Origin of the sequence: Mesorhizobium sp. CA10 (genome assembly GCF_020165285.1) — a bacterium.
In the GTDB taxonomy this organism is placed as follows: Bacteria; Pseudomonadota; Alphaproteobacteria; order Rhizobiales; family Rhizobiaceae; genus Mesorhizobium.
In genome coordinates this window covers 114448-172118 of the sequence record NZ_JAIUHV010000007.1, presented here as the reverse complement: position 1 = coordinate 172118, position 57671 = coordinate 114448, and the positions used below count along the sequence as shown (strand labels likewise).

The 57671-nt window shown below is 64.1% G+C and carries 40 protein-coding genes and 1 pseudogene (2 of these 41 only partly in view); 25 read left to right on the top strand and 16 right to left on the bottom strand.

The window, feature by feature from the left end; all coding sequences use genetic code 11:
• The 5 genes from cysT to LB535_RS16735 form a co-directional block, all read right to left on the bottom strand.
• Positions 1–556, bottom strand: partial view of a sulfate ABC transporter permease subunit CysT gene (gene cysT / locus LB535_RS16755; RefSeq protein ID WP_224632995.1) — the 5' portion only. Its footprint begins 296 nt before the window's first position; 556 of the gene's 852 nt are visible here — the first part of the coding sequence; the start codon lies at positions 554–556; the stop codon falls past the left edge of the window.
• 90 nt (positions 557–646) lie between these two features.
• Positions 647–1675, bottom strand: a complete 1029-nt coding sequence (locus LB535_RS16750; RefSeq protein WP_224632994.1) for a sulfate ABC transporter substrate-binding protein — start codon at positions 1673–1675, stop codon at positions 647–649.
• 166 nt (positions 1676–1841) lie between these two features.
• Positions 1842–2816 carry a M15 family metallopeptidase gene (locus tag LB535_RS16745; protein WP_224632993.1) on the bottom strand — a complete coding sequence of 325 codons (975 nt, stop codon included), beginning with the start codon at positions 2814–2816 and terminating at the stop codon, positions 1842–1844.
• Position 2817: 1 nt separating this feature from the next.
• The gene (pbpC, locus tag LB535_RS16740) at positions 2818–4923 is read right to left on the bottom strand and encodes a penicillin-binding protein 1C (RefSeq protein WP_411969579.1); all 2106 of its coding nucleotides are present in this window, start codon (positions 4921–4923) and stop codon (positions 2818–2820) included.
• A 109-nt stretch (positions 4924–5032) separates the two neighbouring features.
• The gene (locus LB535_RS16735; protein WP_224632992.1) at positions 5033–10513 is read right to left on the bottom strand and encodes an alpha-2-macroglobulin family protein; all 5481 of its coding nucleotides are present in this window, start codon (positions 10511–10513) and stop codon (positions 5033–5035) included.
• A gap of 277 nt (positions 10514–10790) precedes the next feature.
• On the opposite strand from LB535_RS16735, the gene LB535_RS16730 reads away from it, so the two are divergent.
• From LB535_RS16730 to LB535_RS16705, 6 genes are all read left to right on the top strand, one after another.
• Positions 10791–12719: an autotransporter assembly complex protein TamA gene (locus LB535_RS16730; RefSeq protein WP_224632991.1), complete on the top strand. Its 1929-nt coding sequence runs from the start codon at positions 10791–10793 to the stop codon at positions 12717–12719.
• A gap of 2 nt (positions 12720–12721) precedes the next feature.
• Positions 12722–18775 (top strand): translocation/assembly module TamB domain-containing protein, encoded by a 6054-nt coding sequence (locus tag LB535_RS16725; protein WP_224632990.1) that lies wholly within the window; start codon positions 12722–12724, stop codon positions 18773–18775.
• Between the two features lie 276 nt (positions 18776–19051).
• On the top strand, positions 19052–20710 hold the full coding sequence (locus tag LB535_RS16720; RefSeq protein WP_140839585.1) for an ABC transporter substrate-binding protein: 1659 nt from the start codon (positions 19052–19054) through the stop codon (positions 20708–20710).
• Positions 20711–20858: 148 nt separating this feature from the next.
• Positions 20859–21893: an ABC transporter permease gene (locus tag LB535_RS16715; protein WP_095768933.1), complete on the top strand. Its 1035-nt coding sequence runs from the start codon at positions 20859–20861 to the stop codon at positions 21891–21893.
• Positions 21894–21905: 12 nt separating this feature from the next.
• Positions 21906–23063, top strand: coding sequence for an ABC transporter permease (locus tag LB535_RS16710; protein WP_140839587.1), 1158 nt, complete (start codon positions 21906–21908; stop codon positions 23061–23063).
• Between the two features lie 50 nt (positions 23064–23113).
• Entirely contained in the window at positions 23114–25447 is a 2334-nt protein-coding gene (locus LB535_RS16705; protein WP_224632989.1) for an ABC transporter ATP-binding protein, read from the top strand.
• Between the two features lie 367 nt (positions 25448–25814).
• Here LB535_RS16705 and LB535_RS16700 read toward each other — a convergent pair whose 3' ends face one another.
• On the bottom strand, positions 25815–26405 hold the full coding sequence (locus tag LB535_RS16700; protein ID WP_224632988.1) for a hypothetical protein: 591 nt from the start codon (positions 26403–26405) through the stop codon (positions 25815–25817).
• Positions 26406–26616: 211 nt separating this feature from the next.
• On the opposite strand from LB535_RS16700, the gene LB535_RS16695 reads away from it, so the two are divergent.
• Both LB535_RS16695 and LB535_RS16690 read left to right on the top strand, forming a co-directional pair.
• The gene (locus LB535_RS16695; RefSeq protein WP_224632987.1) at positions 26617–28155 is read left to right on the top strand and encodes a trimethylamine methyltransferase family protein; all 1539 of its coding nucleotides are present in this window, start codon (positions 26617–26619) and stop codon (positions 28153–28155) included.
• Between the two features lie 64 nt (positions 28156–28219).
• Entirely contained in the window at positions 28220–30646 is a 2427-nt protein-coding gene (locus LB535_RS16690) for an FAD-dependent oxidoreductase (RefSeq protein ID WP_224632986.1), read from the top strand.
• Between the two features lie 85 nt (positions 30647–30731).
• Here the strand turns inward: LB535_RS16690 and LB535_RS16685 are convergent, their stop codons facing one another.
• Positions 30732–31124: a DoxX family protein gene (locus LB535_RS16685; protein ID WP_224632985.1), complete on the bottom strand. Its 393-nt coding sequence runs from the start codon at positions 31122–31124 to the stop codon at positions 30732–30734.
• A gap of 135 nt (positions 31125–31259) precedes the next feature.
• Between LB535_RS16685 and LB535_RS16680 the strand changes: the two genes are divergently transcribed.
• Positions 31260–31808 (top strand): hypothetical protein, encoded by a 549-nt coding sequence (locus tag LB535_RS16680; RefSeq protein WP_224632984.1) that lies wholly within the window; start codon positions 31260–31262, stop codon positions 31806–31808.
• Positions 31809–32242: 434 nt separating this feature from the next.
• Here LB535_RS16680 and LB535_RS16675 read toward each other — a convergent pair.
• A pseudogene (locus LB535_RS16675) lies at positions 32243–33020 on the bottom strand (VOC family protein).
• 423 nt (positions 33021–33443) lie between these two features.
• Here LB535_RS16675 and LB535_RS16670 point away from each other — a divergent pair.
• The 5 genes from LB535_RS16670 to LB535_RS16650 all read left to right on the top strand — a co-directional run bounded on the left by LB535_RS16670 (position 33444) and on the right by LB535_RS16650 (position 38651).
• Positions 33444–34178, top strand: coding sequence for a gamma-glutamylcyclotransferase (locus LB535_RS16670; protein WP_224632983.1), 735 nt, complete (start codon positions 33444–33446; stop codon positions 34176–34178).
• A 114-nt stretch (positions 34179–34292) separates the two neighbouring features.
• A complete protein-coding gene (locus LB535_RS16665; protein ID WP_224632982.1) occupies positions 34293–35657 on the top strand; it encodes an NAD(P)-dependent oxidoreductase in 1365 nt (454 codons plus the stop codon).
• Positions 35658–35659: 2 nt separating this feature from the next.
• The gene (preA, locus tag LB535_RS16660) at positions 35660–36973 is read left to right on the top strand and encodes an NAD-dependent dihydropyrimidine dehydrogenase subunit PreA (RefSeq protein WP_224632981.1); all 1314 of its coding nucleotides are present in this window, start codon (positions 35660–35662) and stop codon (positions 36971–36973) included.
• A gap of 663 nt (positions 36974–37636) precedes the next feature.
• Positions 37637–38155: an RrF2 family transcriptional regulator gene (locus tag LB535_RS16655; RefSeq protein ID WP_224632980.1), complete on the top strand. Its 519-nt coding sequence runs from the start codon at positions 37637–37639 to the stop codon at positions 38153–38155.
• A 37-nt stretch (positions 38156–38192) separates the two neighbouring features.
• Positions 38193–38651 (top strand): carboxymuconolactone decarboxylase family protein, encoded by a 459-nt coding sequence (locus LB535_RS16650; protein ID WP_224632979.1) that lies wholly within the window; start codon positions 38193–38195, stop codon positions 38649–38651.
• Between the two features lie 41 nt (positions 38652–38692).
• Here the strand turns inward: LB535_RS16650 and LB535_RS16645 are convergent, their stop codons facing one another.
• Both LB535_RS16645 and LB535_RS16640 read right to left on the bottom strand, forming a co-directional pair.
• Entirely contained in the window at positions 38693–39415 is a 723-nt protein-coding gene (locus tag LB535_RS16645; protein ID WP_224632978.1) for an SDR family oxidoreductase, read from the bottom strand.
• The gene (locus LB535_RS16640; protein ID WP_224632977.1) at positions 39412–40257 is read right to left on the bottom strand and encodes an SDR family oxidoreductase; all 846 of its coding nucleotides are present in this window, start codon (positions 40255–40257) and stop codon (positions 39412–39414) included. The genes LB535_RS16645 and LB535_RS16640 overlap by 4 nt, the downstream gene beginning before the upstream one ends.
• A gap of 103 nt (positions 40258–40360) precedes the next feature.
• Between LB535_RS16640 and LB535_RS16635 the strand changes: the two genes are divergently transcribed.
• Positions 40361–41233, top strand: a complete 873-nt coding sequence (locus tag LB535_RS16635; RefSeq protein ID WP_224632976.1) for a helix-turn-helix transcriptional regulator — start codon at positions 40361–40363, stop codon at positions 41231–41233.
• A 285-nt stretch (positions 41234–41518) separates the two neighbouring features.
• Here LB535_RS16635 and LB535_RS16630 read toward each other — a convergent pair whose 3' ends face one another.
• Positions 41519–42148 (bottom strand): TetR family transcriptional regulator C-terminal domain-containing protein, encoded by a 630-nt coding sequence (locus LB535_RS16630; RefSeq protein WP_095769027.1) that lies wholly within the window; start codon positions 42146–42148, stop codon positions 41519–41521.
• Positions 42149–42387: 239 nt separating this feature from the next.
• Between LB535_RS16630 and LB535_RS16625 the strand changes: the two genes are divergently transcribed.
• Positions 42388–43716 carry an aspartate aminotransferase family protein gene (locus LB535_RS16625; RefSeq protein WP_224632975.1) on the top strand — a complete coding sequence of 443 codons (1329 nt, stop codon included), beginning with the start codon at positions 42388–42390 and terminating at the stop codon, positions 43714–43716.
• Positions 43717–43806: 90 nt separating this feature from the next.
• On the opposite strand, the gene LB535_RS16620 is transcribed toward LB535_RS16625, so the two are convergent.
• The gene (locus LB535_RS16620; protein WP_140530185.1) at positions 43807–44445 is read right to left on the bottom strand and encodes a TetR/AcrR family transcriptional regulator; all 639 of its coding nucleotides are present in this window, start codon (positions 44443–44445) and stop codon (positions 43807–43809) included.
• A gap of 121 nt (positions 44446–44566) precedes the next feature.
• Between LB535_RS16620 and LB535_RS16615 the strand changes: the two genes are divergently transcribed.
• From LB535_RS16615 to LB535_RS16605, 3 genes are all read left to right on the top strand, one after another.
• Positions 44567–45817, top strand: coding sequence for a Zn-dependent hydrolase (locus tag LB535_RS16615; RefSeq protein WP_224632974.1), 1251 nt, complete (start codon positions 44567–44569; stop codon positions 45815–45817).
• Positions 45818–45881: 64 nt separating this feature from the next.
• A complete protein-coding gene (gene hydA, locus LB535_RS16610; protein ID WP_224632973.1) occupies positions 45882–47333 on the top strand; it encodes a dihydropyrimidinase in 1452 nt (483 codons plus the stop codon).
• Positions 47334–47335: 2 nt separating this feature from the next.
• Positions 47336–47710, top strand: a complete 375-nt coding sequence (locus tag LB535_RS16605; RefSeq protein WP_224632972.1) for a hypothetical protein — start codon at positions 47336–47338, stop codon at positions 47708–47710.
• Between the two features lie 17 nt (positions 47711–47727).
• Here LB535_RS16605 and LB535_RS16600 read toward each other — a convergent pair whose 3' ends face one another.
• The gene (locus tag LB535_RS16600; protein WP_411969578.1) at positions 47728–48132 is read right to left on the bottom strand and encodes a cupin domain-containing protein; all 405 of its coding nucleotides are present in this window, start codon (positions 48130–48132) and stop codon (positions 47728–47730) included.
• A gap of 119 nt (positions 48133–48251) precedes the next feature.
• Here LB535_RS16600 and LB535_RS16595 point away from each other — a divergent pair, with 119 nt between their 5' ends.
• The 5 genes from LB535_RS16595 to LB535_RS16575 all read left to right on the top strand — a co-directional run bounded on the left by LB535_RS16595 (position 48252) and on the right by LB535_RS16575 (position 53147).
• Positions 48252–49043: an ABC transporter ATP-binding protein gene (locus tag LB535_RS16595; RefSeq protein WP_224632970.1), complete on the top strand. Its 792-nt coding sequence runs from the start codon at positions 48252–48254 to the stop codon at positions 49041–49043.
• Between the two features lie 457 nt (positions 49044–49500).
• Positions 49501–50379 carry an ABC transporter permease gene (locus LB535_RS16590; protein WP_224632969.1) on the top strand — a complete coding sequence of 293 codons (879 nt, stop codon included), beginning with the start codon at positions 49501–49503 and terminating at the stop codon, positions 50377–50379.
• Complete coding sequence (locus LB535_RS16585) at positions 50376–51530, top strand: ABC transporter permease (protein ID WP_224632968.1); 1155 nt, start codon at positions 50376–50378, stop codon at positions 51528–51530. Before LB535_RS16590 ends, LB535_RS16585 begins: the two co-directional genes overlap by 4 nt.
• A 39-nt stretch (positions 51531–51569) precedes the next feature.
• Positions 51570–52541: an ABC transporter substrate-binding protein gene (locus LB535_RS16580; RefSeq protein WP_095768959.1), complete on the top strand. Its 972-nt coding sequence runs from the start codon at positions 51570–51572 to the stop codon at positions 52539–52541.
• Between the two features lie 168 nt (positions 52542–52709).
• Complete coding sequence (locus tag LB535_RS16575; RefSeq protein ID WP_140839627.1) at positions 52710–53147, top strand: CHRD domain-containing protein; 438 nt, start codon at positions 52710–52712, stop codon at positions 53145–53147.
• 226 nt (positions 53148–53373) lie between these two features.
• On the opposite strand, the gene LB535_RS16570 is transcribed toward LB535_RS16575, so the two are convergent.
• The 3 genes from LB535_RS16570 to LB535_RS16560 all read right to left on the bottom strand — a co-directional run bounded on the left by LB535_RS16570 (position 53374) and on the right by LB535_RS16560 (position 57210).
• Positions 53374–55023, bottom strand: a complete 1650-nt coding sequence (locus LB535_RS16570) for a thiamine pyrophosphate-binding protein (protein WP_224632967.1) — start codon at positions 55021–55023, stop codon at positions 53374–53376.
• Positions 55020–56195: a CaiB/BaiF CoA transferase family protein gene (locus LB535_RS16565; protein WP_224632966.1), complete on the bottom strand. Its 1176-nt coding sequence runs from the start codon at positions 56193–56195 to the stop codon at positions 55020–55022. Before LB535_RS16565 ends, LB535_RS16570 begins: the two co-directional genes overlap by 4 nt.
• 82 nt (positions 56196–56277) lie before the next feature.
• Positions 56278–57210, bottom strand: a complete 933-nt coding sequence (locus LB535_RS16560) for an alpha/beta fold hydrolase (protein WP_224632965.1) — start codon at positions 57208–57210, stop codon at positions 56278–56280.
• 194 nt (positions 57211–57404) lie between these two features.
• Between LB535_RS16560 and LB535_RS16555 the strand changes: the two genes are divergently transcribed.
• On the top strand, positions 57405–57671 hold the beginning of the coding sequence (locus LB535_RS16555) for a ribonuclease T2 family protein (protein WP_224632964.1). It continues 744 nt past the right edge of the window; the window shows 267 of its 1011 coding nt (coding positions 1–267); the start codon lies at positions 57405–57407; the stop codon falls past the right edge of the window.

The window sequence follows — 57671 nt, the reverse complement described above, 5'->3', positions numbered from 1 at the left end:
CGAGCGTGGCGGCTGCTTCCTCGACCTCCTTGTCGATCTCTTCCATGATCGGCTGGACGGTGCGCACCACGAAGGGCAGGCCGATGAACACCAGCGCGACGACGATGCCGAGCGGCGTGTAGGCGACCTTGATGCCGAGCGGCATCAAAAGCTCGCCGATCCAGCCGTTCGGTGCATAGAGCGTGGTGAGCGCGATGCCGGCGACGGCCGTTGGCAGGGCGAAGGGCAGGTCGACCATCGCGTCGGCGATGCGGCGTCCAGGGAAGCGGTAGCGGACCAGCACCCAGGCGACGATGGTGCCGAACACGACGTTGACGACAGCCGCCAGGAAGGCGGTGCCGAAGCTTATCTTCAGCGCGTTGAGGGTGCGTCGGTCGACGGCGATCGCCCAGAAATCGGCCCAGCCGAGCGCTGCCGAGCGCCAGACCAGCCCCGAAAGCGGGATGAGTATGATGAGCGTGAGGTAGGCAAGCGAGAAGCCGAGCGTCAATCCGAACCCCGGAATGACACTCGGCTGTCTGAATCGCCACCCCGCCTTGGCGGGTGCTGTGGTCATGCTGTCCTGGATCGTCCTTTTATTCAAACCGGAATGGCTCCGCGCAGTAGCATTCGGCCGGGACGCCCGTGAGGCTCCGGCCGTCCGTCCTCACTGCGCCGGTTTGTAGATCTGGTCGAATATACCACCGTCGCCGAAATGGTAAGGCTGCGCTTTCTTCCAACCGCCGAATTGCGGGTCGTCGATGGTGACCAGCTTGATTGCCGGTAGCTTAGAAAGATCCTCGGTCGGCACCAGGTCGGGCTTGGCCGGGCGATAGTGGTTCTTGGCGATGATGGTCTGCGCTTCCTTGGAATAGAGCCAGCCCAGATAGGCCTCCGCGACCTTGCGCGTGCCCTTGGCGTCGACATTGGCGTCGACGACCGCGACCGGCGGCTCCGCCAGGATCGAGGTCGGCGGGTAGACGATGTCGAAATTGTCGGCGCCGAATTCGTCGAGCGCGAGATAGGCTTCATTCTCCCAGGCGATCAGCACGTCGCCCAGGCCCTTCTGCGCGAAGGTCACCGTCGAGCCGCGCGCGCCGGTATCGAGGACCGGAACATTCGCATAAAGCTTGCCGACGAACTCCTTGGTCTTGGCTTCATCGTTGCCGTCATTGGCGTTTGCGTAGGCCCAGGCGGCAAGATAGTTCCAACGGGCGCCGCCGGACGTCTTCGGGTTCGGCGTGATCACCTGGACGCCGTCCTTCACCAGATCGCTCCAGTCATGGATGCCCTTGGGATTGCCCTTGCGCACCAGGAAGATGATGGTCGAGGTGTAAGGTGCCGAGTTGTTCTCGAACTTCGAGCGCCAATCCGGGTTGATCTTCTTCGTCTTCGAGACGATGGCGTTGATGTCGCCGTCGAGGGCCAGCGTGACGACGTCGGCGTCAAGGCCGTCGATCACCGCCCTGGCCTGCGCGCCGGAACCGCCATGCGACTGCTGGATGGTGACTGTTTCGCCGGTCTCAGCCTTCCAGTGCGCGGCAAACGCCTCATCATAGGCTTTGTAGAGTTCACGTGTCGGGTCATAGGACACATTCAGAATGGTCGTATCGGCAAACGCGAAACCGAGCGTGCCGAACTGGACAGACGTGGCGACCAGCGCGCCGAGCAGTTTCCTGAAATGAGGTTTGGTCATTCCGGCCTCCGTTGAACTGCACGAACTCTACCGAGTTTATAGAATTTAGATGCATTGAATGTTGCCTTTTTCATCTCCTCGAAGCAATTTTTCGCCGAGCTTGGGGCGGTTGAGGAAATAACTTCCTCAGCCAGCGGCCGCATGGCTCTTCATCCGCCGGCCCTAATTAGAAGCGGTCAGGGTGATGACAACCCCAGGGCGCCTCAATTGGCGTTAACCGGGAAATCGAAGCGCTGTTTTGGGAAAGGCTCTTGGCCAGGGTGAAGTGCCACCATTCGCGCGCATAGTTGCGAAAGCCGGCGGCGCGCATTGCGATCAGCAGCGTCTTGCGGTTTGCGGTGGCTTCGGCGTCGATCAAGGCGCTGGCGGTTTCGCTCTTTGGGTCAAAGCAGTCGAAACCGGTGCCGAAGTCGAGCGTGTCGCCGTCCGGCGCACCGCAGGCCGGATGAACCGCGCTTTTATTGCCGGGCTCGGCGATGGCAAGGTCCACCGTCGAACCTCGAGAATGGCTGGAGAACTCGCCGATATAGCCTTTGGCGATGAGATCGCCACGCTCCGCGGTCGGATACCATTGCGGGTCAGGCCGGCCGCCTTCTCTTGTCCACCTGCCCATATCGGCAACCGCTCGCGCGGGGCGGTAGCAGTCGAAGACGACCAGCGTCAGGCCTTTGGCGGTCATGGCTTTCTGGACGCTGGACAGCGCCTTCGCCGCCTGCGCGGTCAGGATGCAGACCGGCGCGTCATAGCCGTCGGCTTTGCGGTGCAGGAAATTTTCCACGCCGGCGTAGCGAATATCCTGGCGAATGGTCGGGTCGATTTCGGCCAGCCTGACGAAGCCGGCGGGGAGGGGATCGGCGCGGACTGAGAGAGGGCTCGCGATTGCTAGCGCAAGCGCTGCGAAGAATGCTCTCGACAAAAGTCGGTGCGAGGCACCCCCCTCTGCCCTGCCGGGCATCTCCCCCTCAAGGGGGGAGATTGGCAGTTTCGGCGCTGGGCCCGCCTTTCCAACTTTGAAGATTAGCGAAGGCCACGAAGCGAATAATCTCCCCCCTTGAGGGGGAGATGGCCGGCAGGCCAGAGAGGGGGGCCTCGCGCCGGATATCACGCCGAGAAACGCAATCCCCTGAATCGCTTGCCACATCCTATTCAACGAAAACCTTCACGCTCGCCGCCCGCCCAACAGCGTCGATCACCGTCAGCGTCGAATAGCCGGTGCCGTCGGGTTGCCAGGTCGCGGTGCGGCGGCGGTCGATGCCGGCGAGCGGCTTGCCGTTGGCGAGCCAGCGGAACGGCGCCCGGCCGCCTTGCAGCTTCAGCACCAGCGGCGTGGCCTCGGCCGAATTGGTGCCGAGGTCGACGCGGGCGCCGTTGGGCGGGAAGATGATGGTCGGCGCCGGCTCGGTGGCGGTGGCCTGCACCAGACCGTCGGCGCCGGCGCCGAAGCGGGCGAGCGTCACCGGCAATTCATCGCGCTTGGGGTTGAAGACGCCCGGCGGCCGGCCGGGCAGCGGCACGCCGGCAAGACCGGAACGGACGAAGCCTTCGAACAGGATGGGTGCTGCCGAGACATAGCCCGACAGGCCGGGGACAGGGCTGGCATCGGCGCGGCCGACCCACACACCTAGCACATAGCGGCCGTCGAAGCCGACGGACCAGGCATCGCGATAGCCGTAAGAGGTGCCGGTCTTGTAGGCGATGCCGCGCTGCATGGCGCCTTCCGGCGGCTTCACGCCGGACAGGATGTCGTTGATCTGCCAGGCCGCCTGGTCGTCGAGAATGGTGGCGGTGATGCGCTCGGCATTGGCGGGCTCGGTGCCGTCACGCAGCGTATGCATCTTGCCGCCATTGGCGAGCCCCGTATAGAGCTGCACCAGGTCGCGCAAGGTCACGCCGACGCCGCCAAGTCCGATCGCCAGGCCCGGCGCTTCGTTGACTGGCAGGATCGGGTTGACGCCTGCCTGGCGGAAGCGCGCGGTGAGCCGCGCGGGGCCGACCGCGTCGAGCACGCGGATCGCTGGCACGTTGAGCGACAATTGCAGCGCCTGGCGGATCGAGACGTCGCCCTGGTAACCCATGTCGAAATTCTTCGGACGGTAGCCGCCGAAATCGGCGGGGCTGTCCTCGATGATCATCTCCTGCGCCACCAGCCCCTGCTCGAAGGCCAGCCCATAGATGAAGGGCTTGAGCGTCGAGCCGGGTGAGCGCACGACCTTGGTCATGTCGATCCAGCCGGAGCGGCTGGCATCGAAGAAATCGGCCGAGCCGACCTCGCCCAGAATGTCGCCGGTGCGCGCATCGGCCATGACCATGGCGACGGAAAGTTTCGGCCCGAGCTTCCTGGCGGCATCCCTTGCCACCTGTTCCAGCCCCTGCTGCACGCTTTTGCGGATGGTGAGCTGCAGCGGCTTGCCTGGCACGGCCCTGGGCAGCATGGCATAGGAAGCATGCGCGGCCAGCGCCGGCAGTTTTCTGCGCAGGCCGGAGACGTCGTCCAGCGCGGCGCGCGCGGCTTCGCGTTCGCCGAGCAGGCCGGCCGAGACCATGCGGGTGAGCACGCGGTCACGTGCGGCGTGGGCGATGTCGAGGTTGCGGTCGGGCCGGCGCTTTTCCGGCAATTGCGGCAGGGCGACGAGCAGGGCCGCTTCCGACACGGTGAGCCGCTTCGGCTCCTTGCCGAAATAAGCAAGCGATGCGGCGCGAACACCTTCGAGATTGCCGCCATAGGGTGCCAGCGTCAGGTAGCGTTCGAGGATTTCCTGTTTGGTGAGCCGCCGCTCGATCTGGATGGCGCGCAGCATCTGCTTGAGCTTGGAGCCAAGGCTGCGGCTGTCGCGCGGCTCGATCAGCCGGGCGAGCTGCATCGATAAGGTCGAGCCGCCGGACACGATATGCCCGCTGGTGACGAGCTGGCCGGCGGCGCGGCAGAGCGCCAGGAGGTCGACGCCGCGGTGGTCCCAGAAGCGCTTGTCTTCATAGCTGACCAGCATGTCGACGAATTGCCTGTCGACCTGGTCGAGCCGGGTCTCGAGCCGCCAATAGCCGTCGGGCGTGGCGAAGGCGCGCAGCAGCTGACCGTCGCGGTCCTGCACCTCCGTCGAGACCGTCAGCTTTGCCGGCAGCGGCGGCGGGAAAGCGCGGTCGAGCTCCCAGAGCGCAGCGACCGAAAGCGCCGCGAAGCCGGCGAGGCAAAGGCCTGCGATCGCGGTGCGTCTGAGAAATTTCCTGGAAAGCATGGCGCTGACCTTCATCCGCCTGCCCGTCCTTCGCAGCAGCTACGCTGCAGCTTCGGACGGTGAACCGGTCCCTTCTCCCGGTATGGAGGCGGGGAGAAGGGAGACATCGGCGATCTTGTCATCGCTACTCGGCCTTCACCTCCATCACGCCGGTGGCGGTGCGGGCCGAATATTGCGGCCGGTACATGTCCTCCACCGTCGCCGCCGGATGGGCGTAGGTGCCCGGCGTCACGGCGCGCACGACGTAGGCCAGCGTGATGTTGCGGTCGCCGTCGCCTTCGTTCGGATTGAAAGCGGCGACGAAGCGGTCGTTGCGGAACTCAAGATGTGCGGCGTCGGTTTGCGCCAGCCAGGAGAAGTTCGACAATTGCGCGCTGGAAACCAGGCTCGGATTGTCGATCTCGAAGCCGGCCGGCAACAGGTCGGTGATCAGGAGCCGCGACGGCCATTTGTTCTGCTCATAGACCTTGAGCACGACCACGTAGCGCTCGTTCTGCTTGGCCTCGGTGACATTGGCCTCGGTGCCGTCGAGCTTGTAGTAAGTGCGCGCGATGGTGAAACCGTCGCCGCCGGCCGGCAGCGGCTCGACCGGCGCGGCGACCGCGGTCACCACCGCCTGCAGCGGCGTCGCGCCGGTATTGGCGATGGTGAGCGGGCTGTCGACAAGGTTGCTGCCGGCGACCTGGTCGGAATAGCCGCCCGAGTGCGGCGCACCGTTGACGGAAAGCGTGATGGAATCATTGCCTTCCTTCAGCGCCCGCGCGGCCAGTAGCATCCAGGATTCGTCCTGCGTGCTCGTCCAGCGGGCGTCGGCGCGTGCCACTCCCACCAGCTTGATGAGCTGCGGCATGATGCTCGGCACCGGCTTCGATTCCGCCGCCAGCGCCAGCATCGCCGCGCCGTCACGCAACCGCGAGCCATAGTCCGAGCGGTAGTAGTCGTAGTCGGTTTCCGACTGCGCCAGCCTGAGCGCCGTCTGGAAGGTGGCTTCCGAACGCTGCGCGTCGCCGTAGAGCGCCAGGCTCGCCGCCAACTGGGCGACGGCCATCGGGCTGGAGAAGGCTTCGAGCTGCGTGTCGGCATAATAGCGCAGGTCGCCGATCGAGGCCTTCTTGTTGCGGGCGAGCACGTAGAGCGCATAGGCGATCTCGCTGCCCTTGTCCTGGACGTCCTGGTCGTAGCCGAGTGCGTTCTGCAAGTTGTTGAGCGCCTGGTTCATGGCCAGCGCCGGCACATCGTACTTCTGCTCACGCGCCCGGGTCAGGAACTCCGTGACATAGGCGTCGAGCCACAGATCGCCGGAGCCGGGGCCCCAGAGGCCGAAGCTGCCGCCTGCCGCCTGGTAGGACAGCACCTTGTAGATGGCATCCTGGATGCGCCCATGCAGGTCCGGATCGCTCTCCATGCCGATGCTCTTGGCCATGTCGTTGACGTAGAGCAGCGGCATGGCGCGGCTGGTGGTCTGCTCGGCGCAGCCATAGGGGTAGCGGTCGAGCGACATCAGAAGCGACGGCACGTCGAGCGCGGACGACTGCGAGACGCCGACGCTGACCGAAGCGCCGTCGAGCACGCTTGCGGCAAGCAGTTCCTTGTCGACGCGCAGCGAGCCGCCATTGGGCTTCAGGTCGACAACCATGCGGTTGGTGACCGGAAGCTGCGCCGGGCGCACCGGCAGATAGAGCGTCTGCTCGACTTCCGTGCCATCGGCATGCGCGAGCTTGACCGTGACCGAAGCGTCGCCCGCGGTCTTGGCGACCAGCGGGAAGCTGAGCGACTGCCGCTTGCCCTGGGCGAGCGTCAGCTTCTCGGGCAGTGGCGTGTCGCCGGTCGACAGGTCGCCGGTCGTGGTGACCGAGAGTGCATAGTCGCCGGCCGGGCCGTCGGTGTCGGCGATGTCGAGGCGCATGGTCGCCGCATCGCCCGGCGCCAGGAAGCGCGGCAGGCCGGCGGTGATCACCACCGGATCGCGAACGATGACGTCGGTCTGGGCATGGCCGACCGCATCTTTGGTCCAGGCGACGGCCATGATGCGCACGGTGCCGTTGAACTGCGGAATGTCGAAATCGACCCGGGCCTTGCCATTGGCATCGAGCTCGACCGGGCCGGAGAAGAAGGCGACCAGCTTTTCCGTCGGCGGGCTGCCTTGCGCCTGCATGTTCGCCCCATCACCGCCGGTGCGTATCTTGCCCATGGCGCCGAGCGAGCCGTCGATCAGGCGCCCGTAGAGGTCGCGGATCTCCAGCCCCAGCATGCGCTGGCCGAAGAACCAGTCCTCCGGATCGGGCGCCTTGTAGTTGGTGAGATTGAGGATGCCGACATCCACGGCAGCCACCATCACATAGGCATTGCTGCCGGCCTGAGCGCCGCTGACGGCGACCGGGATCGACAGCTGCTGGCGCGGCACGGTCTTTTCCGGCGGCGTCAGGCTGACCGCCAGCTTCTTCGAGCCAGGATCGACTGACAGCCATTGGATGCCGATGGCGCGGGCAGGCATGCGCGATTCCTGCGCGTCGCCGGGCCGGAACAAGGTCGCCGTGACATAGGCGCCGGCGCCCCAGTCATCGCCGACGGGGATGTCTACGGTGCTGCCGCCGGCCGGCACCGAAGCGGTGACGGTCTTCAGCAGCTTTTCGGCACCGATGGTGACCAGAAGCTCGCCGGCAAAATGCGGCGAGACCTTCAGCTTGGCGACTTCGCCGGCGGCATAAGTGTCCTTGTCCAGCGCGATCTCCAGGCCGTCCGGCGTCTCGGTGGTGGTGGAGGCGACGTACCAGCCGGCGTCGAACTCATAGCTGGTCGCTGGACCGTCGGGATCGGCGGTCTCGACCTCGAGCCGGTAGCGGCCCCAATCGACGGGCAGCGACACCGTCGCCTCGCCATCGGCCTTCAGGTCGACCGCGCCGTTGGCGACGGCCTTGGTGAGGCTGACCGCTTCGTAGTTCCACGAATTGTTGGAACGGTACCATTGATAGTTGCGCTCGACCTTGACCAGCGACCACTGCGCGACCTTCAGGTCTTCGCGCTTGCCGTTCGGGTCGACGGCAATGATGCTGAACTTGGCGGTGCCGCCCTGCGGCACCTCATCGCCCTCGAAATCCGGGCGGATGCCGATGACGTCGCGCTGCGGGCGAACGCCGATGTCGAGCGAGCGCTCGACGGCGCGGCCGCCGGCCTCGCGCATGCGCACGGTGACCTTGGCGTTGACCAGCTTGGTGGTCGACGGCAACTGGTCGATCGTCACCGGGAAAGTCGCCTTGCCGTCATCGCCGACCACCGGAAGGTTGGCGAGAGGCGTCACGGTCGGCTCGCCCGACTGCTCGTCGGCCAGGCCGAAGGTGAAATCCTTGAAGCTGTCCCAACTGCTTGTGGTCGACAAAGTCAGCTCGCCTTCAAGCGCGAGGCCCGCGGCCGGCGCGCCATAGAGGAAGCGGCCGTCGACGGTGGCGTTGGCGGTCTCGCCCTGGGCGATCTCCTTCTTGTCGGCGGTCAGGTCGAATTCGATGCGATCCGGCACGAAGTCTTCCACCAGGAACATCTGGCTGGCGACCGGTGACTGCTTGGGATCGGTGTAGATCGACACCGTCCAGGTGCCGCGCATGGCGTTGGCCTCCAGCGGCAGGTCGACGGCGTGGCCGCCGGCGGACTCGCCATTGCTGATTATGCGGCGGTTCTCGACCCCGTCTGGACGTGTGAAGATGAAGGTGAGCGGCAGGTTCTCAACCGCTTTTGCCGCGCCGTCGCGGGCGAGGGCCGCGACGTGAACGTCCTCGCCGGCGCGGTAGATGCCGCGCTCCGTCCAGGCATAAACGTCGAGGGTGCCTGGCGAGGCGCGCCCCTCGACGCCGCGATCCGACAGGTCGAAGCCGGCCTTGCCCATGTCGAGGAAGACGAAGTCGTTGTCGCCCTGCTTGGCCATCAGCACGGCCGGCACCATGCCGTTCTCGCCGCGGGTGAGGCCCGGATTGAAGACGGCGTGGCCCTCGGCGTCGGTGGTCGCCGTGCCGAGAATCTCGTTGTTCCTGGCAAGCAGCGTCAATTCGGCGCCGGAGATCGGCTTGGCCGAGCCCAGCGAACGGGCAAAGACGTTGAGGCCGTCCTGGCCGGTATAGGTGGAAAGGCCGATATCGGAGACGACGAACCACTGCGTGGCGCGTGAACCATAGTCGTCGCTCTTGTCGTCGACCGGCTGCGCGGTCAGCACATAGACGCCGGGCTTGCGCTGTGGGATCGCCTCATCCACCGGGAACGAAGTGGTAACCTCCTTATTGAGATCATTGGCGATTTCGAGCGTGCCCGACCAGACGGGCGAGCCCATCTGGTCGGAAATGGTGGAAATGTCATAGCCGTCGAGCTGATGCAGGAACTGATAGCCGGACAGAAGCTGCGCCAGCGAACGATCGCCAATGCGATAGAGCGTCATCTTGGCGGCGTTCATGTTGACAGTGACGACCGGGATGCCGCGGCGCGCCCCGGCCGGCAGCACGAAGCTGTCGCCGGTGAAGCGGGCGGAGGGAGCGCGGTCCTGGACGTAGATCGACAGCACGACGGGCGCGGCGATCGTCTCGCCGATCGCCGACGGCAGGCCGGCGCGGAAGGTCACGTCATAATGCTGGCCGTGTTCCAGGCCTTCGACGCAGATCTGCTTGTCCTTGGCCTCGACGGCCTTGGGCGCGGCGTTGTCCACCGTCACCAATTGCGAATAATCGACCCCGGTCTTGACCAGTTCCTCGGAAAACTGGGCGCAGATGCGCGGCGAGGAGGAATCGGCGTCGACGGTGTGCTCGACGACGCGAAAACCCTTGCGCGCCTTGAGGTCGGCGTAGTCGGCCTGGACAGCCGGCGAGCTCACCAGCGCAAGGCTCGCCTCATAGGCCTGCAGCGAGGGCCTGTAGAGGTCGCGCTTGTCGAGGCCGGCGCCAAGCAGCGCCAGCGCCTCGGCACGGGTCTTTGCCGTGCGCACCAGCTTGTAGGCGTTGAAGGCCGCCGAGGTGACATTCATCGGCAAAGTCGAAGGTTCGGTGGTGTTCGACGCCGGCTGCACGGCAAGCGTCTCGCGCGCCAGCGCCAGCCACAGCGCGCCGTCATCGGGCAGCACCGAAACCGCGGCCTGGTATTTCTGCATGGCAAGACGATGGTCGCCGGTAAGCGACGCCTGCTCGGCGGCGGCCTGCAGGGCTGCAAGCCCTTCGGTCGGCTTGTCGTATGCCGGATCGGTCAGCTTGTTGCGAAACTGCTGGGCCTGGTCGGCCATCCAGTTGGGGAAAAAAGCCAGTGCCGGCGGAGCGCCGATATCGGGATCGCCGTCGACATCGGCGACCTTGCCGGCGACTGCGCCGGTGAAGGATTTCAACTGGTTATAGTCGGATTTGAGAAAACACCATTTGGCCTTGGTGTTGTAGGTGAAGGCGCGGCAGGCCTGATCGCCGAGACATGCGGTCTTGCACTGGTCGAGGCTGACATTCTGCTCCGACCTCAGGTCGAAGCCGAAATAGTCGGAATTATCGGTCGTCACGATTCTCCGGGCTTCGGCCGCAAAGGCCGCTCCGCCCAGGGCGAAAAAGATGAGAAGAAGCAAAGAGAGACCACGAGCCGCGCGCATTGCCATACCACCCTCCAGACATCGCCAGCGTCCGGGCATGATCAAGCTTCGTGCAGGCTTGTCAACGCCGGAGCGCCGCAGGTTTATCACCCGCGAACGGTTTCCCTGCCGGCCAAAGGCCGGTATTTCGACACAACCTCTGTGAGACGGATCACACATTCTTGCGAAAATGCAAAAGGTGTGAATTCCAAGCCCGGTCTATTTCAGACAATTGGATTGTGGCCCCTTTACGAACGTTGCGGAACTTCATTCCAATTTTAGTTTTGTCGACTAGGTTGTCTTAATGCCGGCGCATGAAACGCAGATGTCAAAGGGGGTCGCGCCAGGGCGCGGGCTCCCGCGCGCTCTGCTTTTGGCGCTCGTCTGCTCGACCGTGCTGACTGCCGAGGTACGGCAGGCGGCGGCTTTCGAGATTTTCGGCATCAAGCTTTGGGGCTCGTCCAAGGACGAGGATGCCGACATCGTCGATCCGCTGCGCTACTCGGTGACGATCAATGCGCCTGATGCCGACAAGGATCTGATCAAGAGGCTCGAAAACGCCTCGGCGCTGAAAAATGACGAGGATCATCCGGTGTCGGGGTCGCTCGGCCTGATGGCCAAGGCACGCGGCGACCGCGAACAGCTCGTCGCCGCCCTCTACGCCGATGCTCGCTACGAAGGCGTGGTCACCATCACGATCGAGGGCAAGTCGATCGACGAATTGCCGCCGGATGCCGAGTTCAAAGGGCCACAGCCCATTCCGGTGGTCATAACGGTTTCCCCCGGGGCGAAATTCACGCTTGGCAACATCCGCCTGAAGGGCGATGCGGCCGGGTTGGCGGCAGCCGATTTCGGCCTGATCGCCGGCGGCGATGCCGGTTCAGGCGCGGTGCTCAAGGCCGAACTGCTGATCGTGCGGGCGCTGAAGGAAGAGGGCAGGCCTCTTGCCAAGGTCACGAACCGCGAGATCGTCGCCGAGCACACCAGTTCGACGCTGGACGTGACGTTGACGGTGGCCGCCGGCCCGGTCGCCGGTTATGGCGACACGACGGTCGAGGGCACGGAAAAGGTCGATCGCGACTTCACCGAATACATGACCGGGCTGAAACGGGGCCAGCAATATTCGCCGCAGGAGATCGACGATGCGCGCGACCGGCTGCTCGGGCTAGAGGTCTTCAACAGCGTGACGATCAAGGAAGGCGACAGGCTCGACGCCAACGGCAACATTCCGATCGGCGTCCAGGTGAGCGAGCGCAAGCCGCGCTATTTCGGCGTCGGCGGCAGCTTCTCGAATACCGAAGGCCTGGGGCTCGAAGGCTATTGGGGCCATCGCAACCTCTTCGGCCAGGCGGAGAAGCTGCGCATCGACGGCTCGATCAGCGGCATCGGCAGCAACAGCCTTTCCGCGCTCAACTACAATGCCGGCGTCATGTTCGAGAAGCCGGGCGTGCTCGGGCCGACATCGAAATTCTTCACCGGCGTAAAGACGGTGTTCGAACACCCCGATGCCTACGACCATTTCTCGGTCAAGGGCGACGTCGGCGTTTCCTACGATCTCGACAAGAAACAGCGGGTGTCGGCCGAATTCGACCTCGATTATTCGAGGATCACCGACGCCTTCGGCAAGCATACCTATCTGATCGCCAGCGTGCCGCTGCAATATGTCTATGACAGCCGCGACAACAAGCTGAACCCGACCAGGGGATTCCGATTCTTAGCCTATGCCGAGCCGAGCTACGACATATTGAATGGCGCGACGTTCCTGAAGCTGAAGGGCGAGGGCTACACGTACCAGTCGCTCGACACGGCAAGCCGGTTCGTGCTCGCCGAGCGCGCGACGCTGGGCTCGATCGTCGGCACCGGGCTGCAGAACGTGCCGGCCGACCGTCGCTTCTATTCCGGCGGCGGCGGCTCGGTGCGCGGCTATGCATATCAGGGCATCGGCCCGAAGGATATCAACGGCCAGCCGATCGGCGGCCTCTCCTTCTTCGAGACCTCGGTCGAGATGCGCATCGGCATCACCGACACGATCGGCATCGTGCCCTTCGTCGATGCCGGCACCGTCTCGACCAAATCCTTCCCCGATTTCTCGAATGTGAAGGTCGGCGCCGGCGTCGGCCTGCGCTATATTACTCCCTTCGGGCCGTTGCGCATCGACGCTGCCGTGCCGCTCAACCGCGATCCGGGCGATCCGCATTTCGGCATTTATGCCGGCATCGGCCAGGCGTTCTGACGATGAAGATGGTCTGGCGCATTGTCCGTATCTGCCTCTACGCGCTGCTTGTGCTGCTCGTGGTGGCGATCGGCGCGCTTGTCGTTCTGACCGGCACCGAAGGCGGCCGCCAGAATCTTGCCGGCCTGATATCGAAGATGGCTTCGAACGAGGACCGCAAGGTGACGGTCAGCGGCATCGAAGGCATCTGGTCGGGCGCGCTCAGGGTCGACCACATCGTGCTGGAAGACCGCGCGGGCCCCTGGATGGTGGCGCGCAAGGTAGCGCTCGACTGGTCGCCGGCGGCGCTGCTGTCCTGGAATTTCGATGCCGATCACTTAGCCGCCGAGCGCATCGAGTTGGCGCGGCTGCCGCAGCCGAGCCAGCAGCCATCGCAAGGTGGCTCGTCCAGCCTGCCGGTGTCGATCGACGTGAAGCAGATCGACCTGCCGGAGATCGCGCTTGGACAGGAGCTTGCCGGCAGCGGCATCGCCGAATTGGCCGCCAAGGGTTCGCTCAAGGCCGATCCGTCGCCGCTGGCGATCGAAAGCGTGCTCAACGTCAGCCGCCATGACGGCAAGCAAGGCAATGTCGACGCCAAGATCCACTTTGCACCGGCCGACAACAAGCTCGACCTCGACCTCAAGGCGTCGGAGCCGGCCGGCGGCATCATCGCCAATTTGCTCAAGCTGCCGGATGCGCCGCCCGTCAACATCGTCGTTTCCGGCGGCGGGCCTTTGGCCAACTGGAGCGGCGTTGGCACCTTTATGATCGACGGCCGGATCGTCAGCCAGCTGACCGGTCGGCACCAGCTCACTGACAAGGGCCACCGCATCGAGGCCAAGGGCGACGGCCAGTTCGAAGAGTTCCTGCCGGAGAAGATAAAGGCTTTGTTTGCCGGCAAGACGAGCTTCGACCTCGCCGGAACGGCGACCGCGTCGGGTGGGATCGATATCGAGCAGGCCATCATAGAGAGCGATGCGGTGCACGGCACTGCCACCGGCAATGTCGATCCGAAGGGCGCCAGCAACCTTGCGGTCGAGCTCTCCGCAAAGGAGAAGCCGGTCACCGTCGATGTCGGCAACAGCGCGGTTCCGATCCTGGTCGCGGTCGAAAAGGCCACGGTGCGCGCCTTCGGCGACGGCAAGGCGCCGATGGTCGATATCGGCACGTCGCTTACTTCGGTCGCCGTCGGCGGCACGCAGCTCAACAATATTACGGGCGAGATCCACTCCGACGGCTTCGACATCGAGACCGTTAGCGGCCCGGTCGCCATCAGGCTCGCGGCCGCCGGCCTGAAGACCGATGTCGCGACGCTGGCGCCGCTGGTGACCGGCAAGCTCGCCGCGGACCTTTCCGGCACGATCAGCCGGGAGACCGTGACCATCGACAAAGGCACCTTGCGCAGCGATGCGCTCAATGCCGGGCTGACGGCAAATGTGGCGCTGGCCGATTTGTCGATGACGCTGAAGATGAATGCCGACGCCGTCTCGAAGGCATTGCCGCCGCAGATCAGCTCGCTGCTTGGCGAGCGGGTGAAGTTCTCGGCCACCGCCACACGCGATCCGCAAGGCGCGTTCGCCGCCAACTCGCTGGAGATCAGCTCGGGCTCGCTCAGCGCCAGCGGTACCGGCAGCATGCAAGGATCGGATATCCAGGCCAGCGTCAAAGGCACATTGGGCGATGTCTCGCCACTGTCGTCGCTCGCCGGCACGCCGCTTGCCGGCGGGATCAATTTCGCGCTGACCACGAGCGGCCCGCGCTGGGCGCCGGATTTCTCCGTTTCAGCAGACAGCGCCAGCCTGACGGCCGCCGGCCGCACGGTGAAGGACATCAAACTCTCGGCCAAGGGCAAGGCCGACATCGCCAACCCGTCCGCCGAAATCTCGCTGACGGGCAGCGCCGAGGGGCAGGCGCTGGACATCGCAGCCTCGCTGGTGACGGCCGACGGCAAGCGCTCGATCAGGGGCCTCAGCCTGGCGCTTGGCGACAACAAGGTGTCGGGCGATCTCGCGCTCGACGACAAGTTCCTGCCGCTCGGCACGCTGACGCTTGCCGTGCCCGACATCGGACCGCTTGCGGCGCTCGCAAATCAGAGCGCGACCGGCGATATCAACGGCACGATCGCCTTCGCCAAGGACGGCGAGGCGCCGACTGTCACCATCAATGCGGCCAGCAAGTCGATCGCCCGCGGCGATCTGGCGGCGAAAGCCATCACCATCAACGCGCTGATCGCCAACTACCTGAAAGGGCCGGCGATCTCAGGCACGATCAAGGCCGATAGCGTGACCTCCGGCGGCACGGTCATCAGCGGCATCGGCATCGATTTGAAGCGCGACGGCGATTGGACGAACTTTACCGGCGGCGCCACGGCGTCCGGCATTCCGGCCACTGCCACCGGCCGGGTGAAGATCGCCAACGGCACGACGAGCGTGGAAATCGCTTCCGGCGAGGCGACGGTGCGCGGCATCAAGGCGGCCATCGCCGAGCCTTCCAGCCTCTCCATCGCCAATGGCGTGACCGCCATCGAGAAGCTCGCGCTCAATCTCGGCGGCGGCTCGGCGACGGTTTCCGGCAGCGCCGGTCAGGCACTGGACCTGACGGCAAACCTCGCCAACCTCCCGTTGGCACTCGCCAATGATTTCGTGCCCGGCCTCGACGGGGCCGGAACGCTGGAAGGCACGGCACACGTCACGGGTCCATCGTCCAATCCCGACATTCAGTTCAGCGCGAAGGTGGCGGGCGCCGAAACCAGCCAGACCCGCCAGGCTGGGCTCGGGCCGCTGGATCTGGACGCCGCGGGCAGCTACACGCTGGCGGGCGGCGTCGCCCTGGACCACGCCACGCTTTCGGGCGAAGGGATTTCAGGCAAGGCCGCCGGCACCCTCAACCCGAACGGCGCCAGCGATTTCTCCCTCGACCTTACCTCGTCCGGAGCCAGCCTGCCGTTGACGGTCGGCAGCGCCCAAAGCCCGGTCAAGATCGCCGTCCGGTCCTTGTCGGCAAAGATGGCGGGCGAAAGCACGCAGGCGCGGCTCGATGTGTCCGCGATCCTGCCTTCCATTGCCGCCAGCCAGGCGACGGTCGACGGCCTCACCCTGGCGCTGCACTCGGATGCCTTCGACCTCAAGGGACGGGCAGGTCAGGTTTCCGGCACGGTGTCGGTGGACAGGATCGGCCTCGACAATCCGACGATCGCGCCGCTGATCGCCGGCAAGGTCACGGCCAAGGTCAATGGCCGCCTGACGACCGATGCCGTTGCCGTCGACAGCGGCTCCTTGAGAAGCGATGCGCTCAACAGCCAGGTCGCCGGCCGGATATCGCTGGGCGACGGTTCGGTCGACCTCAATATGAACGCCAATGTCGCCTCTTCAGCCTTGCCGGCGGCGGTGCGCGGCATGCTTGGCGAGAGCGCTGCGTTGAGCGCCTCGCTGAAGCGCGATGCCAATGGCAATGTCAATGTCGACGGGCTGAAGCTGAATTCCGGCGCGCTCAGCGCCGACGGGCAGGCGAGCCTTGCCGACGGCAGGTTGGCCGCCGGGATCAGAGGCGCATTGAGCGATGTTTCGGGGCTGTCGAAAGACGCCAAGGGCGCCATCGCCTTTGTCTTGAACGCGCAAGGCCCGGTCACCACGCCGGACCTGTCGATGACGGTGAGCAGCGACCGGCTTTCCGTGGCGGCGCGCGAGATCACGGGACTGAAGCTTACGGCCAGCGGCAAGGCCGATGCCGCCAATCCGGCGGCCAATGTTGAACTCACCGGCAATGTCGCCGGGCAGAATCTGCAAGGCAGCGCGGTGCTCGCCACGACCAATGGCAGCCGCGCGATCAACGGACTTTTGCTGTCGCTCGGCCCGAATAAGATTTCGGGCGATCTCGCGCTCGACGACGCCTTCGTGCCGGTCGGCACCGTTTCGCTCGACCTGCCCGATATCGGGCCGCTGGCCGCGCTGGCGCTGGAAAAAGCCGAGGGCAATGTGCGCGGCACGATCGCTTTTACCAAGGCAGCCAACGGGCCCAATGTCGCCGTCAAGGCGAACACCTCCGAGATCAAGCGCGGCGATCTCTCCGCCAGGAATGTCGCCATCGACGCGCAGATCGCGAATTACATGGCAGCACCGGTTATTGCCGGCACGGTGCGCGCCGAGAGCGTGACTTCCGGCGGCACCGCCATCACCGGCATCGATGTCGACCTCAAGCGCGACGGCGACTGGACCGGCTTCTCCGGCGGCGCCACCGTCAAGAACATCCCGGCGAAGGCAGCCGGCCGGGTAAGGATCGCCAACGGCACGACGACCGTCGAGCTCGCGTCGGGCCAGGCGACGATGCAGGGCATCAAGGCCGCGATCGCGCAGGCCTCGACCGTGACCATCGCCAACGGGGTGACGACGCTCGACCGGCTGGTGCTGAATCTCGGCGGCGGCACGGCGACGGTGACGGGCAAGGTCGCGCAGACGCTCGACATCAACGCCAATCTGGCTCGGGTGCCGATCTCACTCGCCAACAGTTTCTCGCCAGGTCTCGACGCGGCCGGCTCGGTCTCGGGCACGGTCAAGGTCACCGGCCCGCCGGCGACCCCATCGGCGGCCTTCAAGATCGACGCTTCCGGCGTGCAGACCTCGCAGACGCGCGGCGCCGGCCTCGGCGGCATGAATGTGTCGTCGTCGGGAACCTTCGTCGGCAACAAGCTCGCTTTCGATGCCGACATCAGCGATGGCGCCGGCCTCGGTCTCAAGGGTGGCGGCACGGTGGCGACGGCAGGCACGCCCACCTTGGCGCTCGACTTCAAGGGCAAGGTGCCGTTTTCCTTCCTTGCCGCCAAGCTCGCCGCGCAAGGTCTGGCGCTCAACGGCACTGCCAATGTCGATGTGCAGGTGCGCGGTCCCGCATCCGCGCCGGTGATCAGCGGCAAAGTCACGACATCCGGCGCGCGCCTTATCGATGCGCGTTCCGGCCTGGCGGTCAACGATATCGACGCCGACGTTTCGATCGGCGGCGGCGTCGCCAGGATCAATCGCTTGACCGGAAAGCTGTCGACGCGCGGCAGCCTGTCGGCCAGCGGCACGGTGGGCATCACGCCGGCGCAAGGCTTCCCGGCCGACCTGTCGATCAAGCTCAGCGATGGCCGCTACACCGACGGCCGGGTGGTGACCGCCAATCTCGGCGGCGACCTGACCGTCAAGGGGCCGCTAGTCTCGGCACCGGTGATCGCCGGCACCATCAATCTGGCGAGGACGGTCATCACCGTTCCGGACAAGCTGCCCGGGTCACTCTCGGAACTCAACGTCAAGCACAAGAACGCGCCACGCGCCGTGCGGGCACAGGACAAGGCGCTGCGCCCGCCAACGTCCAGCGGCAGCAGCAAGGGCGGCAGCGGCCTGACGCTTGACGTGACGGTCAACGCGCCGAACCAGATCTTCATCCAGGGCAGGGGCGTCGACGCCGAGCTCGGCGGCTCGCTCAAACTAACCGGCCCGGCGTCGTCACCGCAGGCTGTGGGCACTTTCACCTTGCAGCGCGGACGGCTAACGATCCTTGCAAAACGGCTGACATTCACGGAGGGCACGGTCGGGTTCCAGGGATCGCTGGTGCCTTACCTCAATCTCACCGCGACCACCACGACAAGCAGTGCCACCGTGACAATCGTGGTTTCCGGCGAGGCGACCGATCCGAAATTCAACTTCTCCTCGGTGCCGGCGCTGCCCCAGGACGAGGTCCTGGCGCAGCTCATCTTCGGTCAATCCATGTCCAGACTGTCACCGCTGCAGATCGCCCAGCTCGCCGACGCCGCCGCGCAATTGGCAGGCGCCGGCGGCACGACCTCGCTGCTCGACAACCTGCGCAACGCAATCGGCGTCGACGATCTCGACGTGACGACGGACGAGAAGGGTGGCACCGCGGTTTCGGCCGGCAAATACCTTAACGACCGCACCTATGTGACCATACAGAAGGGCGACAAGCCGGGCTCCGGCAAGGCCACGATCGACCTCAATGTCGGTCGCGGCGTGAAGCTGCGCGGCGAGGCCAATGATGCCGGCGAAGCCAAGGGCGGCGTCTTCTACGAACGCGAATATTGAGGCCGCGCCGGCGCTTCTGTGTCTGCCCAGCAGGCTGACCGCCGCGGGGACGGGGCCGTTATCCGTATAAAATGTATTGATTTAATCGCCCGCAGCGATTTTTTGGGAAATCCGCCTCGCGATAACAAATTTGCGTCAAGACTGTCGCTAACGCGCGAACCGGGTTGTAGCCAAAGATGCACATTCCCTGGCATGTTCCTACTCCACACCGTGTTTTGACATCACGGTCTGGATGCGGAATGTTAAAAGGCGGAAAGCCAACAATGGGAGTAAGTCATGGCAATCTATAAGAGCAATGGTGATCGTGTTCCCGATCACATCCTGAAAATGGCTGAAGAAGCCAAGTCGGGCGGCGTGGACCGCCGCGAATTCCTGGCTATGGCCAGCGTCTTCGGCGCATCGACGGCAATGGCCTATGGCATGCTCGGCCTCGCCGCGCCGACCCCGGCCCGGGCCGAGGACGTGCAGGGAAAGAAGGGCGGCGTGCTCAAGGTCGCGATGTCGATCAAGGATCCGAAGGATCCGCGCACCGCCGACTGGTCCGAAATCTCCAATGCCGAGCGCCAGGCGCTCGAGCCGCTGGTGAAATACACGAAGGAATATACTTTCGCGCCGTATCTGCTGGCGAGCTGGGACATCAACGACGACGCCACCGAATACACGCTGCATGTGCGGCCGGGCGTCGAATGGAACAACGGCGACAAGTTCACCGCCGACGACGTGATCTACAATTTCACGCGCTGGGCGGATAAGGGCGCGGAAGGCAACTCGATGCCTGGCCGCCTCGGCAGCCTCGTCGACGACACGACCAAAAAGCTGCGCGAAGGCTCCGTCGTCAAGGTCGACGACATGACCGTCAAGCTCAAGCTGACCAAGCCCGACATCGCCATCATCCCGAACCTTTGCGACTATCCGGCGCTGGTCGTGCACAAGACCTTCGACGAGAAGGGCGCGAACTTCAAGAGCTGCCCGATCGGCACCGGTCCGTTCGAGCTCGTCTCCTACGACGTCGGCCAGAAGGTGGTCTACAAGCGCCGCGAGACCGGCAAGTGGTGGCAGGGCGAGGCCTTCCTCGATGGCGTCGAGTTCATCGATTACGGCACCGATCCGGCCGCGACCGTCTCGGCCTTCGAGTCGGGCGAAGTCCAGACCAACCACGAAACGACCGCCGACTACATCAAGATCATCGCCGACGTCGGCGCTCCGGTCTCGGAGGTCGTGACGGCTGCCACCGTGGTGTCGCGCTTCAACATCACCCACAAGCCCTATGACGACCAGAAGGTTCGTCAGGCGATGTTGCTTGCCGTCGACAACGCCACCGTGCTGCAGCTCGGCTACGGCAATGCCGGCACGCCGGCCGAAAACCACCACGTCGCGCCGATCCATCCGGAATATGTCAAGCTGCCGGAGGTCAAGCGCGACATCGCCAAGGCCAAGCAGATGCTGACAGAGGCCGGCGCGATCGATTTCGAGCACGAGCTGATCAGCAACGACGAGGACTACCACAAGAACACCACGGACGCGATCGCCGCCCAGCTGCGCGAAGCCGGCATCAAGGTGAAGCGCACCGTGCTGCCGAGCTCGACCTTCTGGAACGACTGGACGAAGTATCCGTTCTCGGAAACCAACTGGAACATGCGCCCGCTGGGCATCCAGGTGATCGCCATCGCTTACCGCACCGGTGAAGCTTGGAACGAGACGGCCTACGCCAATCCGGACTTCGACAAGAAGGTGAACGAGGCGCTCGGCATCGCCGATGCGGAGAAGCGCAAGGTTGTGATGAAGGATATCGAGCAGACCCTGCAAGATTCCGGCATCATCATCCAGCCTTACTGGCGCAAGCTCTACATCAACATCAAGCCCGAGGTGAAGAACCACTCGATGCACCCCACCTACGAGCACGACTTCGGCAAGGTCTGGCTCGAGCAGGCATGATCCATAGCGCGATGGATACGAGGGGCCGCGGCCCCTCGTATTTGCAGCTTCGTTGCCGTTGCATATCCTGCAGCGGCGGCGGGGCGTCATCCGCTTTTCGAAACAGGGTTGAGCGTATCTGACCCCAACCCGGCCGGCAGGGGGGCACATGTTCTCATTCATCGCCAGACGCATCGGCACGATACTGCTCACGATGCTGTGCCTGACGCTGGTCGTTTTCTTTCTCGTCAATCTCGAGCCCAATCTGAAGAAACTGGCGATCAGCCAGACCGAGATGCATACGCCAGCCGACCAGCTCGAAAGCTGGCTGGTCAATCATGGCTACCGGCAGAACTTCTTCGTGCGCTACGGCCAGTGGCTGGGTGTCCTGCCGAAGCATCCGATCACCGATCCGGCGACCGGCAAGACGACGCAGCGCTTCTCGTTCTGCAACGACCCGGCCGAGCCGCAATTCTCCGGCGTCCTGCAGGGCGATTTCGGCTGCTCGACCAAGTTCAAGACGACGGTCGCGGCCAAGCTGTTCCCGGCCCTCGGCGCCACCGGATTGTTAATGTTCTGGGTGCTGGCGGTGATGGTGCCGATCTCGCTGCTGATCGGCATTCTCGCCGGCATGCGCGAGGGCTCGCGCACCGACCGCGTGCTGTCGGTGGCCTCGATCGCCTCGACGGCGACGCCCGAATATGTGTCGGGCGTCATCTTCACCGTCATCTTCGCATCCTGGCTCGGCTGGCTGAACGGCTCGGCGGCGTCCGCCAGCCAGGGCATCACCTTCTATAATTTCACGCTGCCGGTGATCACGCTGGCGATCTACGGTATCGGCTATATCGCGCGCATGACACGCGCCTCGATGGTCGAGGTGATGACGCAGCAATATATCCGCACCGCCCGGCTGAAGGGCCTGTCCTTCAGCAGCGTGGTCATCAAGCATGCGTTGCGCAACGCGCTGATTGCGCCCTTCACCGTCATCATGCTGCAGTTCCCATGGCTGCTCACCGGCGTCGTCATCGTCGAGGTGATGTTCCGCTACCAGGGTTTCGGCTACACGCTGGTCGAGGCAGCCGGCAACAACGACATCGACCTGCTGCTCGGCTGCTCGCTGGTCTCGGTGTTCATCGTGCTGATCACGCAGCTGATTTCCGACGTCGGCTACGCGTTTCTAAATCCGCGTATCAGGGTTCAGTAGGGGCAGGAGCCGATGCAAACCGAATATATCAGCGCCTTCAACGTGGTTATCGGCGTGCTCTGGCGGTTCTGGCCGGTGTGGGTCGGGCTCATCCTGGTGATGGGCGCCAGCTTTACCTACAAGAAGCGGCTCGGGCTCTACGGCCAGCTCTTCGACAGCGGCGTCGGCATCGCCGGCGTCTTCATCTGCCTGTTCTGGCTGTTCACGGCGATCTTCGCCTCCACCATCTCGCCCTTCGATCCGCTGGCACAGGTCTCGGTGATGAAGGACACGCTGCCCGGGGCGATCGAGCCGGCGTCGAAGCTCGTCTATTATTTCGGCGGCGACAAGCTTGCCCGCGACGTGTTCTCGCGCATGGTCTATGGCAGCCAGATCGTGCTGATCATCGCGCCGGCCGCCACCGGCTTCGCGCTGATGGTCGGCATCACGCTCGGCCTGCCGGCCGGTTATTATGGCGGCAAGATCGACACGCTCTTGTCGTTCCTTGCCAATCTGGTGCTGGCCTTCCCGGTCATCCTCCTGTTCTACCTGCTGGTGACGCCGGGCATCATGGACACGCCGATCCCCTATGGGATGGCGGGACTGTTCTTCCTGTTCCCGATCATATTCTTCTGCGTGCTGTTCTGGACCCGCTACAAGAACCGGCCGGACCGGCTCTATATCCTGCTCGGCATCACGCTGGTCCTAGGCGGCTGGATCTATACGGGCCTCGTCTTCGACAAGGATCCGCTGCGCATCGTCCACATCGATCCCAACCAGCTCAACATCTTCGTGGCGGTGGTGTTCGCCTCAAGCCCTGGCGTGTTCCGCATCGTGCGCGGGCTGACCATGGACATCAAGACGCGCGACTACGTGGCGGCGGCGCAGACGCGCGGTGAATCGCCCTGGTACATCATGCTGTGGGAGATCCTGCCCAATGCGCGCGGTCCGCTGATCGTCGATGCCTGCCTGCGCATCGGCTACACGACGATCCTGCTCGGGACGCTCGGCTATTTCGGCCTGGGCCTGGCGCCGGAAAGCCCCGACTGGGGCACAGCGATCAAGGACGCCAGCCGCCTCTTGCGGTCCTTCATCCACCCGGCGCTGCCGCCGACCATCGCGCTGATGTCGTTCGTGCTGGGGCTGAACCTGTTGGCGGATTCGCTGCGTGAACAGTCGATGAAAGATTGATGGCGGGGTTTTCGGCCCCATCTTCCAAGGACCAAGGATTGGAGCGACCCATGAACGAGGCAGTTCGAGATCCAGCCAAGGCGACCAGTCAGCCGATCATCGAGATCGAGAACCTCTCGATCTCCTTCTTCACCCGCAAGGGCGAGATCCCGGCCGTGATGGATTTTTCCTGCACGGTCATGCCCGGCGAGGCGATGGGCATCGTCGGCGAGTCCGGCTGCGGCAAGTCGACCGTGTCGCTCGGCATCATGCGCGACCTCTCCAACATCGGGAAGATCGTCGGCGGAAAGATCAAGTTCCAGGGCAAGGACATGGGCGAGCTCTCCGAGGATGAGCTGCGCTCGATCCGCGGCAACAAGATCGCCATGATCTACCAGGAGCCGATGGCGAGCCTCAATCCGGCGATGAAGATCGGCCAGCAGCTGATGGAAGTGCCGCTGATCCACGACAAGGTGTCTAAGGAAGAGGCCTACAACCGCGCCCTGGAGATGGTGCGGGCGGTGAAGCTGCCCGACCCGGAGCGCATGATGCGCTCCTATCCGCACCAGCTGTCGGGCGGGCAGCAGCAGCGCATCGTGATCGCCATGGCGCTGCTTTCCAAACCGGCGCTCTTGTTGCTCGACGAGCCGACGACGGCGCTCGACGTCACGGTCGAGGCCGGCATCGTCGAGCTGGTCAAAGGTCTGGGCGATAAGTTCGGCACCTCGATGATCTTCGTGTCGCACAATCTCGGCCTTATCCTCGAGACCTGTGACAAGATCACGGTGATGTATTCGGGCGAGGCGGTCGAGACCGGCAAGATCGAGGACGTGTTCGACCGGATGCGCCATCCCTACACGCAAGGGCTGTTCCGCTCGATCCCGCTGCCTGGCGCCGACAAGAACTCGCGGCCGCTGATCTCCATTCCTGGACAGTTGCCGCTGCCGCATGAGCGGCCGAAGGGCTGCAATTTCGGGCCACGCTGCCACCATTTCGTCGAGGGCGTCTGCAACGCCGCGGAAATCCCGATGATCCCGGTCGAGGGCCATGAGGGCCATTTCTCGCGCTGCGTGCGGTTCAACGAGATCGACTGGGAGGCGCTGCCGCCCGGTGCCAAGAAGGTCAACGAAAAGGTCGAGCCCGGCGCGCCGGTGCTCAAGATCGACGATCTCAAGAAATACTACAAGGTCGGCGGCAGCGAGGTTTTCGGCTCCAGCGAAGGCCGCGTCGTCAAGGCCAACGAGACGATCTCGTTCACCGCGCGCGAATCCGAGACGGTCGCGATCGTCGGCGAATCCGGCTGCGGCAAGTCGACGCTCGCCAAGGTGCTTCTGGGATTGGAGACCGCAAGCTCCGGCACCGTGACGCTGGGCAACAAGGAGATCCAGTCGACCGGCATCGAGCGCCGCAATGTCGAGACGGTGTCTTCGATCCAGATGGTGTTCCAGAATCCGTTCGACACGCTGAACCCCAGCCACACGGTCGGCTCGCAGATCATCCGCACGCTGGAGAAGTTCAAAGTCGGCAGGACAGTCGCCGAGCGGCGCCAGCGGATGCTGGAACTGCTCGACCTGGTGAAGCTGCCGCGCGCCTTCGAAACGCGCAAGCCGCGCCAGTTGTCGGGCGGGCAGAAGCAGCGTATCGGCGTCGCGCGCGCCTTTGCCGGCGACGCCAAGGTGGTAGTGGCCGACGAGCCGGTCTCGGCGCTCGACGTCTCGGTGCAGGCGGCGGTGACCGAGCTGTTGATGGACATCCAGCGCAAGAACAAGACCACGATGCTGTTCATCAGCCACGATCTGTCGGTGGTGCGCTACATCGCCGACCGCGTCGTCGTCATGTATCTCGGCTACATCGTCGAGCAGGGCACGACCGATCAGATCTTCTCGCCGCCTTACCACCCCTATACCGAGGCATTGCTGTCGGCGATCCCGATCGCCGACACCAGCGTGGTCAAGAAGCACATCGTGCTGGAAGGCGACATCCCGTCGGCGATGAACCCGCCGACCGGCTGCCCGTTCCAGACGCGCTGCGGCTACAAGAAGCTGGTGCCCGACAATCTGTGCGAGACCAAGGTGCCGCCGGTGAAGAATCTCGGCGACGGCCATATGAGCCTGTGCTGGCTCTCGGACGATGTCCTGGCCAAGATGGAGCCGGTCATCAAGTTCGACAGGGAACATGCCGCGCGTGAAGGAGTGCCGGATGATGCGCCGCATGGCGAGGGGCCAGGCTTTGCCGGTTCGCCGCCGCAGCGTCCCGACGGCAAAAACGCCAGCGCGGAGGCCGATGCGATCGGAAAGGGCGTCGAGGAGAACGACGAGGTGCTCAAAGCCCGTCGCCACGAAGTGCGCGACGAGGATTCGGAAACCGGTGTCTCAAGGCCGAAGGACACGACAAGGCGGCACTAGACCCGGTTCCTTAACATAGAAGTTTTGACCGGTTGGTTATGTGTGCGTTGGCAAAGCCCATGCCTTGGCGATTGGCCGAGACGCCTATCGCGATCGTCATCCACGGGCGGAGCAAGGAGCGAAGCGACGCGCGCAGACCCGAGGATCCATGCCGTGACATGGAAGCGCCGCGGCGGCCCAGAAATTCTGCACCGTTGCACACTTCGGTCTAGGTAACGGAATGGATTCTAGGGTCTGCGCGCGTCGCTACGCTCCTTGCTCCGCCCTAGAATGACGAGATTCAGGAGCCTTCAGCTCATCGCCAGCGTTTGCGTTGATAGCCTTGCCCGACAAGCCTTCAATCTTTCAAAATCACCGTGTTGAGGAACTAGGTGCCGCACTGCCGCATCTGCGCGGCGTAATCGCGGGCCATCTGATCGGTGGCGCGCGCGTAGTTTTGAACGCCGCCATCGCCGCGGTTGCCGCGGCCATAGGCGGTCCAGCCGAGATAATAGGCCAGATAGAGATTGTAGGTGTCGTTGCGGGCGATGCCGAACGTGTCGGCCGTCTTTGAGTGGTACCAGCCGACGAAATCGATGGCGTCGGCAAAGCGCGTGCGGCGCGCCGCCCAGTTGCCGGTCTCGCTTTGATATTGCGACCATGTGCCGTCGAGCGCCTGCGAGTAGCCGGTGGCGCTCGAGACATGCGTCCACGGGATGAAGCCGAGCAGCTTGGTGCGCGGCGGGCGGGCATTGCTCTTGAAGCCGGATTCCTTGCGCACCGTCGCCATCAGCACGGGGACGGGAACGCCGTATTTCCGCTCGGTCCGTTCGGCGGCGGACTGCCAGTTGTCGAACCAGCCGTCATTCTGGTCGAAGACGGCGCAAACATTGTTGATGTGACTGGGCGCTGTCGCGCAGGCCGAAAGCGCCAGCAGCACGGAGACAGCGACAATTTTACTAAAACTCGACCTACGCATTGGAAGACGAATAGGCCGAAATCATAAAAGGAGTGTTGCGCGCTTCCTTAACGCGGGCGCGGGAAGCGCGAAAAGCCGAATATCGATATTGCGACCGCTTGTGTCGCTATTCTTTTCCCCGATTTTGAAAAATGCCGCCTTGGCTAAAATCGCGCCGGCAAATGACGAATTCCTGACAGCTCGCATGCGATGCCGGCGCTCTGATGCGCGCATGAGCGAACCAAGACGCAAGCGCGGCGCCGAGCGCACCAGCAACCGGGGACCAGCCGCCATCCCGCAACTGCCGGCGCGGCGGGTGGACAATCCCTATCCGCCGATGGCGCTGCTGTCGGCCGAGCAGATCGAAGCCATCCACCAGGCATCGATGCACATACTGGAGAATTTCGGCATCGAGGTGATGAGCGCACGCGCCCTCTCGCTGTTCGAGCGCGCCGGCGCCAAAGTCGACCACGGCTCGATGAATGTGCGCATCGATCGCGGCATGGTCGAGGAGGCGCTGAAGTCGACGCGCTCGGCCTATACGCTGACGCCCCGAAACCCGGACCACGCCATCCATCTTGGCGGCAGCACCATCAACTTCACGCTCGTCGCCGGGCCGCCCAATGTGCATGACATGGAACGCGGCCGCCGCGCCGGCAACCTTGCCGACTACTCGGACCTCGTCCGGCTGGCGCAGCATTTCAACTGCATCCACATGCTTGGCAACCAGGTCTGCGCCCCGGTCGAGCTGCCGGCGAACACCAGGCATATGGATACCTATTTCGCCAATCTGACGCTGACCGACAAATGCTTCCACGTCTCGGCGATCGGGCGGGGCAGGGCGCTGGACGGCATCGAGATGATGGCGATCGCGCGCGGGCTGACGCTTGAGCACATGGGAGAGGACCCCGGCGTCACCACCATCATTTCGGTCAACTCGCCGCGCCGCTTCGACGAGATGATGGCCGAAGGGCTGATGACCATGGCCGAATACGGCCAGTCGGTAGCGGTGACGCCGTTCACGCTGATGGGGGCGATGAGCCCGGTGACGCTGGCCGGCGCGCTGGCGCAGCAGAATGCCGAAGCGCTGTTCGGCATCGTGCTGACGCAGCTGGTGCGTCCGGGTGCGCCGGTGATGTATGGCGCCTTCACCTCCAATGTCGACATGAAGTCGGGCGCGCCCGCCTTCGGCACGCCGGAGAACACCAAGGCCAACATCGCTTCCGGGCAGTTGGCGCGGCGTTACAAATTGCCTTACCGCACGACGCCTGGCTCGGCCTCCAATGCCGCCGATGCGCAGGGCGCCTACGAGACGCTGATGGCGCTGTGGGGCGCGGTGCTCGGCCACGGCAATCTCGTCTACCACGCCGCCGGCTGGCAGGAAGGCGGGCTGACGGCGTCGTTCGAAAAGCTCATCATCGATGTCGAGATGATCCAGCACATGATGGAGTTCCTGCGGCCGATCGTCGTCGACGAGGCGGAGCTTGCGGTCGAGGCGCTCGGCGCGGTGCCGACCGGCGGCCACTTCTTCGGCGAGCCGCACACGCTGGAGCGCTACGCCACCGCCTTCTACCAGCCGATGCTTTCCAACTGGCAGAATTACGAGGCCTGGCAGGAGGCGGGTGCGCTCGACACGACGGCGCGCGCGACGCGGCTGTGGAAGAAGGCGCTGGAGGAATATGTCCAGCCGGCCATGGATCCCGCGGTGCGCGAGGCGCTCGAAGCCTATATGGCGCGCCGCAAGGAAGCGATCGGGCAGGGTGAGCCGTGAGGGAACAGCTTCCCATCCTGATTCATTTCAATCTCTCAACTCACTGAACCAACGAGAAAAGTCCATGAAGTCGCATGCAAAGGTCGTGGTCATCGGTGGCGGTGTCGTCGGATGCTCGGTGCTGTTCCATCTTGCCCGCCATGGCTGGACCGACGTCGTGCTTCTGGAGCGCGACGAACTGACGTCGGGGTCGACCTGGCATGCGGCCGGCGGCATGCACACCATCAACGGCGACCCCAACGTCGCCAAGCTGCAGAAATACACGATCTCGCTCTACAAGGAGATCGAGGAACTGTCGGGGCAGGCCACCGGCGTGCACCTCACGGGCGGCGTGCTACTAGCGGCGACCGAAGCGCGGCTCGACTGGCTGCGCGGCGTGGTGTCCAAGGGCCGCTATCTCGGCATCGACCTCGAAGTGATCTCGGCCAAGGAAGCGGCGGAACTGATGCCGCTCATCGATCCCAGCCAGTTTGTCGGCGCCGTCCGCAACAAGGAGGACGGCCATCTCGACCCGTCCGGCGTGACGCATGCCTATGCCAAGGCGGCGCGGCAACTGGGGGCCGAGGTCGAGCGCTTCACCAAGGTCGAGGACATCGTGCGCCGTCCCGACGGGCTGTGGCGGATCATCACCAACAAGGGTGATATCATCGCCGAGCATGTCGTCAATGCCGGCGGGCTGTGGGCGCGCGAGGTCGGCCGCATGGTCGGGCTCGAGCTGCCGGTGCTGGCCATGGAGCACATGTATCTGATCACCGAGGACATGCCGGAAGTCGCCGACTGGAACAAGAAGACCGGCACCGAGATCATACACGCGGTCGATTTCGATGGTGAGCTCTATCTGCGCCAGGAGCGCGGCGGCATGCTGATGGGCACTTACGAGAAGGCCAACAAGGTCTGGTCCGAGTTCCAGACACCCTGGAATTTCGGCCATGAGCTCCTGGAGCCGGACATCGACCGCATCGCGCCGTCGCTCGAAGTCGGCTTCCGCCATTTCCCCGCTTTCGAGAAAACCGGCATCAAGCAGATCATCAACGGCCCCTTCACCTTTGCGCCGGACGGCAATCCGCTGGTCGGCCCGGTGCGCGGCCTGCCGGGCTTCTGGGTCGCCTGCGGCGTCATGGCCGGATTCAGCCAGGGCGGCGGCGTGGGGCTCGCGCTCTCCAACTGGATGATCGAGGGCGATCCGGGCGCCGACATCTGGGCGATGGACGTGGCGCGCTACGGCGACTGGGCGACTATGGCCTATACCAACGCCAAGGTGCGCGAGAATTATTCGCGTCGTTTCTCAATCCGCTTCCCGAATGAGGAACTGCCGGCCGGTCGGCCGCTGAAGACGACGCCGGTCTATGACACGCTGTCGGCCAAGGGCGCGCAATGGGGCGTGTCCTATGGGCTCGAAGTGCCGCTCTGGTATGCGCCGGATGGCGTCAAGGACGAGTTTTCCTGGCGGCGCTCGACCGACTTCGACCATGTTGCCAAGGAAGTCGCGGCGGTGCGCGGCGGCGTCGGCCTGTCGGAGATCTCGAACTTCGCCAAATGCAAGGTGACCGGCGAGGGCGCGGCCGCCTGGCTCGACCGCATGCTTGCCTGCAGGCTGCCAAAGCGCGGCCGCATGACCCTGGCGCCGATGCTGAAGGACGACGGCAGACTGATCGGCGATTTCACTTTGGCCAACATCGACGACGCAGAGTGGTTCATCGCCGGCTCCGGCATCGCCGAGCAATACCACATGCGCTGGTTCGAGGCGCATCTGCCGAAGGACGGCTCGGTGCAAATCGAGGCGCTGGGACAGAAGCTCACCGGCCTTGCGATCGCCGGACCGAAGGCCAGGGAAGTGCTCGCCAAGGTCACCCGCGCCGATGTCTCCAACGCGGCGTTCCCTTTCATGGCGGTTGCGCGGATGGATATCGGCATGGCGCCATGCCTGGTAGGCCGCGTCAGCTACACCGGCGATCTCGGCTACGAGATCTGGGTAGCGCCCGAATATCAGCGCGCCGCATACCAGGCGCTGCTGGCCGCGGGCGAAGCGTCAGGCATCGGCCTGTTCGGCTCGCGCGCGCTCAATGCGCTGAGACTCGAGAAGAACTATGGCTCATGGGCGCGCGAGTACCGGCCGATCTATGGGCCGCTTGAGGCCGGGCTCGACCGCTTCGTCGCCTATGGCAAGGAGGCTGATTTCATCGGCAAGGAAGCAGCACTTGCCGAGCGCAAAGACGGCGGCAAGCTCAGGCTGCGCAGCTTCATCGTCGACTCCACCGATGCCGATGTGATCGGCGACGAGGCGATCTGGCATGACGGCGTTGTGCGCGGCTGGGTCACCTCGGGCGGCTATGCGCATCATTCGAAGAAGTCGGTCGCTATGGGCTATGTGCCCAAGGAGATCGCCGACAGACCGGACGGTTTCGAGATCGAGATCCTCGGCAAGCGCCATGCGGCGCGCATCCAGGCGGCGCCGCTGTTCGACGCCAATTTCGAGCGGATGCGCGGCTAGAGCAATTCCAGGAAAAGTGCGAAGCGGTTTCCGATCCGGAATTGCGTCAAAACAAAAAACCTCTAGGCGCGCACCCTTCGATGCTTCAGGCGCTGCGGCGGTTATCCAGCGCGAAGGCGCCGGCCCCGGCGAAGATCAGATAGAGGAAGATGAAGCAGAAGGAGATCGCCGAGTCGCCGCCGTTGTTGACGGGGAAGAAGTCGCGCGGCATGTGCGCCATGAAATAGGCGATCGCCATTTCGCCGGCCAGGAGGAAAGCGACCGGGCGGGTGAAGAGGCCGAGCGCCAGCAGGATGCCGCCGGCGAATTCGAGAATGCCGGCAGCCGTCATCAGCCCGGTGAGGACGTGCGGCTCGGCGCTGACCGGGAAGTTGAACAGCTTCTGCGAGCCGTGTTCGACGAACTGCAAAGCGGTCATGATACGCAACACACCCAGCGCCTGCGGGCTGTACTGAGCTAGGTTTTCGAAAAGCTTCATCTAGAACTCCGTTCTATCCCGCTCGGCCTTAGATTATCGCCCGGCGACGGACCACTCACTTCCCGTGGCCTGCCATCAACAATCGGTGAGTGGAAATGGCTTCAATCCCCATATTTCTTCTCTCTATGGTTGCATATGTATCCTTATGGTTGTATGAATAGGGGTGACTCATCAAACCAGGCAGGTTCCTTAACCATGAGAAAAGTCGCCCTCAGCCTATTCGCAATCCTTGCAGGCACCAGCTTCGCCGCAGCCGCGGATACCGGCTGCGACGCCTTCAAATGGCCGGTTGAACGTGAGCAGGCCCTGTTTCCGGCCGCGCCCGCCGCCCAGTCCGGCGCCACCCTGACGGTCGGCCAAGCGGTGGATTTCTCGCTCGCGGCTGTCGACACGGTCAGCTTTGAAGTGCCGCCTGACCGTGCACCGAAAGCCGGCACCTTCGGCGCGACGGCAAATGTGACCGTGCCGCCTGAAGGCGAGCTGCAGTTCAGCCTGTCCGACGAGGCCTGGATCGATGTCGTGCAGGATGGCAAGATCGTGAAATCGGCGGCTTTCAGCGGCGTGAAGACCTGCCCGGGCATTCGCAAAAGCGTGCGTTTCAAGCTCCAGGGCGGAGCGGCCATCGTCCAGCTCAGCGGTGCGAAAAAAGCCGATCTGAAGCTGGCGGTGCTGACGCCGGAGTGACCAATTTATGAGGGCGACGCCAGCGGGATAGGTTTGTCCGTTCCAAGCGGCTGGTCTTTGACGATTGCGTGCATGGCAGCCTGGCGTATGCATTGTCCAATGCAGCGCTGGTGGACCCCCACTCCGTCTCGGCTTCGCCGAGCCACCTCTCCCCCGATCGACGGGGTAGAGGAAAGTCGCCAAGCTTTTTTGCCCTCAACGCTTGTCCAGCAAGGCTCGCTTCCTTTCCCTCCGGAGGGGGGAAAGGTGGCGCTGCGAAGCAGCGACGGATTGGGGGAACCACGTGGCAATCAAGCCTCGGCCTGATCAGTCACGCCAGTCACAGAATATATGTGCCTTCCCTAAAATTAGACAAAGCGGGGAGAGGTGGCTCGGCGAAGCCGAGAGGGGAGCGCCATATGCGATTGCCCGCCCCCCTGGGTAGACCGGCAATTCTACCGCACCGGCGCCAGCAATGCGAAATGCGCGCCTTGCGGGTCCTGGCACTGAATGATCCACTGGCCGCTCGGCACGTCCATCGGGCCCATGATGACCTTGCCGCCATTGTCGGTGACGCGCTTGGCGGCGGCATCGATGGCGTCGACGTTGAAATAGAACTGCCAGACGGGAACCGGGATTTGAGGCGGCTTGTTCATGATGCCGCCACCGGATTCCGGGCCGGCGCCAAAGGTTTTGTAGATACCCATCTCGCCCATGTCGAACTCGCCGGCGCTCTCCCAGCCGAACTGGCTGGAATAGAAATCGAAGGCAGCCTTCCAGTCCGACGTGTAGAGCTCATGCCAGCCGACATGGCCAAGCGTGGTCGCCGGCACCGGCGGCTGTTCAGGCTGATTGGGCTGCAAGAACATGAAGGTCGCGCCTTGCGGGTCGGCGACGACGGCGAAGCGGCCGACGCCCGGAATGTCGTCGGGCGCCCGATGCACCGCACCACCGGCGTCCTTGAGCGCTTGCGTCGAGGCGTCGACGTCCCTTGGTGTAGATATAGCCGATCCATGCGGGCGGCATGCCCATCTTGGCGGCGTCCTCCGGCAGGGTCATCAATCCGCCGACGCCGCGCACGGCGGAATTCACGACGATGTAGCGGGGCATGCCGGGCGCCTTGTCGAAAGGCTCGGCCTTCCAGCCGACAACGGCGGTGTAGAAGGCCTCGGCGGCGTCGAGGTCGGTGGTCATCAACTCGTACCAGAAGAAAGGTTGCGGGGATTTCGGCATGGTCGGTCTCCTCACCGGTTCGGGCAGCGATCGTTGTTCGATCCATCCTAAGGTATGTTGATGTCCAGGTGATGCCGGCCTGCAAACGGCGGTTTCCTGCGCTTCCGGTGCTCACGTACTTGAGTACGCTCCGCTCCGGTTCTCGAAAACCCCCGTTTCGGCGCGGCCTGACCTGAATCTCAACACACCCTAGGACGATCCTGACGACAGGAATCCGACATCTGGGCCAGAATTCGAGGACGGCAAGCGGCTTAAATCGCGTAGCGCTGAAACGGATTCAGGCGGCGCGCTTTGAGTCCTTGTCTTGATGCATGTCGTTGTCACCCGGAACCGCTGCACACTTCTCGCTGACATGCATTAGGCCCACGATCTTGCGTATCCGGCGCTTTTCGACTTTGCTGGCCTCAAAGAGGGGCTGTCTTCATGCGTCGAATGTCACTCACGCCTGAGCTCGTGGCCTTGTGCCATCGCGACGAGGTCGACCCTGGTCCCGATGGCAGCTGGACACAGCTGAGCGATGATGATTTCCGGACGCTTGCTATGCGCCTGTCCGGCGAAGCCGACGACGGTCCGCTGTGGGTGTTCGCCTATGGCTCGTTGATCTGGAAGCCGGCCTTCGAATCGGTCGAGCAAAGGCGCGCGGCCGCGCATGGCTGGCACCGCTCGTTCTGCCTCGACATAAAGCGCTGGCGCGGTAGCCGCGAGCAGCCTGGATTGATGATGGCGCTGGAACGGGGCGGGCGCTGCGACGGGGTTATCTATCGTTTGCCGGAGGGCGAGAAACCAGCCCAGATCGAGCGATTGCTGCGGCGTGAAATCGACGACCACGAAAGCGTCAGCTCGGTCCGCTGGGTTCCGGTAAGAACGGCGCAAGGGTCTTTGCGGGCGCTCGGCTTCTGGGTCGGCGTGACCGGCAAGGGCACTTCGCTCGGGCAGCCGCTGGAAAGCGTGGCGAAGATACTGGCACGCGCCTGCGGCCATGTCGGCTCTGGCGCCGAATATCTCTACAACACCGTCAGCCACCTCGAGACCTTTGGCATCCATGACCGCAATCTGTGGCGGCTGCAGGAACTGGTGGCGGACGAGATCCGGTCCATCCATGGCCACAGCGTCACAAGCCATGACACAGCAAAGATTGCCGAGCCGGCTATAACATGACTACATTCATCATGTTTTTGCGCAAACAATACAGTGGCTTGGCCGAAAATTGACCAATTGATAAAAAAATAAAACGTGCTAGCCTTCCCCAAAACGACAACAAGGGGAACTGGAATGGCGACTGGTCATTTCATCGAAGGCATTGCCGGCGGCCGGCTGTCTTCCGAGCAATATGCCGACAATTTTTCCGACCTGCATCCGCCGCTTGATCATCACGAGGCGCTGGTCGAGTCCGATCGCTGCTATTTCTGCTACGACGCGCCGTGCATGAACGCGTGCCCGACGTCGATCGACATCCCGCTATTCATTCGGCAGATCGCGACGGGCAATCCGCTGGGTTCGGCCAAGACGATCTTCGACCAGAATATTCTCGGCGGCATGTGCGCCCGCGTCTGCCCGACCGAGACGCTGTGCGAAGAGGCCTGCGTGCGCGAGGTCGCCGAAGGCAAGCCGGTGCAGATCGGCCGACTGCAGCGCTATGCCACCGATGTCGCCATGGGCGAGGGTAAGCAGTTCTACAAGCGCGCCGAGCCGACCGGGAAGAGCATCGCCGTGGTCGGCGCCGGCCCGGCGGGGCTGGCGGCGGCGCATCGGCTTGCCCGCCACGGCCATGATGTGACCATCCTCGAGGCGCGGCCGAAGGCCGGCGGGCTCAACGAATACGGCATCGCCGCCTATAAGAGCGTCGACGATTTCGCCCAGGCGGAAGTGGACTATGTCACCGCGATCGGCGGCATCGACATCCAGAACGGCAAGGCGCTCGGCCGCGACTTCCAGCTTGCCGACCTGATCCGCAACTACGACGCGGTTTTCCTCGGCATGGGGCTTGGCGGCGTCAACGCGCTGCGCGCCGATGGCGAGGACGCCGACGGCGTCGCCAATGCCGTCGAGTTCATCTCGGAACTGCGCCAGGCGAGCGATCTCTCCAGCCTGCCGGTCGGCCGGCGCGTAGTCGTCATCGGCGGCGGCATGACGGCGATCGACGCGGCGGTGCAGTCGAAGCTGCTCGGCGCCGAAGAAGTAACGATCTGCTACCGGCGCGGCCAGGAGCACATGAATGCTTCAGAGTTCGAGCAAGATCTGGCCGCCGCCAACGGCGTCACCATCCGCCATTGGCTGCAGCCCAAGCGCGTCATTGCCGAGAACGGCAAGGTGTCGGCCATCGAGCTTGAATACACGGCGATGAGCGGCGACAAGCTTATCGGCACCGGCGAGACGCTGCGGCTCAATGCCGACCAGGTGTTCAAGGCGATCGGCCAGAGCTTCGTGCCGGCGCATCTCAACGGCAGCGCGGAACAGATCGAGCTCGAAGGCGGCCGCATCAAGGTCGACGCCGAAGGCCGCACTTCGCTGGCCAAGGTCTGGGCGGGAGGCGATTGCATCTTCGGCGGCGACGATTTGACTGTCTCGGCAGTGGCGCAAGGGCGCGACGCGGCCGAGAGCATCCACCGGGCACTGACCTCTAACGGGAGGGCATGAGCATGGCAGACATCCGCAATAATTTCGTCGGCATCAAATCGCCCAACCCGTTCTGGCTGGCCTCGGCGCCGCCGACTGACAAGGCCTACAATGTCGAGCGCGCCTTCAAGGCCGGCTGGGGCGGCGTGGTGTGGAAGACGCTGGGCGAGGAGGGCCCGCCGGTCGTCAACGTCAACGGCCCGCGTTATGGCGCGATCTGGGGCGCCGATCGCCGGCTGCTCGGCTTGAACAATATCGAGTTGATCACCGACCGCGACCTGCAGACCAATCTGCGCGAGATGAAGCAGGTCAAGATGAACTGGCCGGACCGGGCGCTGATCGCCTCGATCATGGTGCCTTGCGTGGAGGAGAGCTGGAAGGCGATCCTGCCGCTGGTCGAGGAGACCGGCGCCGACGGAATCGAGCTCAATTTCGGCTGCCCGCACGGCATGAGCGAGCGCGGCATGGGCTCGGCGGTCGGCCAGGTGCCGGAATATATCGAGATGGTCGTGCGCTGGTGCAAACAGTACACGCGCATGCCGGTCATCACCAAGCTGACGCCCAACATCACCGACATCCGCAAGCCGGCCCGCGCGGCGCATGCCGGCGGCACCGATGCGGTGTCGCTGATCAACACCATCAACTCCATCACCGGCGTCGATCTCGACAGTTTCGCGCCGCAGCCGACCATCGATGGCAAGGGCTCGCATGGCGGCTATTGCGGCCCGGCGGTGAAGCCGATCGCCATGAACATGGTGGCTGAGATCGCCCGCGATCCGGAAACGCATGGCCTGCCGATCTCAGGCATCGGCGGCATCACCACCTGGCGCGACGCCGCCGAATTCATGGCGCTCGGCGCCGGCAACGTGCAGGTCTGCACGGCGGCGATGACCTATGGCTTCAAGATCGTGCAGGAAATGATCGCGGGGCTGGAGAACTGGATGGACGAGAAGGGTCACGCCTCGCTCTCCGACATCATCGGCCGTGCCACGCCCAATGTCACCGACTGGCAGTATCTCAACCTCAACTATGTCGCCAAGGCGCATATCGACCAGGATGCCTGCATCAAATGCGGCCGCTGCCACATCGCCTGCGAGGACACCTCGCATCAGGCGATCACCAGCACGGTCGACGGTGTCAGGCATTTCGAGGTGATCGAAGCCGAATGCGTCGGCTGCAACCTTTGCGTCAATGTCTGTCCGGTGGAGGGCTGCATCACCATGCAGCCGCTGGCCGCCGGCGTGCTCGACCAGCGCACCGGCTTGCCGGTGTCGCCGGTCTACGCCAACTGGACCACGCACCCCAACAATCCGATGGCCAAGGTGGCCGCGGAGTAGGATTGGTTCCTCGCCCCACGTAGTGGGCACAGATCTTCTGTGACTGGCGCGACTGATCAGGCCGAGCCTTGATTGCGACGTGGTTCCCCCAATCCGTCGCTGCTTCGCAGCGCCACCTTTCCCCCTCCGGAGGGAAAGGAAGGGAGCGTTGCTGGACGGGCGTTGACGGCAAAAGCTTGGCGCCTTCCTCTACCCCGTCGATCGGGGGAGAGGTGGCTCGGCGAAGCCGAGACGGAGTGGGGGTCGACCAGCGCTACATAAGACAATGCATGCGCCAAACTGCTATGCACGCTATCGCCAAAGGCCAGGCCGCTTGGAAACGTGTGCATGCCGTAGACGAAGTGGGGAGAGGTGGCCCGGTGAAGCTGGGACGGAGAGGGGTCTTCGGGACGGATGGGAACTAGTCCAGGCTCCTGACCGCCTGTTTATCTTGCTAACACCTCATTCTTCACCGACTCTGAACTCACAGAAGGCGTCCCCCTCTCCGTCCCGGCTTCGCCGGGCCACCTCTCCCCCGCTTTACGGGGTGCGAGGAACCCAAGTCCCGCGAAGCGCCAATTCTCCCTCACTCTGTCATTGCGAATCGGCGGGCAATCTTCATTTTTCTATTGCAGATAAAAATTATCCACGATAAAATATATCGATGATTGGGAAATCAGCACGATGAAGCTCGGCGATGGCGTTGAGGCGGCAATCCATTGCGCGGCGACGCTGGCCAGCGTCGATGGCAACAGCACCATGCCGGGCGCGGCGCTTGCGGAGGCGTTTGGTCTGTCGCCGAGTTACCTGCTCAAGCATCTGAACCAGCTCACGGCGGCGCGCATCCTGGAATCGGTGCCAGGGCCGGCGGGCGGCTACAGGCTGGCGCGGGCGGCCGAGCGCATCACGCTGCTCGACATTGTGCTTGCAGTGGAGGGCAGGGAGCCTGCCTTTCGCTGCGGCGAGATTCGCCAGCGCGGCCCGGTCAAGATCGACACCTCGGCCTATGTGAAGCCTTGCGGCATCAATGCCGCGATGCTCAAGGCCGAGCGCGCCTATCGGGCGGCACTCGCCGAAGTGAAGCTGTCCGACATCGTGGCGGAATACGCGGCCGAAGGCGATCCGCGATCCTATGCGGCGAGTTGCGCCTTCGTCGAGCGTCACCAGCGGCGCCAGAAATCCGCTTCACCGAAGCAGATTTGAACCTCTAAACCACCCCAAGCCTGAAAGGAAAAAGACGATGAAACCGAGACTGCAGTTCTTTGCCAAGGCGCCGGAAATCATGAAGGCGGTATCGGCGCTCAACAAGGCCGTCGACGAATGCGGGCTGGAAGTGAGCCTCCTGCACCTGATCAAGCTCAGGGCCTCGCAGATCAATGGCTGCTCATATTGTGTCGAAATGCATAGTCGCGAGGCGCGACGCGACGGCGAGACCGAGACCCGGCTCTATCTCGTCGCCGCCTGGAAGGAATCGCCGCTGTTTTCCGAGCGCGAACGAGCCGCCCTTGCATGGACCGAAGCCGTGACGCTGATCGCCGACAATGGCGTATCGGACGAGCTCTACGCCCGCACGCTCGAGCATTTCTCGGAAGAGGAACTGGTCAAGCTCTCGGTCGCGCTCGGCATGATTAACACGTGGAACCGGCTGTGCATTCCCTTCCACGCCATTCATCCGATGCCGGCCGCCAAGGCTGCCTGATCGAACGGCTTGGCGCGCGGATAAGAGATCCGCGCGCCTGTTCACGCAGCAAAGCGCAGGCCTCCGTCGCAGGTCAGCACCTGGCCGGTCATGAAGCTGTTCGAGACCAGGAAGGCGATCGCTTCGGCGACGTCCTCGGCGCGACCGATGCGGCCGACCGGCGTCTTGCCGGCATATTCGGCAAACACCGCCTGCCGCTGGTCGTCCGGCAAGAAGTCCCACCAGGGCGTGTCAATGACGCCGGGCGCCACGACGTTGACGCGCAGCGGCTTCAGCTCGACGGCCAGGATCGGTGCGACGGTCAACAGCATGCCGTTGATGGCGCCGATGCCGGCGACGCCGGGCGCGGCGATCTGCGCCGACACAGCCGAGATGAAAGTCACCGATCCAGCTTTGTTCAAGGTCGGCAGGGCCGCCTGCAGGCAGGAGAGTTGCGGCCGGATCTTTTCATCGACGCCGCTGCCGATGTCGGCGAGGTCGAGCGTCGCGAACGGTCCCAGTCCCTTGCCGCCGCTGGCGGCGAGAACAAGGTGATCGAACGGCCCGAGGCGCTCGAAGAAATTCCGGACCTCGTCCGGCTTGGTGGCATCGAACGCTGCCTTGCCGACGGTGGCGCCAAGCGTCTTCCATGCGCCTTTGAGTTTCTCCTCGTTACGGCCGGTGATCGTCACTTTCATCGTGGGGCTGACCAGCCGTTTGGCCGTGGCAAGGCCGATGCCGGACGAGCCGCCGATTATGACGCAGTGTTCGGTGGTCTCGCTCATGAGTGCTTTTCCCTTGATGTTGCGGAAGATTGCCCGATCAGCTCGAGGCTAAGCGCGCGCAGCCGGCGGCGGGCTTTCTCGTCATAGGCCTGGGCGTCGGCGCGCGATTCCCGCTGGCCGTCGAAGTAACGGCCGCTGCGGCCTTCGAGCGCCGGCGATGTTGCCAGGTTGAGAATGGCGTCGGCGCCGGTCTCGACCGAGCTCCATGGCGTGACCCCGGCCTGCCGCACCATCGTTGTGTCCATGTAGCTTGCCGGGTGCAGAGCATTGACCGTGATGCCGGTGCCGTCGAGCTGCTCCGCCAGATCGATTGTGAACAGGATCTGCGCCAGCTTGCTCTGGCAGTAGGCGAGCACGCCGCTATAGCCATGCGTCAGCATCGCGTCGTCGAAGTCGATCGCCTGCTGGCCGGCCGAGGCGACATTGACGATGCGCGCCGGCGCGCTTGCCTTGATGAGCGACAAGAGCTCCGACGTCAGCAGGAAGCCGGCGAGATAGTTGACGGCGAAGCGCAACTCGTAGCCGTCGGCGCTGACCTGCCGGCTGGCGGCCTGGCCGCCGGTGCCGACGCCGGCATTGTTGATCAGGACGTCGAGCCGATCGGTCCTGGCGCGCACCGCTTCGGCGAGGCGGCGCACTTCGGCAAGCGAAGCGAGGTCGGCGGGAAGAAATTCCGCCTTACCGCCTTTTGCCTCTATGGCGGCCACAGTCGCCTTGCCGCGGCTTTCGTCGCGGCCATGCACCAGCACGCGGGCGCCGCCGGCGCCGAGCCGCTCGGCGACCACGCGGCCGACGCCGTCGGTCGAGCCGGTGACGAGAATTGTTTTATTGTTGAGTTCCATGTCCGGAGCCTCCTTGCGCTGCTCTGAACGCAAAGATGGGACATCGCGCGGGCCGCAAACAGTTCAAACTTTATCCTGGTATCGATACTGCTATAATAGGCGCATGGATGCCGTTACCCATTCCCCCGAAGATCACCGCCGGCGCGAGCTCGGAGCCTTCCTGCGTTCCCGTCGCGAGCGGCTTTCGCCGGATGCCGCCGGTATCGCCTGCGGCGCGCGGCGGCGCACGCCCGGACTGAGGCGTGAGGAAGTGGCCATGATCGCCGGCGTCGGCACGACCTGGTACACTTGGCTGGAGCAGGGCAGGGATGTGCGGCCTTCGGTCGAGGTGCTCTCAGCGCTCTGCGAAGCGTTGCGGCTCGACGCCGCCGAGCAGCGGCATCTGTTCACGCTCGCCGGCCGCCAGCAGCCGGAGCGGCGCCGCATCGTGCAGGGCAAGGTCGAGGGGCCCTTGCTGCACATGCTGCAGAGCCTGGTCTTGCAGCCTGCCTATGTCGTCGGCCCGCGCTGGGACGTGCTGGCATGGAACGATGCGGCCGTCGCCATCTTCGGCGATTACGGCCTGCTGGAGGGCGACGCCCGCAACATCATCCATGGCGTCTTCACCGATCCGCACCGGCGGCATCTGCTGGTGGATTGGGAACAGCTGGCGCGCGCGACCCTTGCCGCCTTCCGCGCCGAGAGCGCGAAATACACCGGCGATCCGGATTTCGAGCGGCTGATCGAGCTGATGATGCACTCAAGCCCCGAATTCCGCGAATGGTGGCCGCAGCGCGATGTGGTGCATCGGCTCTCCGGTCTGAAGCATCTGCGGCATCCGATCGCCGGCGCGATGACGTTCGAGCATATGAGCCTGTCGATCGACGACGGCTCGGACATGCGGCTGATCGTCTACACGCCGCTGACGGAGCAGAACTCGGTGGTGAAGCTCAAGAAGCTGCTTGACGACCTGCCATCCGAGCGTCGTAGCGCGTGAGGTTAGTAGGTCGCAGGCCCCTCAACTTCGTCATCCACGGGCGGAGCGGGAGCGAAGCGGACGCGGAGACCCGAGGATCCATTCCGTTACCTTTGCCGTGTGTGCCAGCGGTGCAGAATTCTGGATTGTCGCGTCGCTTCGAGGTCACGGAATGGATCCTCGGGTCTGCGCTGCGTCGCTTCGCTCCTTGCTCCGCCCGTGGATGACGAAGCTGAGAGGCTTCGGCTAATCTCGAAGGACAGCAACAGCCAACCGGCTGGCAAAACGGCCCCGTCCGGCGAGACGCTACCCCTTCGGCTTCAGCCCATCCAGGAACAGCTGCTCCAGAAACCGCGCTGCGTCCTCGAAGCGGCCGTCGCCGCCGCGGTCGGCGCCGAGTACGGCGCGGACCTGAACGTCGAAATCGGCATAATGCTGCGTCGTCGCCCAGATCGAGAAGATCAGGTGCCAGGGATCGGTGCGGGCGATCTTGCCGGCGCGCATCCAGCCCTTGATGACGGCGGCCTTCTCGTCGACCAGCGTCTTCAGCTCGCCCTCCAGCATCGGCTTGATGCGCGGCGCGCCCTGCAGGATCTCGTTGGCGAACAGCCGGCTTTCGCGCGGAAAATCGCGCGCCATCTCCAGCTTCCTGCGGATATAGCTTCTGAGCTCCGTCAGCGGATCGCCGATGTCGTCAAGCTCGCGCAATGGCGCCAGCCAGGTGTCGAGCAGACGCTGCATCAACGTCTCGTGAATGTCCTCCTTGCGGCGGAAGTAATAGAGAAGGTTGGGCTTCGACATGCCGGCGGCTTCGGCGATCTGGTCGATGGTCGAGCCGCGAAACCCGTTGGCGGAGAAGACTTCGAGCGCGGCCTCGAGGATCAGCTCGCGCTTTTCCTGCTGGATGCGGGTGCGGCGGGGAGCGGAGCCTTCCATCGCCGCCGTCATCCTGGCCGGCCGTCTTCGCGCCGGCTCTCTGGACCAATTGTCTGGACCAGTTTTTCCTTGGGCTGTGGAGCGCGCTTTTTATGCCGCATTTCCGCTAGTAATCCCTTGACCGCCGACAGGCGGTGCTAACGTTTGTCCAACCGGTCAAAAATTTGCGTAGCACGAAAATGCAGCGAAGACCAAGCGTTGGCCGCACCGAAACACGCTTACAAGGGGAAGTCCTGGTCATGTCCAACCGGCTGAAAGTCACGCCGAACGATCTCAGCGCATTCTGGATGCCGTTCACGGCAAACCGCCAGTTCAAGCAGGCGCCGCGCATGTTCGTGTCCGCCAAGGACATGCACTACACCACCAGCGACGGCCGCAAGGTGCTGGACGGCACCGCGGGCCTGTGGTGCGTGAACGCCGGCCACTGCCGGCCGAAGATCACCGAGGCCATCCAGAACCAGGCTGCCGAGCTCGACTACGCGCCGGCTTTCCAGATGGGCCATCCGATCGTGTTCGAGCTGGCGAACCGGCTGGTCGATATCGCCCCCAAGGGCATGGACCATGTCTTCTTCACCAATTCCGGATCGGAATCGGTGGACACCGCGCTCAAAATGGCGATCGCCTATCACCGCGTTCGCGGCGAGGGCTCGCGCACCCGTCTGATCGGCCGCGAGCGCGGCTATCACGGCGTCAATTTCGGCGGCATCTCGGTCGGCGGCATCGTCTCCAACCGCAAGATGTTCGGCACGCTGCTCGGCGGCGTCGACCACCTGCCGCATACGCATCTGCCGGAGAAGAACGCCTTCTCGAAGGGCGTGCCGGAGCATGGCGCAGAACTCGCGAACGATCTCGAGCGGCTGATTGCGCTGCACGATGCTTCGACCATCGCCGCCGTCATCGTCGAGCCGGTCGCCGGCTCCACCGGCGTCATCCTGCCGCCGAAGGGCTACCTGCAGAGACTTCGGGAAATCTGCACGAAGCACGGCATATTGTTGATTTTCGATGAAGTGATCACCGGCTTCGGCCGCCTCGGCGCGCCGTTCGCGGCGGACTATTTCGGCGTCACGCCGGACATCATGACCACGGCCAAGGGGGTCTCCAACGGCGTCATCCCGATGGGCGCGGTGTTCGTCAAGAAGGAGATCCACGACGCCTTCATGACCGGCCCGGAGCACATGATCGAGTTCTTCCACGGCTACACCTATTCGGGCAACCCGATTGCCTGCGCCGCGGCGCTCGGCACGCTGGACACCTACAAGGAAGAAGGTCTCTTGACGCGCGGCGAGGAGCTGGCGCCTTACTGGGAAGACGCGCTGCATTCGCTGAAGGGCGAGCCGCATGTCATCGACATCCGCAACATCGGCCTGATCGGCGCGATCGAGCTGGCGCCGATCGCCGGCAGCCCGACCAAGCGGGCGTTCTCGGCCTTCGTCAAAGCGTTCGAACGCGGTGCGCTGATCCGCACCACCGGCGACATCATCGCGCTGTCGCCGCCGCTGATCATCACCAAGGGCCAGATCAACGAGCTGATCGACCATGTGCGTGAGGTGCTGAGGTCGATCGACTGACAAGCCGGAGCGGACACTCTGCCGTGGAGGGAGGGTGTCCGCGAAGCCGCCGGCTGAGGTCGACGCCGCAGCGCCGACCTTCGGTGCGATTCAGGCGGGCAGCGCGCCGATGCCGGTCAGAATCACCCGCTTGATGTTTTCCTTGGCTTCCCGCCATTGCCGATCCGACAGCGACTTACCGCCGTTCAGCGTTTCGATCTGGTGGCCGAAATCGGCGTAATGCTGGGTCGTGGCCCAGAGCATGTAGAGGAGATGACGCGGGTCGACCGGGTCCATCTTGCCCTCCTCGATCCAGCGCCTGATGATCTCGACGCGGCCGTCGGTCCATTCGCGCAGCGTCGATTCCATATAGTCCTGAAGCACGGGCGCGCCGTGCATTACTTCCGAGGCCCAGACCTTCGAGCCGTCCGGGTGGCGGCGCGATATCTCCATCTTGGCGTCGATATAGGCGCTGATGCCGTCTACCGGGCCGCGCGCCGCGTCGAAGCAATTGGCCGCCTGCAGCCAGATCTCGAAAATGTTCTGGACGACGGACCGGTAGAGCTCTTCCTTGGTGGCGAAATAGTAGTGGAGATTTGCCTTTGGCAGTCCCGCCAGATCGGCGATCAGCTGCATCGTGGCGCCGCCGAACCCGGCTTCCGCGAACACCTTTTCCGCCGCGAGCAGAATTGCTTTTTCATTCTCCCGCCTTATGTCCTGTCGCCGCATGGGACGGGTGGATTCGCTCATGTCTCCCCCAAGATTCTCGTTGACCGCTTGGTCAGCTTGTGTAGTCTGAAAGCTGACCATACGGTCAGGATGCAAACCACTCAAGGGGCGACAAGACCCCTGGTGAAAATGGGAACTGCAAATGGCCGCACCCGGCGAAAATCTGCGCGTGAATTCAGATCGCTTGTGGGATTCCATCATGGAGATGGCGAAGATCGGCCCCGGCATTGCCGGCGGCAACAATCGCCAGACCGTGACCGACGAGGACGGCGAGGGCCGCCATTTGTTCAAGCGCTGGTGCGAGGCCGCGGGGCTCGAAATGGGCCTCGACGAGATGGGCACGATGTTTGCCCGCCGCGAGGGCACCGATCCAAGCCTGCCGCCCGTCTATGTCGGCAGCCACCTCGACACGCAGCCGACCGGCGGCAAGTATGACGGCGTGCTCGGCGTGCTGGGCGGACTGGAAGTCGTGCGCTCGCTCAACGATCTCGGCATCAAGACCAGGCATCCGATCGTCGTCACCAACTGGACCAACGAGGAAGGCGCGCGCTTCGCCCCGGCGATGATGGCGTCCGGCGTGTTCGCCGGCGTGCTCGACCAGGCCGATGTCTACCAGCATGTCGACAAGGACGGCAAAAAGTTCGGCGAGGAGCTCGAACGCATCGGCTGGAAAGGCACCGAGAAGGTTGGCGACCGCAAGATCCACGCCTTCTTCGAACTGCATATCGAGCAAGGGCCGATCCTCGAGGACGAGGGCATCGATATCGGCGTCGTGACCCATGGCCAGGGCCTGAAATGGCTGCAGGTGACGCTGACCGGCAAGGAAGCGCATACCGGCTCGACGCCGATGCCGAAGCGCCGCAATGCCGGGCTCGGCATGGCGCGCGTGATCGAGCTGGTGCACGAGATCGCCATGGATTACCAGCCCGACGCCGTCGGCGCGGTCGGCCACATGCAGGCCTATCCGAACTCGCGCAACATCATCGCCGGCCGCACGGTCTTCACGATCGACATCCGCTCGCCGGAGAAGGAAGTGCTCGACGCCATGGATGGCCGCATCCGCGAAGGCATCGACACGATCTGCGACGCGCTCGACATCAAATACGAGATCGAGCAGGTCGGCCATTTCGATCCGGTGACCTTCGACAAGAATTGCGTCAAGGCGATCCGCGACGCCGCCGAGCGGCTGGGCTACTCGCATCGCAACATTGTCTCCGGCGCCGGCCACGACGCCTGCTGGATCAACCGCGTCGCGCCGACCGCGATGGTGATGTGCCCCTGCGTCGACGGGCTCAGCCACAACGAGGCCGAGGAGATCACCAAGGAATGGGCGGCGGCGGGCGCCGATGTGCTGTTCCATGCGGTGGTCGAGACGGCGGGAATCGTCGAATGACCGACTAGACCAATTGCCTCGCAACGCCGCTCGCAAAGAAGCGCGAAAGAGCAGGGGAACAGATATGACCAAAGTCATCCGGAACGGCACCGTCGTCACAGCCGACCGCACCTGGAAGGCCGACGTGCTTATGCAGCACGGCAAGATCGTCGCCATCGGCTCCAACCTGCACGGCGACCATGAGTTCGACGCCACGGGCTGCTATGTCATGCCGGGCGGCATCGATCCGCACACCCATCTCGAAATGCCCTTCATGGGCACTTATTCGGCCGACGATTTCGAATCCGGCACGCGCGCGGCGCTCTCCGGCGGCACGACCATGGTGGTCGATTTCTGCCTGCCGGCGCCGCAGCAGTCGCTGCTGGAAGCCCTGCAGATGTGGGACAACAAGACCTCGAAGGCGTCTTGCGACTATTCCTTCCACATGGCGATCACCTGGTGGGGCAAGCAGGTGTTCGACGAGATGGCTCAAGTCGTCGACCGGGGCATCACCTCGTTCAAGCACTTCATGGCCTATAAGGGCGCGCTGATGGTGGATGACGACGAGATGTACTCGTCGTTCCAGCGCTGCGCCGATCTCGGCGCGCTGCCGCTGGTTCATGCCGAGAATGGCGACGTGGTCGCAGCGCTCTCGCAGAAGCTTTTGGCCGCCGGCAACAATGGTCCGGAGGGACATGCCTATTCGCGGCCGCCGGAAGTGGAGGGCGAGGCGACAAACCGCGCCATCATGATCGCCGACGTGGCGGGCGTGCCGCTGTATGTCGTGCATGTCTCCTGCGAGCAGAGCCACGAAGCGATCCGCCGCGCCCGCCAGAAGGGCATGCGGGTGTTCGGCGAGCCGTTGATCCAGCATCTGACGCTCGACGAGACCGAGTATTTCAACAAGGACTGGGACCATGCAGCGCGCCGGGTGATGAGCCCGCCTTTCCGCAGCAAGTGGCATCAGGATTCGCTGTGGGCCGGCCTGCAGGCCGGCTCGCTGCAGGTCGTGGCGACCGACCATTGCTCCTTCACCACCAGCCAAAAGCGCAACGGCATCGGCGACTTCACCAAGATCCCGAACGGCACCGGCGGGCTCGAGGACCGCTTGCCGGTTCTATGGACGAGAGGCGTCAACACCGGGCGGCTAACGATGAACGAGTTCGTCGCGGTGACCTCGACCAACATCGCCAAGATCCTCAACATGTATCCGAAGAAGGGCGCGATCGTCGAAGGCGCCGACGCCGACATCGTCGTGTGGGATCCGAAGCGTAAGAAGACGATCTCGGCCAAGAACCAGCAGTCGGTGATCGACTACAACGTCTTCGAAGGCGTCGAGGTGACCGGCCTGCCGCGCTTCGTCTTCTCGCGCGGCGAGCTGTCGGTCGAGGAAGCGGAGGTGAAGGCCAAGACCGGCCATGGCGAGTTCGTCGCCCGCGAGCCGAACGCTGCGGTTAACCGGGCGCTGTCGACCTGGAAGGAGATTTCCGCGCCGCGCAAGGTCGAGCGAACCGGCATTCCGGCCACCGGGGTCTGACCATGCGGGCTCTTCATCTGGCGATCGCGGTGGCCGCGATACTTGCCGCCGGCCAGGCTCTTGCCGCCGGCATAGACCTCAGCAAGCCCTATGGCGACAAATATGGCTGCATCAACCGGAACGGCCAGCAGGTCGCTGCCGACAAGATGCTGCTTCTGACCAACAAGGAACTGATCACTGCGGCCAGCGCCTGCACCTTCAGCGACCGCCAAGCGCAGGCCGATGGATCGCTGGTGGTGACGGCAAAATGCGAGGCTGAAGGCGAAGAGGGACAGCCGACCAGGTTCACCATCAAGCGCAGCGCGAAGAATGCGAAGAAGCTGGTCGTGGCCGACGAAGACGGCAATGTGATGGGCGAAGTCGCGCGATGCAAATGACGGCCATCGCGTCAGGGTCAAGCGACAAGACCGTCCAGCTCCGGCAGCAGCACGACGCTTTCCTGTTCGTTGGGATCGGTGCGGGCGATCACCGCCGAAGAGGGGGCGTCGCTCAGATTGGCGGGCAGATGCGGCACGCCCGCCGGAATGTAGAAGAGGTCGCCGGCCTTGACGACGGTGTGGTGCTCGAGCCGGTCGCCGTACCAGGTGTGGACTTCGCCGGAGAGCACGTAGATGGCCGTCTCGTGGCTTTCATGCATGTGCGCCTTGGCGCGCGCGCCAGGCGGCATGGTGAGAAGATGCATGCAGATGCCGGAGGAGCCGACGGTTTCGGCGGCGATGCCGGCGAAATAGCTCAGCCCCTGCTTGCCCTGATAGGTGCTTTCGGGGCGAACGAGACGACAGGTGGGTTCAGGCGACATCGGCAAGGCTCCGGGCGGCGTCGATCGGGTGGGACAGGACGAGTGGAAAGCAACGCTATCATAAAATCAACCGGATTGCCGACAGCGCGGCAGCGGCTGCGAGAGGCAGGCTGCAGCCAATGACCGAACAGCCGCCAGCCGTCGTTTCGGCAAGCAAGCTCGGCCTCACCTTCCAGACCAATGACGGTCCGGTGCAGGCGCTCTCCAATGTCGATCTGACCATCCGCAAAGGCGAATTCGTCTCCTTCATCGGCCCGTCCGGCTGCGGCAAGACCACCTTGCTGCGCGTCATCGCCGATCTCGAGAAGGCGACCGCCGGGACGATCTCCGTCAACGGCATGACGCCGGAGCAGGCGCGCGAGAAACGCGCCTATGGCTATGTCTTCCAGGCGGCGGCCTTGTTCCCGTGGCGCACGATCGAGCGCAACGTGGCGCTGCCGCTGGAGATCATCGGCCTGAGCCAGGTCGAGCAGGCCGAGCGCATCAAGCGCACGATGGAGTTGGTCAACCTTTCCGGCTTCGAGAAGAAATACCCCTGGCAGCTTTCCGGCGGCATGCAGCAGCGCGCCTCGATCGCGCGTGCTCTCGCCTTCGATGCGGACCTGCTCTTGATGGACGAGCCGTTCGGCGCGCTTGACGAGATCGTGCGCGACCATCTGAACGAGCAGCTCCTCGATCTCTGGGCGCGGACCAACAAGACGATCTGCTTCGTCACCCATTCGATACCCGAGGCGGTCTATCTGTCGACGCGCATTGTCGTGATGTCGCCGCGGCCAGGCCGCGTCACCGACATCATCGAATCGACGCTGCCGAGAGAGCGGCCGCTCGACATCCGCGAGACGCCTGAATTCCTGGCGATCGCCGCGCGGGTGCGGGATGGCTTGAGGGCAGGGCACAGCTATGATGATTGAGAGGGATGAGCTCTCTCCTCTCCCCTCCGAGAAGAGGGTGGCCGCGCAGCGGCCGGGTGAGGGGACGGCCACTCGCACCTTCGTCATCCTAGGGCGGAGCAGGCGCGCCACCCCGCGTGTTAAGGAAGCCGGCCATCGCGATTTCGTCATCCTAGGGCGTAGCGACGCGAAGCGGAGCGCAGACCCTAGGATCCATTCCGTGATGCTGGTCGAAGGGCGTAAGCGGCTCAGAATACCCGACGAGCAGAGCGCGGCGCAGGGAGCTGTATTCTGGAACATTGCGGAGCTCAGAAGTAACGGCATGGATCCTAGGGTCTGCGCCGCGTCGCTTCGCTCCTTGCTCCGCCCTAGGATAACGAAAAATACCAGCGCCGCAGCACTCCAGTCGAACGTGACCGACCTTCGCTTTGCTCCGGCCACCCTCTCCCCGGTGGGGAGAGGAGGGGAGCCGCGCTAGATGGACTCCTTCCGCTCGAAAATCATCCCCGTGAACAGCATCCTCGCCGGCGTGGTGGTGCTCTGGTATGTCTTCGCCGTCATCCTCAACGCGCCGTTCCAGCGCGATCTCGACCGCCGTGCTAATGAGACGCCGGGTATCGTCGAGTTCATCGGCAAGACGCTGTCGCAGCCGAAGCCGACGCTACCGGCGCCGCATCAGGTGGCGGTGAATTTCTTCCAAAACACCTTCCTGCGGTCCGTCACCTCGAACCGCAGCCTGGTCTACAACGCCTGGGTTACGCTGTCGTCGACGCTGCTCGGCTTTGCTTTCGGCACCGCTCTCGGCATCCTGATCGCGGTGGGCATCGTGCATGTGGCGACGCTCGACCGCAGCCTGATGCCGTGGATCATTGCTTCGCAGACCATTCCGATCCTGGCGGTGGCGCCGATGATCATCGTAGTGCTGGCCGCGATCGGCATCACCGGCCTGATCCCCAAGGCGCTGATCTCGACCTATCTGTCGTTCTTTCCAGTCGCCGTCGGCATGGTGAAGGGCCTGCGCTCACCCGAGATCATGCATCTCGACCTGATGCATACGTATAACGCCAGCGCCTCGCAGACCTTCTGGAAGCTCAGGGTGCCGGCTTCGGTGCCGTTCCTGTTCACCTCGATGAAGGTGGCGGTGGCGGCAAGCCTGGTCGGCGCCATCGTCGGCGAATTGCCGACGGGTGCGGTCGCCGGCATCGGCGCGAAGCTGCTTGCGGGCGCCTATTACAGCCAGACCATCGATATCTGGTCGGCGCTCGTCGCGGGGTCCGTCGTCGCAGCGCTGCTGGTGATGGTCGTGGGCATCGCCGGACGCCTGGTCGATCGCGCCATGGGCGGGAGGCCGGCATGAATTGGCTGAAGCCATCATGGCAATCGGTGCTGGCAATCGTGCTTTGTCTCATCGCCTTTGCGCTTGGCGCATTGACGAAGCCGGAGGCAGCCGCGCTGGCGGATCCAGCCGCAACGCTGGCCTATCCCTATATGGGCGCGAAGGGGCTGATCATCGGGCTGCTGCTTATTGCGGCGCTGGTCTCGACCTTAAGGCTGACGCCGGTCGTTGAGGCCATCGCGCTCTTCGTCGGCGCGCATGCCGCAGCCTGGCTCTTGATCAAGGGCATAGCCGGTTTCGAAGGCACGGCGCTTGCGCCATATTTCCTGCTGCTTGCCGCTGCCTGGCTGCTGGCCTGGCGCTGCGTTGCCTTGCTCTCCTGGTTGCGTCCGAGCGGGAGCGTCGCAAGGAACGCGCTGCGCCTGATCGTCCCGGCGATCTTCGGTGCCTGGATCCTGATCATCTGGGAAGCGGTGACACGCGGTGCCGGCATCCCCTTCATCCTCTTGCCGCCGCCGAGCGCGATTGGCGCGCGGATCGCCAACTCGCTGCCGATCCTGGGATCGGATGTGCGGCAGACGATCTTCAAGGCGGTGCTCATCGGCTATGTCGTCGGCAATCTCGCCGGCTTCGCCGTTGCTATCCTGGCCGACCGTGTGCCGTTCCTGCGGCGCGGCCTGCTGCCGATCGGCAATATGGTTTCGGCGCTGCCGATCATCGGCGTCGCGCCCATCATGGTCATGTGGTTCGGCTTCGACTGGCCGTCCAAGGCCGCGGTCGTCATCATCATGACCTTCTTCCCGATGCTGGTGAATACGGTGGCGGGCCTTGCCGCGTCCGGGCATATGGAGCGCGACCTGATGCGCACTTATGCATCGGGCTATTGGCCGACCTTGCTCAAGCTCAGGCTGCCGGCGGCCATGCCGTTCATCTTCAACGCGCTGAAGATCAACTCTACGCTGGCGCTGATCGGCGCCATCGTCGCGGAGTTCTTCGGAACGCCAGTGGTCGGCATGGGATTCCGCATCTCGACGGAAGTCGGGCGGATGAACATCGACATGGTGTGGGCCGAAATCGCAGTTGCAGCACTGGCGGGTTCGGTCTTTTATGGCGTGGTCGCTCTCATCGAGAGAGCCGTCACGTTTTGGCATCCCTCTGTCCGAGGTGGATAGGGGCGGTGGGTTTGGGTGCTAACTTCAGAGGGTAATAAGATGAAAAGACTGCTGATTTCTGCTCTGGCCGGCGCCATGTCGCTGGCCGCCTTCCAGGCGATGGCCGCCGACAAGGTGACACTGCAACTGAAATGGGTCACGCAGGCCCAGTTCGCCGGCTATTATGTCGCCAAGGCCAAGGGCTTCTATGACGCCGAAGGCCTCGACGTCGACATCAAGCCGGGCGGCCCGGACATTGCGCCCGAGCAGGTGATCGCCGGCGGCGGCGCCGACGTCATCGTCGACTGGATGGGCGGCGCGCTCGCGGCCCGCGACAAAGGCGTGATGCTGGTCAACATCGCCCAGCCGTTCAAGAAGGCCGGCATGGAGCTGGTCTGCCCCAAGAACGGCCCGATCAAGACGGAAGCCGACTTCAAGGGTCATACGCTGGGCGTCTGGTTCTTCGGCAACGAATATCCGTTCTACGCCTGGATGAACAAGATCGGCCTCAAGACCGATGGCGGCCCGGACGGCGTGACCGTGCTCAAGCAGAGTTTTGACGTGCAGCCGCTGATTCAGAAGCAGGCCGACTGCATCTCGGTGATGACCTATAATGAATACGGTCAGGTGCTGGACGCCGGCTACAAGCCGGAAGACCTGGTCGTGTTCAACTACTCCGCCATGGGCAACGACCTTCTGGAGGACGGGCTCTACACGCTCGAGGACAAGCTCAAGGACCCGGCCTTCGAGGACAAGATGGTGCGCTTCGTGCGCGCCTCGATGAAGGGCTGGAAATACGCCACGGAGAACACCGACGAGGCGGCCGAGATCGTCGTGGACGCCGGCGGCCAGGACGAGAACCACCAGAAGTTCATGATGAAGGAAGTGGCCAAGCTGGTCGACAATGCCGACGGCAAGCTGATACCGGCCGCTTACGAGCGCACCGCCAAGGCGCTGCTGGACCAGAAGATCATCAGCAAGGAGGCGAGCGGCGCCTACACGACCGCGATCACCGACAAGGCGATCAAGTAAGGTTCGCTCTAGCGCGGAAGTTGGAAAGGGGCGGGCGACCGCCCCTTTCTCGTTGCCCCGCGGTAAAATAACCGTGTGCGCCGGGATACATCGGGCCGCTCAGCCGTTGATTGGCGCATCCGCGCGCCGGGGAGCCGCGAAGGATGCTGCAATCAACGGAGGTTCTTCATGCGCATCCTATCCGTGCCGATGCTTTCGGCCTTGGCCGTTTCGACCGCCTTTCTTCTCGCATCGCCGGCCATGGCCGAGATGGTGAAGTACAAGGCGACGCTCGACGGCAGTCAGCAGAGCCCGCCCGTCACCACCAAGGGCAAGGGAACCGCCACACTCACCTTCGACACCACAAGCAAGAAGCTCAGCTGGAACGTCAAATATTCCGGCCTTAGCGGGCCTGCCGTGGCCGCCCACATCCACGGCCCGGCGGATATGGGCGCAAACGCGGACCCGGTCATCCCGTTCAAGAAGCTGAAGAGCCCGATCAAGGGATCGGCGACGCTGACGGACGCGCAGGCAGCCGATCTGGAAGCCGGCAAATACTACGTCAACGTCCACACCGCCAAGAACAAGGACGGCGAGATCCGCGGCCAGATCGAGAAGGCGATGTAGGGTTCGGAAGGATTGCGGCCACTTTGGAAGCCGGCGGGACAGCGCCCCCCTCTGTCCTGCCGGACATCTCCCCCACAGGGGGAGATTAGCAGTTCCGTCGCCTTGCCGTTCCTGCAACGCTGCTGATTGGCGAAAGCCGGCGTGACCTCCAATCTCCCCCCAAGTGGGGAGATGTCCGCAGGACAGAGGGGGGCGCGAAGGAACTCGGCCTATGCCTTGTCGGCGCTCAGCTCTTATCGCGGATCTGCGTCAGCGTGCGGGTCGGCGTGATCGCTTCGGGATCGAGCTTGATCTCGACGATCGCCGGCTTGCCGCTGGCGCGCGCGCGTTCGAAGGCCGGCGCGAAGTCGGCGGTTTTTTCCACCGTCTCGCCATGGCCGCCATAGGCGCGGGCGAGCGCCGCGAAGTCAGGGTTCTTGAGGGTGGTGGCGACGACGCGGCTTGGATATTCCCGCTCCTGATGCATGCGGATCGTGCCGTAAATGCCGTTGTTGACGACGATCACGACGATCGGCAGGTCATACTGGACAGCCGTCGCGAACTCCTGGCCGTTCATCAGGAAGCAGCCGTCGCCGGCGAAGGCAACCACAGTGCGATCCGGGAACAGCGACTTGGCGGCGACCGCGGCCGGCGTGCCGTAGCCCATCGAGCCGGAAGTGGGCGCCGCCTGCGTGCCGAAGCGGCGCGAGCGGTAGAAGCGATGCACCCAGGTGGCATAGTTGCCGGCGCCGTTGGTGAGGATGGCGTCCTCCGGCAGGACCTTTCCGAGATAGTCCATGATCGGGCCCATCTGGACCGCGCCCGGGCCGGTCTGCGGCGGCGTCGACCATTCGTGATAGGCGGCGTGCGCCTTTTCCGTCTCGGCCGCCCAGGCAGGCTTGGCCGTTGGCTTGCGCCTGGCGAAAGCCTCGACAAAAGCGGCGGGCGACGCGTTAATCGCTATCGTCGGCCGGTAGACGCGGCCGAGCTCGCCGGCATCGGCGTGGACATGCACCAGCGCCTGGTCGGGGTAGGGGCTCTTCAGCAGCGTGTAGTCGGAAGACGGCATCTCGCCAAGGCGGCCGCCGATCAAGAGCACGACGTCGGCTTGCTTGATCCGCTCCGCCAGCTTGGGATTGATGCCGATGCCGACATCGCCGGCATAATTCGGGTGCAGATGGTCGAACAGCATCTGGCGCCGGAAGGAGCAGCCGACCGGCAGCGACCAGGCCTCGGCGATCTGGCGCATATGCGCCACCGCTTCCCCGTTCCAGCGCGTGCCGCCGAGGATGACGAAGGGACGCTTGGCATTGCTCAGCAATATCTCCAGTGCGTCGAGCTCGGCTTCACCGGGACGCGTCTCGACCGGCGTGTGCGGGAGCGCTTCCGGCGCCTCGACCTCGTCGGTCAGCATGTCTTCCGGCAGCGAGATGACCACCGGGCCGGGACGGCCGGAGGTTGCGACGGCGAAGGCGCGGGTCACGAATTCCGGAATGCGCGCGGCATCGTCGATCTCGACCACCCATTTGGCAATGTCGCCGAAGAAGCGCTTGTAATCGACCTCCTGGAAGGCCTCGCGCTCCTTGGCGTGGCTGGCGACCTGGCCGATGAACAGGATCATCGGCACCGAATCCTGCATCGCGATATGGACGCCGGCCGAAGCGTTGGTGGCCCCGGGGCCGCGGGTGACGAAGCAGATACCGGGCTTGCCGGTCAGCCTTCCCTGGCAGTCGGCCATCATCGCGGCACCGCCTTCCTGGCGGCAGACGATGGTGCGGATCGAAGAGTCATGCAGCGCGTCGAGGACGGCGAGATAGGATTCGCCCGGAACACAGAAGATGCGGTCGGTGCCGTTCGCTTCGAGCGCCTCGACGATCAGTTGTCCGCCGGTTTTCATTTTGCTGCTCTCTCCAGTTCGGCAAGGATTTCTTGCGTGTGCTCGCCAAGGCGCGGCGAGGGTCGTTCATAGACGAGCGGCGTGCCCGACATCACCATCGGCGCGCGCACCGACGGCAGGCGATTGCCGTGGCCGTCGTCGAGATCGAGCCGCATGCCGCGCGCGATGGTCTGCGGATCGTCGAACATCTGGCCAATGGTGTTGATCGGGCTTGCCGGCACGCCGGCAGCCTCGAGCTTCGCCAACAGCGGATCGCGGTCCCAGGTGCTCAGCGTCGCGATGATCAGCTCGCGCAGCTTCACCCGGTTGGCGACGCGGGCGGGGTTGGTGGCGAAATCCGGATTGGCGGGCAGATCGGTCAGCCCAACCGCCGCGCAGAACTTGCCGAACTGGCCGTCATTGCCGACTGCCAGGATGATGTGGCCATCCCTGACCGGCAGCACCTCGTAAGGGGCGATGTTCATATGCGCATTGCCCATCTGCACGGGCGATTTGCCGGAAATCAGATAGTTGAGGTTCTGGTTGCCGAGCGCCGAGATCTGGCTGTCGAAGAGCGCCATGTCGATATGCTGGCCCTCACCAGTCTTTTCGGCGTGGCGCAGTGCTGCCTGGATGGCGATCACCGAATAGAGGCCGGTGAAGAGATCCGAGATGGCGACGCCGGCCTTCTGCGGCTCGCGGCCGGGCTCGCCCGTGATCGACATCATGCCGGCCATGGCCTGGATGATGAAATCGTAGCCGGCGCGCGGCGCGTAGGGACCGTCCTGGCCAAAGCCGGTGATCGAGCAATAGACGAGGCGCGGATTGATCGCCTTCAGGCTCTCGTAGTCGAGGCCGTATTTCTTCAGGCCGCCGAGCTTGAAGTTCTCGATCAGCACGTCGGCGGTGGCGACCAGCTTGCGCAGCGTCTCGGCACCGTCGGGCTTGGAGAAATCGACGGCGATGGAACGCTTGCCGCGATTGCAGGAGTGGTAATAGGCGGCCGACAGGTTCTCGCCGTCATGGCTCATGACGAAGGGCGGACCCCATTTGCGGGTATCGTCGCCGCCATCGGGGCTCTCGACCTTGATGACATCGGCGCCGAGATCGGCCAGCAACTGCCCGGCCCAGGGACCGGCCAGGATGCGGGCGAGTTCGACAACGCGGATGCCTTTCAGCGGAGGTTCGGCCATGGATCACCGTAATGGGTCGGAAACGCAGGCTCTATCAACAGCAGCCGCACCTGTCACGGCCCTTGCAGTGGGCCAAGCCGGATCAGGATTTCAGCACGCTGTCCGCCCAAGCGACGAAATCATTCATGACGGCATCGCGGTTGATCTCGTTCAGGCTTTCATGGCGGGTTTCCGGGTAAACCTTTGAAACCAGATTCGAAAAGCCCATCGCCTGCATGCGCGTTGCCAGGTGATGGACCGCCTTGCCGTAGTCCGACGCGGGGTCCTTCTCGCCACCGACAAGGTTGATGAAGAGATCGCGGCGGACGCCGGTGAAGCTGGAATCCTTGCCGGCGTAAAGCGCCATTTCGACCACATCGCGCCACATCGAGACCGACGCATCCCAGCCGCAGAGCGGGTCGGCGATATATTTGTCGACCTCGACCGGGTCGCGCGACAGCCAATCGAACAGGGTCCGGTGATTTGGCACCGCCTTGCCCCACGCCTGGAAGGTGAGCTTGGGCAGAAGCCGCGACGGCACGTCGGAGCCGAGCCGCATCCGCTCCCAGCCTAGAATGCCAAGCGCCAGTTGCCCGAGCCGGCCTTGCGAGAAATTGCCGTTCCAGATCGCGGCGGCATGGACACGCCCGGAATGGCGCAGGACAAAGTTCAGCGCCACCGAGGCGCCCAGCGAATGTCCAAAGGCGATCACCGGCAAGCCGGGATGCTCGGCCGCGATCAGGTCGTGCACGGCCTCGACATCGGCGATCACCTTGGCGACGCCGTCGCTATCGGCGAATTTGCCGAGCGGCGCGTCGGGCGCCTTCGTCGCGCCATGGCCACGATGGTCATGGGCATAGACGTGGAATCCACGCGGCGCGAGGTGATCGGCAAAGCGTGCGTAACGCGCCGCATGTTCGGCCAGGCCATGGTTGATCTGGATCACGGCGCGTGGCTTCGCCTCCGCGTGTTTCACATAGAGGTTGAGGTCGGCCCCGGTCGGTGAGGCCAGGCTGGTCTTTCTGTCGAATGGCATGTGTCGCTCCGTCAGCGACTGTTGGGCGAGGCTTTTGCCGGCGTCAAGTGGATGACCGCACTTGCGAATCCGCCGATAGGGCTTGCTCAGCTGGGGATTGTTTTTTCGAGCGGCGAAAAAGATCGCAATTCTGACACGTCGACTGTTCTAGTGTGACGTATTCAATACGGTTCAATGATCGCCGGGAGAGCGGGATGCGGGTTTGGGCATTATGGGGTTCGATGGTGCTGGCGCTGGCCGGCGCCGGGGTGGCGCATGCCGACGTGAAGATGAGCGGCACGTTCGTTGCCGACAGCGCCTGCCCGGCGACGCAGGCCATCAAGAGCGGCAAGAACCCCGGCAACATCTCGACCGAAGCCGGCAAAAGCTACGACCTTCTTGCCGGCAACAAGGACGAGCCCACGCACTACCTTATCCAGGTGCCGGGCGCCGACCCAGAGCGGCGCTGGGTGAAGATCAGC

Bases quoted from the DNA above. Each gene is read 5' to 3' on its own strand.
- LB535_RS16750 (WP_224632994.1), bottom strand. From the start codon at position 1,675: ATGACCAAACCTCATTTCAGGAAACTGCTCGGCGCGCTGGTCGCCACG.
- LB535_RS16745 (WP_224632993.1), bottom strand. From the start codon at position 2,816: ATGTGGCAAGCGATTCAGGGGATTGCGTTTCTCGGCGTGATATCCGGC.
- pbpC (WP_411969579.1), bottom strand. From the start codon at position 4,923: ATGAAGGTCAGCGCCATGCTTTCCAGGAAATTTCTCAGACGCACCGCG.
- LB535_RS16735 (WP_224632992.1), bottom strand. From the start codon at position 10,513: ATGGCAATGCGCGCGGCTCGTGGTCTCTCTTTGCTTCTTCTCATCTTT.
- LB535_RS16730 (WP_224632991.1), top strand. From the start codon at position 10,791: ATGCCGGCGCATGAAACGCAGATGTCAAAGGGGGTCGCGCCAGGGCGC.
- LB535_RS16725 (WP_224632990.1), top strand. From the start codon at position 12,722: ATGAAGATGGTCTGGCGCATTGTCCGTATCTGCCTCTACGCGCTGCTT.
- LB535_RS16720 (WP_140839585.1), top strand. From the start codon at position 19,052: ATGGCAATCTATAAGAGCAATGGTGATCGTGTTCCCGATCACATCCTG.
- LB535_RS16715 (WP_095768933.1), top strand. From the start codon at position 20,859: ATGTTCTCATTCATCGCCAGACGCATCGGCACGATACTGCTCACGATG.
- LB535_RS16710 (WP_140839587.1), top strand. From the start codon at position 21,906: ATGCAAACCGAATATATCAGCGCCTTCAACGTGGTTATCGGCGTGCTC.
- LB535_RS16705 (WP_224632989.1), top strand. From the start codon at position 23,114: ATGAACGAGGCAGTTCGAGATCCAGCCAAGGCGACCAGTCAGCCGATC.
- LB535_RS16700 (WP_224632988.1), bottom strand. From the start codon at position 26,405: ATGCGTAGGTCGAGTTTTAGTAAAATTGTCGCTGTCTCCGTGCTGCTG.
- LB535_RS16695 (WP_224632987.1), top strand. From the start codon at position 26,617: ATGAGCGAACCAAGACGCAAGCGCGGCGCCGAGCGCACCAGCAACCGG.
- LB535_RS16690 (WP_224632986.1), top strand. From the start codon at position 28,220: ATGAAGTCGCATGCAAAGGTCGTGGTCATCGGTGGCGGTGTCGTCGGA.
- LB535_RS16685 (WP_224632985.1), bottom strand. From the start codon at position 31,124: ATGAAGCTTTTCGAAAACCTAGCTCAGTACAGCCCGCAGGCGCTGGGT.
- LB535_RS16680 (WP_224632984.1), top strand. From the start codon at position 31,260: ATGTATCCTTATGGTTGTATGAATAGGGGTGACTCATCAAACCAGGCA.
- LB535_RS16670 (WP_224632983.1), top strand. From the start codon at position 33,444: ATGCGTCGAATGTCACTCACGCCTGAGCTCGTGGCCTTGTGCCATCGC.
- LB535_RS16665 (WP_224632982.1), top strand. From the start codon at position 34,293: ATGGCGACTGGTCATTTCATCGAAGGCATTGCCGGCGGCCGGCTGTCT.
- preA (WP_224632981.1), top strand. From the start codon at position 35,660: ATGGCAGACATCCGCAATAATTTCGTCGGCATCAAATCGCCCAACCCG.
- LB535_RS16655 (WP_224632980.1), top strand. From the start codon at position 37,637: ATGAAGCTCGGCGATGGCGTTGAGGCGGCAATCCATTGCGCGGCGACG.
- LB535_RS16650 (WP_224632979.1), top strand. From the start codon at position 38,193: ATGAAACCGAGACTGCAGTTCTTTGCCAAGGCGCCGGAAATCATGAAG.
- LB535_RS16645 (WP_224632978.1), bottom strand. From the start codon at position 39,415: ATGAGCGAGACCACCGAACACTGCGTCATAATCGGCGGCTCGTCCGGC.
- LB535_RS16640 (WP_224632977.1), bottom strand. From the start codon at position 40,257: ATGGAACTCAACAATAAAACAATTCTCGTCACCGGCTCGACCGACGGC.
- LB535_RS16635 (WP_224632976.1), top strand. From the start codon at position 40,361: ATGGATGCCGTTACCCATTCCCCCGAAGATCACCGCCGGCGCGAGCTC.
- LB535_RS16630 (WP_095769027.1), bottom strand. From the start codon at position 42,148: ATGGAAGGCTCCGCTCCCCGCCGCACCCGCATCCAGCAGGAAAAGCGC.
- LB535_RS16625 (WP_224632975.1), top strand. From the start codon at position 42,388: ATGTCCAACCGGCTGAAAGTCACGCCGAACGATCTCAGCGCATTCTGG.
- LB535_RS16620 (WP_140530185.1), bottom strand. From the start codon at position 44,445: ATGAGCGAATCCACCCGTCCCATGCGGCGACAGGACATAAGGCGGGAG.
- LB535_RS16615 (WP_224632974.1), top strand. From the start codon at position 44,567: ATGGCCGCACCCGGCGAAAATCTGCGCGTGAATTCAGATCGCTTGTGG.
- hydA (WP_224632973.1), top strand. From the start codon at position 45,882: ATGACCAAAGTCATCCGGAACGGCACCGTCGTCACAGCCGACCGCACC.
- LB535_RS16605 (WP_224632972.1), top strand. From the start codon at position 47,336: ATGCGGGCTCTTCATCTGGCGATCGCGGTGGCCGCGATACTTGCCGCC.
- LB535_RS16600 (WP_411969578.1), bottom strand. From the start codon at position 48,132: ATGTCGCCTGAACCCACCTGTCGTCTCGTTCGCCCCGAAAGCACCTAT.
- LB535_RS16595 (WP_224632970.1), top strand. From the start codon at position 48,252: ATGACCGAACAGCCGCCAGCCGTCGTTTCGGCAAGCAAGCTCGGCCTC.
- LB535_RS16590 (WP_224632969.1), top strand. From the start codon at position 49,501: ATGGACTCCTTCCGCTCGAAAATCATCCCCGTGAACAGCATCCTCGCC.
- LB535_RS16585 (WP_224632968.1), top strand. From the start codon at position 50,376: ATGAATTGGCTGAAGCCATCATGGCAATCGGTGCTGGCAATCGTGCTT.
- LB535_RS16580 (WP_095768959.1), top strand. From the start codon at position 51,570: ATGAAAAGACTGCTGATTTCTGCTCTGGCCGGCGCCATGTCGCTGGCC.
- LB535_RS16575 (WP_140839627.1), top strand. From the start codon at position 52,710: ATGCGCATCCTATCCGTGCCGATGCTTTCGGCCTTGGCCGTTTCGACC.
- LB535_RS16570 (WP_224632967.1), bottom strand. From the start codon at position 55,023: ATGAAAACCGGCGGACAACTGATCGTCGAGGCGCTCGAAGCGAACGGC.
- LB535_RS16565 (WP_224632966.1), bottom strand. From the start codon at position 56,195: ATGGCCGAACCTCCGCTGAAAGGCATCCGCGTTGTCGAACTCGCCCGC.
- LB535_RS16560 (WP_224632965.1), bottom strand. From the start codon at position 57,210: ATGCCATTCGACAGAAAGACCAGCCTGGCCTCACCGACCGGGGCCGAC.